Here is a 55,364-nt window from a genome sequence, read left to right as displayed (position 1 = left end):
CGCGGAGGGGCCGTTCGGCATCAGCATGGGGACGGTGTGCGGGGAGACGCGGCGGACGCCCTTCTCCTTGAGCACGTCGTACTGGTCGAGCAGGGTCGTCACGCCACCGATGCCGGAGGCGATGACCGCACCGAGCCGGTCCGGGTCGACGTTGCCATCCTCACCGGCCTTGTCGGTGAAACCGGCGTCGGCCCAGGCCTCCTTCGCCGCGATCAGCGCGAACTGGGCCGAGCGGTCCAGTCGGCGGGCCTGCGGACGGGCGATCACCTCGGTCGGCTCAACGGCGACCGGGGCGGCGATCCGGACCGCCTGGTCGGCGGCCCACTCCTGCTCCAGGGGCTTGACACCGGAACGTCCGGCGACGAGGCCCTCCCAGGTAGAGGCCGCGTCGCCACCCAGCGGTGTGGTTGCGCCGATACCGGTGACGACCACGGTGCGATTGGTCGAGCTCACGGGAATTCTTTCTCCAACGGGATACGAGGATTCAGCGGCGCCACCGCCGGGTGGCGGGGCCGGGGCACATCCGGCCTAAGCGGAGACTCAGGCCTGGTGCTTGAGGATGTAGTCGGTCGCGTCGCCGACCGTCTTGAGGTTCTTCACGTCCTCGTCCGGGATCTTGACGTCGAAGCGCTCTTCGGCGGCGACGACGACCTCGACCATGGACAGGGAGTCGACGTCCAGGTCATCGGTGAAGGACTTGTCCAGCTGGACGTCCTCGACCGGGATGCCGGCGATCTCGTTCACGATGTCGGCGAGACCGGCGACGATCTCTTCCTGAGTGGCGGCCATGTCAGGCGCTCCTTCTTAGTGATCCAGAGGGTTTGGCAGTGCTTTCCGCACCGGATCGAGAACGATGATCCGGCACGGAGTGCCTAGGGGAGGGTAACGACAGTGGCGGCGTACACGAGACCCGCCCCGAAGCCGATGACGAGCGCGGTGTCGCCGCTCTTCGCCTCGCCGGTCGCCAGAAGCCGCTCCATCGCGAGCGGAATCGAGGCGGCCGAGGTGTTGCCGGTGGTGCGCACATCGCGGGCGACCGTGACGTGCTCCGGCAGTTTCAGCGTCTTCACCATCGAGTCGATGATCCGCTCGTTGGCCTGGTGGGGAATGAAGACGTCCAGGTCGTCCGGGGTGATTCCGGCCGCGTCCAGCGCCTGCTGGGCGACCTTCGCCATCTCGAACACGGCCCAGCGGAACACCGCCTGGCCCTCCTGCGTGATCGCAGGGAACTTGTCGACCTCGCCGGTGCGGTAGTCCGTCCACGGCACGGTCTGCTTGATCGTCTCGGACTTGTCGCCCTCGGAACCCCAGACCGTGGGGCCGATGGCGGGCTCCTGGGCGGGGCCCACGACGACCGCGCCGGCGCCGTCGCCGAACAGGAAGGCCGTCGCGCGGTCCTCCAGGTCGGTGAGGTCGGACAGCCGCTCCACGCCGATGACGAGGACGTACTCCGCGCTGCCCTCGACGATCATGCCCTTGGCGAGGGTCAGGCCGTAGCCGAAGCCCGCGCAGCCGGCCGAGATGTCGAAGGCGGCTGCCTTGTCGGTGCCGAGCTTGTCGGCGATCTCGGTGGCGACGGCCGGGGTCTGCCGGAAGTTGGAGACGGTCGAGACGATCACGCCGCCGATCTGCTCGGCGGAGATACCGGCGTCCGCGATGGCCTTGCCGGACGCCTCGATCGACATGGCGGCCACGGTCTCCTCGTCGGAGGCCCAGTGGCGGGTCTCGATACCGGAGCGCGAGCGGATCCACTCGTCGGACGAGTCGATCTTCTCGAGGATCACCTCGTTGGGCACGACCCGGGTGGGGCGGTAGCCGCCGACCCCGAGGATGCGCGCGTACGGGGCGCCCTTGCTGGGCTTGATCTTCGCCATGCTGCTCGGACTCCTTGTCAGGCCGTGTGCTCGGCGATGAGCTCGCGAGCGGCGTCGAGGTCGTCGGGGGTCTTCAGGGCGAGCGTCGGTACGCCCTTCATCGCGCGCTTGGCGAGACCGGTGAGCGTACCGCCGGGGCACACCTCGATCAGCGCGGTCGCGCCGAGGCCGACGAAGGTCTCCATGCACAGGTCCCAGCGGACCGGGTTGGCGACCTGGCCGACCAGCCGGTCGAGCACCTCGGCGCCGGTGGTGACGGCCTGGCCGTCCTTGTTGGAGACGTAGGGGACCGTGGGGTCGGCGGGGCTGAGGGCCTTGGCGGCCTCGGCCAGCTTCTCGACGGCGGGAGCCATGTGGTGCGTGTGGAACGCGCCCGCGACCTTCAGCGGAACGACCTTGCGCACGCCCTCGGGCTTGTCCGTCTCCAGCGCTGCGAGCTGCTCCAGCGTGCCCGCGGCCACGATCTGACCGGCGCCGTTGATGTTCGCCGGAGTCAGCCCGAGCTTCTCCAGGTGCGCGACCGAGGTCTCCGGGTCGCCGCCGAGCAGCGCCGACATACCGGTCTCGGTGATCGCGGCGGCCTCGGCCATGGCCAGCCCCCGCTTGCGTACGAGGGTCAGCGCGGCGGTCTCGTCCAGCACGCCCGCGAAGGCGGCGGCGGTGATCTCACCGACGCTGTGGCCGGCGACGGCGCCGGGCGTCACGGCACCCAGTGCCGAGGCGGACAGGATGCCGGCCGCCACGAGGAGCGGCTGGGCCACGGAGGTGTCCCGGATCTCGTCCGCGTCGGCCTTGGTGCCGTAGTGGACGAGGTCGAGGCCGATGGCGTCGGACCAGGCGGCGACGCGGTCGGCGACGCCGGGCAGGTCGAGCCAGGGAGTCAGGAAGCCGGGCGTCTGGGCGCCCTGGCCGGGAGCGACGAGTACGAGCACTCTCACACTCTCTCTTGAGGGCGGCCACAACCGCCCGTGGGGACAGGGACGAAGAACACGAGGGGGTTTTGTGGGCCCCCGACAAAACCCTACGGCTGAAGATCGCCGTCCACCAGACGCCCCAGGATGAGCGCGATCCGCAGTGTGAACGCGGAGCGTACATCGGAAGGCGACCAGCCGGTGACGTCAGTCACACGTCGGAGCCGGTAGCGCACGGTGTTGGGATGCACGAACAGCATCCGGGCGGCGCCCTCCAGACTGCTCGCCTGTTCGAGATAGACGGAGAGAGTCTCCAGAAGAGCGGACCCAGCCTCCTCCAGCGGTCTGTAGATCTCCTCCACCAACTGCTCCCGCGCACTGGGATCCCCGGCTATGGCGCGCTCCGGAAGCAGATCGTCCGCCAGCACCGGGCGCGGGGCGTCCTGCCAGGCGGAACAGGCCTTCAGGCCGGCCGCCGCGGCCTGCGCGGAGCGGGTGGCGGCGAGCAGGTCCGGCACGATGGGCCCGGCCACGACGGGTCCGGCGGCATACGGGCCGATCAGGGACTTGGCGACGGCGAGGGGGTTGTCGCTGCCGCCGGCGATCACGACGAGCCGGTCGCCGAGGACGCCGGTGAGCACCTGGAGCTTGGCGTGCCGGGCGGCCCGCCGGATCGCCTCGACGGTCAGCTCGGAGTCCCCGTCGGGGGCGGTGCCGAGGACGACGCAGACGTGCTCGGGGGAGTTCCAGCCGAGCGCGGCGGCCCGGGAGACGGCGCCCTCGTCGGCCTCCCCGCTGAGCACGGCGTTGACGACGAGGGACTCCAGCCGGGCGTCCCAGGCACCGCGTGCCTCGGCGGCCTGGGCGTAGACCTGGGCGGTGGCGAAGGCGATCTCTCGGGCGTAGACGAGGAGCGCCTCGCGCAGCACCGACTCGTCGCCGGGGGCGGCGACCTCGTCGATCGCGGACTCCATCACCTCGATGGTGGTCCGCACCATCTCGACGGTCTGCCGGAGCGTGATGGCCCGGGTCAGCTCCCGCGGGGCGGTGCCGAAGACGTCGGTCGAGATGGCCTGGGGGGCGTCGGGATGCCGGAACCACTCGGTGAAGGCGGCGATACCGGCCTGAGCGACAAGACCGATCCAGGAACGGTTCTCCGGGGGCATCGCCCGGTACCACGGCAGCGTCTCGTCCATGCGCGTGATGGCCTGCGCGGCGAGGCTGCCGGAGGACTTCTCCAGCCGCTTCAGGGTCGCGGAGTGCGGATGGGCGGCGTGCGCTGCGGCTTCGGACTTGCGGGCTTCGGGTTCGGGCACGGGGACAAGACTGCCTTATCCGGACGGGCGTGTGCGCTGGCGGGGTCTACGGTGGGTCCGTGATGGACGTACGGCGCGCCGACGAGCGCTATCCAGGGGGCGACGCGGCGGCCGGAATCGACTCCCGGCACGCCTTCTCCTTCGGCCCCCACTACGACCCCGGCAACCTCCGCTTCGGCGCGATGATCGCCTGCAACGAGGAGCGGCTGGCCCCCGGCGCCGGGTTCGACGAGCACCCGCACAGCCACACGGAGATCGTGACGTGGGTGGTGGAGGGCGAGCTGACCCACCGGGACTCGCAGGGCCACGAGACGACGGTCCGGCCCGGCGACGTCCAGCGCCTGAGCTCGGCGGCGGGCGTCCGGCACGTGGAACGCAACGACGCCACGGGCCCCCTGACCTTCGTGCAGACCTGGCTGGCCCCCCTGGGCCCGGGCGGCACCCCGTCGTACGAGATCGTCCCCGGCATCGCGGACTCCACCCCGTACGCGATCCCGGAGGCGGGCGCGATGCTGCACGTACGGCGCCTCGCCGCCGGTGAGCGGACGGCGGTGCCGGACGGGGCGTACGTCTACGTCCACGTGGTGCGCGGCGAGGTGCGCCTCGGCGGGGAGACGCTGGCCGCGGGCGACGCGGCGCGCATCTCCGACGCCGAGGACGTGGAGGCGGTGGGGGTGACGGGGGTGGAGCTGCTGATGTGGGAGATGAGTTAGAGCTCCGCGAGCACCGCGTCCGTCAGCACCGGCCAGACCTCCACCGCCCACGGTCCGAAGGCCCGGTCCGTCAGGGCGACGCAGGCCGCCCGCGCGTCCGGGTCGATCCAGAGGAAGGTGCCCGACTGGCCGAAGTGGCCGAACGTGCGCGGGGAGGACGAAGCGCCGGTCCAGTGGGGGGACTTGCCGTCGCGGATCTCGAAGCCGAGGCCCCAGTCGTTCGGGTTCTGGTGGCCGTAGCCCGGCAGGACGCCCTTGGTGCCGGGGTAGTGCACCGTCATCGCCTCGGCGACCGTCCGCGGGTCCAGCAGGCGCGGGGCCTGGACCTCCGCCGCGAACCGCAGCAGGTCGTCCACCGTGGAGACGCCGTCCTTCGCCGGGGAACCCTCCAGGGACGTCGACGTCATCCCCAGCGGCTCCAGCACCGCCTGGCGCAGATACTCCGCGAACGGGATGTCCGCGGCCTTCGCGATGTGGTCCCCGAGCTGCTCGAACCCGGCGTTGGAGTACAGCCGCCGCTCCCCGGGCGCCGCCGTCACGCGGTGCTCGTCGAAGGCGAGCCCCGAGGTGTGGGCGAGGAGATGGCGGACCGTCGAGCCGGGAGGGCCCGCCGGTTCGTCGAGCTCGATCGCCCCCTCCTCGTACGCGACCAGCGCGGCGTACGCCGCCAGCGGCTTGGTGACCGAGGCGAGCGGGAAGCGCTGCCCGGTCGGGCCGTGGGTCCCGAGGACCGTTCCGTCGGCACGCACGACCCCCGCCGCGGCAGTGGGCACCGGCCAGTTCTCGATCAACGCGAGGCTCTTCATGGCACCGAGCCTAAAGGTGCTCAGAGCTTCAACCGCATGAAGGGGTCGGGCGTGCGCGCGAAACCCAGGGCGGCGTACAGCGGCTCGGCGTCCGCGGAGGCGGTGAGGTCGACCTGGCCGACGCCCCGCTCGCGGAACCAGTCCAGCAGCGACTCCATGCAGGCGCGGGCGTAGCCCCGGCGCCGCGCGTCCGGGTCGGTGGCCACGCTGAAGACGAAGCCGCACAGCCCGCGCGGATTGGCCGCCTTGCCGATCCGGTACTCCAACGTCCCCACCACGAGCGCGGCGAGCGCGTCCGGCCGGTCCGGATGATCGACGACGAACGCCGCGAAGTCCCCGTCGGGCTCGGCGAGACGGGCCCGCAGCCCCGGCAGCCCGAGCGCGTGCCAGTCGGTGGAGGTGTCGGCTCCGGCCATCGAATCGATCATCACCTGGCGCAGCCGCAGCACTTCCAGGGCGTCATCGGCGGTGGCACGACGTACGAGACTCATGTTCGGCACGCTAGCGACGGCGATCACGCCATGTCCCGTGGTTTTCTCACCAGTTCCGCTTGCTTGGAGTGCACTCCAAGGCCATAGCGTTGAGGCCATGACGGTGATGGAGACCACGGAAACCAGGACCGACACCTGCGCGGGACCACCGCATGTCGACCGGCGGCCCGACGGTCAGGACAAGTACACGATCAGCGAGGTCGCCGCCTTCACCGGCCTGACCGCGCACACCCTGCGCTGGTACGAGCGCATCGGCCTGATGCCGCACATCGACCGCTCGCACACCGGCCAGCGGCGCTACAGCAACCGCGACCTGGACTGGCTCGACCTCGTCGGCAAGCTCCGGCTCACCGGCATGCCGGTCGCCGACATGGTCCGCTACGCCGAGCTGGTGCGCGAGGGCGATCACACCTACGGCGAGCGCTACGCACTGCTGGAGGAGACCCGCCGGGACGTGCTGGCCCGGATCGCGGAACTCCAGGACACACTCGCCGTGCTCGACCGCAAGATCGCTTTCTACGGCGACGCCGGGCAGGCCCTGGCGTCGGAGAGGCCCCGATGACCGAGAACAGCAGGATCGCGACCGTACGCCTGGGCGAGACCGGACCGGAGACGGGGGTGCAGGGCCTCGGCTGCATGGGCATGAGCTTCGCCTACGGCCCCACCGACGCGAAGGAGTCCAGGGCCACCCTGGAGCGGGCGCTGGAACTGGGCGTCACCCTCTACGACACGGCCGACGTCTACGGCGCCGGCGAGAACGAGCGCTTCCTGTCCCCCTTCTTCCGGGTGCACCGCGACGAGATCGTCCTCGCGACCAAGTTCGCCATGGAGATCCCGCCGGACGACCCGACCCGACGGATCATCCGCAACGACGCCCCCTACATCCGGCAGGCCGTCGAGGCGAGCCTGAAGCGCCTGGACGTCGAGGTGATCGACCTCTACTACATGCACCGCCGGGACCTGAACGTGCCCGTCGAGGAGACCGTCGCCACCATGGCCGAGCTGGTCCGTGAGGGCAAGGTCAAGCACCTGGGCCTGAGCGAGGTCACGGCGGCCGAACTGCGTACCGCGCACGCCCTGCACCCGATCGCCGCCGTGCAGTCGGAGTGGTCGCTGTTCAGTCGGGACATCGAGGCGCAGGTGGTGCCCGCGGCCCGGGACCTCGGCGTGGCGCTGGTGCCGTACTCGCCGCTCGGCCGGGGTTTCCTCGCGGGCTCCTTCAGCACCGCGGACACCCTGACGGCCGACGACTTCCGGCGCCGCCAGCCCCGGTTCACCGGCGAGAACGCCACGGCCAACGCGGCCCTGCTGGCCCCGATCCGCGAGATCGCCGACGCCCACGGCGTCTCCCTCGGCCAGATCGCCCTGGCCTGGGTCCAGCAGCAGAGCAGGGTCCACGACCTCCCGGTCATCCCGATCCCGGGCACCCGCAAGCCGAGCCGTGTGGAGGAGAACACGGCGGCCACCCGCATCGAACTGACGGAAGAGGAACTGGGGTTGCTCGACCCGATCGCGGAACAGGTGGCGGGGGACCGGTACGCGGACATGACGTTCACGTCCGCAGGCAGGGAGTAGGACAACTCCCCAGGGGCGCGGGGAACTGCGCGACCAGCCCCCACCGGCCGAATGCCGAATCACAACTCGGCCAGCAACTCCGCCTTCTTGACGGAGAACTCCTCATCGGTGACCAGCCCGGCCTGATGCAGTTCCCCAAGATGCCGAATCCGTTCGGCGATGTCCGCAGGATCCCGGCGCGGCGCAGCCGCTGCCGGGACGGCCGGCCCCGCGGAGCGAACCGCCGCAAGAACCGCCGCCGCGAACGGCAGTGACTCGTGCACCGGGCCGTACCCCAGCCCGAACACCACCGCCGCCGGATCGTGGTCCACCTGCGCCGGAGCGATCTCCCCGCGCCGCAGCAGCCGTAGATGCCCCTCGAAGACCTCCGGCGAACGCCACTCGACCCCACTCAGGTCGCCGATCGCGAAGGACTGGTCCCCGGCCTTCCACTTCGCCGACGACGCGCCCGTCCAGAACCACCGGAAGTTCACGGTCCGACCGTCGAAGGACGCCTTCCCGTCGTACGCCTTGAAGGACAGCGGAGCGTTCGGCGCCGAGACCAGGAAGCGGTCCGCCGGACCGGACTCGGTCAGCCGCGCCCGCAGCTCGTCGGCGTAGTACTCGGCCAGCGTCTCGCGCTCGGCGGGCAGCACCAGACGGTACGGGTCGCTGCTCTCCTTCAGCTGCTCGCCGGCCGCCTCCATCAGCGGATCGGCCCCCGGCCGGGGCTCGGCCCGCAGCACCACCGTGCCGCGCTTGCCGGGCGTGAGGGTCACCGCGGAGATCGCCTCCAGCGGCACACGCCGCTCACCGAGCGCCTGGAGCAGCTTTGGTGTCCGAATCCCCCGTTCGTAACGGATGAGCACGGAGTCGGACTCGAACTCCCAGGCGGCATGAAATCCGGCCAGTACGTCACCCATGCGGCTCATCGTATGCGGCACGAGCTCCTCCGTCGCCTCTCCGCGCAGACCGTAGTTTCTGCGCCTCTACGCGCGTCCGACCGCCGTGGTGCCGGACAAACCCTCCCGGCAGACCCCTTCATCTTCCGCGCAGTCCACCGAGTCGTACGCGCCAACCCCGATCTCCGCGAAATTGCGCACGCTGTCCGTGCCGGGCTCGAAGTACCCGCTGTGCCCCTTGGCGTCCCGCGCCGACAGCACCCGCGCCCCGAACGCCGAGGACATCGGGTCGGCGCCGTGGCCGAGACCGCCGAACTCCAGGTTCGGCACGTCCTGGATCCAGTCGTCCGCGTCCCGCATCGCCCACACCCGCGCCGACGTGTCCAGGTGCGAGGCCTTCGCCACGCGCATGCCAGGGCTGCCCGCCACCGCGATGTCGGCCACCCGCTCCGGCAGGGTGTGCGCGGCGACTCCGCACACCACCGAGCCGTAGGAGTGGCAGAACAGCGCCACCGGCGTGTCGCCGGGCAGCGCCCGCACCAGCGCGTTCAGACGTACGGCGCCCTGCTCGGCACGGGTGGCGATCGCCGAGTCGATGCCGAGGCCGCCGGGCGCGGTGTAGTCGGCCCAGGCGATCACGGCGGTCCGCTTCGAGGGATTCGCCGTGCGCTCGGCCGCGTACAGCGACTGCGCCATGCCGACCGGGGCCGAGTACTTGCGGTAGGTGCGCTGGAAGGTGAGCACATCGGTGTCGACGCCGGGGACGACGACGGAGACCCGCTCGGCCTTGTCAAGGTCGCCGAAGACCTCGGCGATCCGGCCCGAGCCCGCCGGATCGAAGGCGAGGATGTGCCGCCCGGGGCTCATCAGCGCCTCGTAGCGGTGCATCCTTCGGCCCGCCTCCTGCTGGCCCGCGGGGCTGAGCCGCTTGTCGTGCATGCGTTTCAGCTCGACCTTGCGGGCCTGCGACAGCGCGACCCGGTTGGCCTGGTAGCGCAGCTGGACCGGGGCGCCGTTCATGTTGCCCACCGCGAGCGGGTAGCGGCGCGCCAGGGCGGCCCGCTGGTCGGCGGTGAGCGTGGCGAAGAACCGGGTGAGCACGGCCGGGGCGGAGTCCGCGTCGGGCAGCCGGTGACCGGCGATCCGGCCCTGCTCCCAGGCCGAGACGGAGGCCTGGAGTGCGGGCGTGGTGCGCTGGTTGCGCAGCGCGGTCCAGCCGGTGGTCGCCAGCATGACGAACACCACGGCCAGCGCGAGCAGAGCGCGCCAGACGTTCAGTTGCGGGGACGTGTCGAAGGAAGTCACTGGGAGGACACACTAGGAGAACGAACGAGTCTCGCGTTAACCGAGTGACGGGGATCACGTTTCGAGCCCGCGGTGGGTCAGCGCTCCCGCCAGCTCTCGGTCAGGGCCGGTCCCACCTGCTCCAGGTAGGCGACGGTCAGTTCGCGGATGCCCTCGAGGCTGAAGTCCTCGCCCATGCTCCACTGCCGCTCGGTGACCCGCATCACCCCGCCGAAGACCGCCACCGCGAGCCGCGGCCGGGGATCGGCGTCCACATCGAGGCCCTCGCGCTCGGCCAGCACCCGCGCGATCCGCTCCTCCGTCTCCGCCGAACGCCGCAGATGCGCGGCGAGCAGCGCCGGTGTCGACTCCACGACCTTGTACATCCGCAGGTACAGCTCCACCGGCACGACCGACTCGATGACCTCGTGCAGCCCGTCCCAGCCGCGCAGCACGGCCTGCCGCAGGGCCTCCATCGGCGCCTCCCCGGGCGGCCGCAGCCGCACGGCCTCCACGTAGTACGCCTCCGCCATCTCCTGTACGGCGAAGGCGGCCTCCTCCTTGTTCGCGAAGTAACGGAAGAACGTGCGCTGGGAGACGTCGACGTCGGCGGCGATGTCATCGACCGTCGTCTGCTCGTACCCCCTGGTGGTGAAGAGTTCGAGCGCCGCCCGAAGCAGGGCGTCCCGGGTGCGCTGCTTCTTGCGTTCGCGGAGTGTTTGCATATCCGTCAGTTACCGACTTGTGAATTGGTTTGTCAAATGTCAGAGGCTGTCACTAGCCTCGAACGCATGACTAGTCAGACCATCGTCGACAAGGCGCCCCAGGACGCCTCCCCGCCGTCCGGGCTGCGCGGGCATCCCTGGTTCACGCTCATAACCGTCGCCGTGGGCGTGATGATGGTGGCGCTGGACGGCACCATCGTGGCGATCGCCAACCCGGCCATCCAGAAGGACCTCGGCGCCACCTTCGCCGAGGTGCAGTGGATCACCAACGGCTACTTCCTGGCCCTCGCGGTCTCCCTGATCACCGCGGGCAAGCTCGGTGACCGCTTCGGGCACCGGCAGACCTTCCTCATCGGCGTGGTCGGCTTCGCCGCCGCCTCCGGTCTGATCGGCCTGTCCAGCAGCATCGGCTTCGTCGTCGCCTTCCGGGTGCTGCAGGGCCTGTTCGGCGCGCTGCTGATGCCGGCCGCGCTCGGTCTGCTGCGGGCGACGTTCCCGGCCGAGAAGCTCAACATGGCCATCGGCATCTGGGGCATGGTCATCGGCGCCTCCACGGCGGGCGGCCCGATCCTCGGCGGTGTCCTCGTCGAGCACGTGAACTGGCAGTCGGTGTTCTTCATCAACGTGCCGGTCGGTGTCCTCGCCCTCGTCCTCGGGGTGCTGATCCTGCTGGACCACCGCGCCGAGAACGCCCCGCGCTCCTTCGACCTGCTCGGCATCGCGCTGCTCTCGGCCGCGATGTTCTGCCTCGTCTGGGCCCTCATCAAGGCGCCGGAGTGGGGCTGGGGCGACGGCCAGACCTGGCTGTTCATCGTCGGGTCGCTGGTGCTGTTCGTGCTCTTCGCCGTCTGGGAGACGAAGGTCAGGGAACCGCTGATCCCGCTCACGCTGTTCCGCTCGATCCCGCTGTCCGCGGGCGTGGTGCTGATGGTCCTGATGGCCATCGCCTTCATGGGCGGCCTGTTCTTCGTGACGTTCTACCTGCAGAACGTGCACGGCATGAGCCCGATCGACGCTGGCCTGCACCTGCTCCCGCTCACCGGCATGATGATCGTCGGCTCCCCGCTGGCGGGCGCGATGATCACGAAGCTGGGCCCGAGGGTCCCGCTGGCCGGCGGCATGGCCCTCACCGCCATCGCCATGTACGGCATGTCCACGCTGGAGACGGACACCAGCAGCGGCGTGATGTCCATCTGGTTCGCCCTGCTGGGCCTCGGCCTCGCGCCGGTCATGGTCGGCGCGACGGAGGTCATCGTCGGCAACGCCGCGATGGAGCTCTCCGGTGTCGCCGGTGGTCTTCAGCAGGCCGCGATGCAGATCGGCGGCAGCCTCGGTACGGCCGTGCTGGGCGCCGTGATGGCCTCCAAGGTGGACAGCGACCTCGCCGGGAACTGGGCGGACGCGGGCCTGCCGAAGCTGACGGCGGCTCAGGAGGCGCAGGCCTCCGAGGCGGTGCAGGTCGGTGTGGCGCCGGTGACTCCGGGGACGCCGCCGGAGATCGCCGCGAAGATCACGGACGTCGCGCACGACACCTTCATCTCCGGGATGAGCCTCGCCTCGCTGGTCGCGGCCGGTGTGGCGGCGGTGGCCGTCGCGGTCGCGTTCCTCACCAAGCGCGGCGAGAACGCGGAGGCGGGTGCGGGGGCCGCGCACATCTGAGGAAGCGGGGGCGGCTGAGAAAGCAAGCGATCCGAGTGGCTTTTCCCCTATCAGGGTGACAAAGCTAAAGATTCCTCGTCCTGGGCACGCGCCGCAGGTCACAGTGGGTCAAGCCCTCCGTACGACATGTTCCTCGGGCAAGTTCGTACGGCAAGGAGGGCGACCGGTGCTGCGGCGCGCTGCCGGAGGGGGACAGCGCGCCGGCAGCCCGGACGCATAGCCGCCACAGAAGGGGTTACCCGCTCAGGGAACCGAACTCAACGAACGAACGGTTCCCGGGAGTTGAATGGTGATGGCGGGCTTCGGACACGGAACGCGCAGGCACCCCCGCACGCGTGGCCGGACATGGTCACGGTCCGGGCCGGATCGCGCGACGCTCGGAATCATCGGAACCATCTGCGCGGTGGCGGGCTTCTTCACGCTGGGCATCATCCTCGGCCCGATCGCCATCGCCTGCGGCTGGCTCGCGATGAACCGCACCTGGTCCGGAACCCGCCCGCTTCCGGCGCTCATCGCCCTGGTCCTGGGCGCGATCGACACCTTGCTGGCCCTGATCTGGCTGGCCGGAGCCTAGTCACTGCTGCGGCGCCCGTTCCGACAGCGTCGCGACCTCCGCGCGCAGGCGCCGTACCTCCTCGGTCAGTTTCTCGATGGCCTCCGTCTGGCGTCGCTCCTCCGCGTCGTCCATCTCGAAGCGGGCGATGAACCAGGCGGCGATGTTCGCGGTCACCACACCCAGCAGCGCGATGCCCGACAGCATCAGGCCCACCGCGAGTATGCGGCCCAGACCGGTGGTCGGGGCATGGTCGCCGTAGCCGACCGTGGTCATGGTGGTGAAGGACCACCACACCGCGTCACCCAGCGTCTTGATGTTCCCATCCGGGGCGTCCCGTTCCACGGACAGCACCGCGAGCGAGCCGAACATCAGCAGGCCCACCACCGAGCCGACCACGTACGTCGTCAGCCGGACCTGTGACGCCATCCGGGCCCGGCGGCCCACCAGCATCAGCGTCGAGACCAGCCGCAGCAGCCGGAGCGGCTGGATCAGCGGCAGCACCACCGCGCACAGGTCGAGCCAGTGCCGGCGGACGAACTCCCACCGCCGCTCGGCCAGTCCCAGCCGCACCAGGTAGTCCGTCGCGAAGGCGGCCCACACCATCCACTCGACGACCGCGCACGCGCGGGTCAGCGCGTGGCTCGCCGAACTGTCCACGATCGGCACGGCGTAGGCGATGGCGAACAGCACCGCCAGTGCCATCAGCGGCCGTTGCGTGCGCTGTTCCCAACGGGCCTGCGCGGGTCTCTCCTTCATGCGCAAATCGTAGGAAACGCCGGAGGGCCGAGGAGCGCTGGCCCCTCGGCCCTCCAGCCGTCGTCGAGCGAAGCTCTACGCGTCGCCGCCGGCAGCGCCCGGATCGGCCGCCGAGACGTCGAGCAGCTGGTACCGGTCGATCGCCTGCTTCAGCGCCGAACGGTCCACCTTCCCGTCCTTCGCCAGCTCCGTCAGCACGGCCACCACGATCGACTGCGCGTCGATGTGGAAGTACCGGCGCGCGGCGCCCCGGGTGTCGGCGAAGCCGAAGCCGTCCGCGCCCAGCGACTGGTACGTCCCCGGCACCCAGCGCGCGATCTGGTCCGGAACCGACCGCATCCAGTCCGACACGGCCACGAACGGTCCCTCGGCGCCGCTCAGCTTCCGCGTCACCCACGGCACCCGCTGCTCCTCCTCCGGGTGCAGCAGGTTGTGCTCCTCGCACGCCACGGCCTCGCGGCGCAGCTCGTTGAAGGAGGTCGCCGACCAGACGTCGGCCTTGACGTTCCACTCCTCGGCGAGGATCCGCTGCGCCTCGACCGCCCAGGGCACCGCCACACCCGAGGCGATGATCTGCGCCGGGACGGAGCCCGCGGTGCCCTCGCTGAAGCGGTACACGCCCTTGAGGATGCCCTCGACGTCCACGTTCTCCGGCTCGGCGGGGTGCTGGATCGGCTCGTTGTAGACGGTGAGGTAGTAGAAGACGTCCTCACCGGGCTTGCCGTCCGCCGTCGGGCCGTACATCCGCCGCAGACCGTCCTGCACGATGTGCGCGATCTCGAACCCGAAGGCCGGGTCGTACGCCACACAGCCCGGGTTCGTCGACGCCAGCAGCTGCGAGTGGCCGTCCGCGTGCTGCAGGCCCTCACCGGTCAGAGTCGTGCGGCCGGCGGTCGCGCCGAGCACGAAACCGCGCGAGAGCTGGTCCGCCATCTGCCAGAACTGGTCGCCGGTCCGCTGGAAACCGAACATCGAGTAGAAGACGTAGACCGGGATCAGCGGCTCGCCGTGCGTGGCGTACGCGGAGCCCGCCGCGATCAGCGAGGCCGTGCAGCCCGCCTCGGAGATGCCGTCGTGCAGCATCTGCCCGTTCGGCGCCTCCTTGTAGGCGAGCAGCAGATCGCGGTCCACCGCCTCGTACTGCTGCCCGAGCGGGTTGTAGATCTTCGCGCTCGGGAAGAAGGAGTCCATGCCGAAGGTGCGGTACTCGTCGGGCGCGATCAGCACGAACCGCTTGCCGATCTCCTTGTCCCGCATGAGGTCCTTCAGCAACCGCACAAAGGCCATGGTCGTCGCGATGGACTGCTGACCCGAGCCCTTCTTCACGGTCGCGTACGTCTTGTCCTCGGGCAGCGGGAGCGGCTTCGCGCGCACGACACGGGTCGGGACGTACCCGCCGAGCGCCTGCCGGCGGTCGTGCATGTACTGGATCTCCTCGCTGTCCCGCCCGGGGTGGTAGTACGGCGGCGCGCCGGACTCCAGCTCCTTGTCGGAGATCGGCAGGTGGAGGCGGTCCCGGAAGCGCTTGAGGTCGTCGACCGTCAGCTTCTTCATCTGGTGTGTGGCGTTGCGGCCCTCGAAGTTCGGCCCCAGCGTCCAGCCCTTGATCGTCTTGGCCAGGATCACGGTCGGCTGGCCCTTGTGCGCCTTGGCCGCCGCGAAGGCCGCGAAGATCTTCTTGTGGTCGTGACCGCCGCGGCCCAGGTGCAGGATCTGGTCGTCGGTCATGTTCTCGACCATCGCGCGCAGCCGGTGGTCGTCGCCGAAGAAGTGGTCGCGGATGTACGCACCCGTCTCGGTGGCGTACGTCTGGAACTGGCCGTCCGGGGTGGTGTTCATCCGGTTGACCAGCAGACCGTCCCGGTCCTGGGCCAGCAGCGGGTCCCAGGTGCGGTCCCAGACCAGCTTGATCACGTTCCAGCCGGCACCCCGGAAGATCGACTCCAGCTCCTGGATGATCTTGCCGTTGCCGCGCACCGGGCCGTCGAGCCGCTGGAGGTTGCAGTTGACGACGAAGGTGAGGTTGTCCAGGCCCTCACGGGCGGCGATGGACAGCTGGCCGAGCGACTCCGGCTCGTCCATCTCGCCGTCCCCGAGGAACGCCCACACCTGCGACTTGGAGGTGTCCGCGATCCCGCGCGCCTCCATGTAGCGGTTCATCCGCGCCTGGTAGATCGCGCCGATCGGGCCGAGGCCCATCGAGACGGTCGGGAACTCCCAGAAGTCCGGCATCAGCCGCGGGTGGGGGTAGCTCGACAGGCCGTACGGCGCCTTGGACTTCTCCTGGCGGAAGGCGTCCAGGTTCTGCTCGCTCAGCCGGTCCAGCAGGAAGGCACGGGCGTAGATGCCCGGCGAGGCGTGGCCCTGGAAGAAGACCTGGTCACCGCCGTCGCCCTCGTCCTTGCCCCGGAAGAAGTGGTTGAAGCCCACGTCGTACAGGGACGCGGAGGAGGCGAAGGTGGCGATGTGGCCGCCCACGCCGATGCCCGGACGCTGGGCCCGGGACACCATGACCGCGGCGTTCCAGCGGGTCGCGTTGAGGATCTTGCGCTCGATCTCCTCGTTGCCGGGGAAGAACGGCTCGTCCTTGGTCGCGATCGTGTTGACGTAGTCCGTGCTGCGCATCTCGGGCACGGCCACGCGCTTCTCGCGGGCCCGCTCGATCAGCCGCAGCATCAGGTAGCGGGCCCGCTCGCGGCCGCGCTCGTCCACGGCGGCGTCGAGGGAGTCGAGCCACTCCTGGGTTTCCTCGGGATCGAAGTCAGGAACCTGACTCGGAAGGCCGCCAATGATGATCGGATTGCGATCGGATCCGGAAGCCACGCTGGTCCTTACCTGTCAGAGGGCTGATATGGGCTGATATTCGAGTGTGCGCCAGTTCCCCATCGTGTACCTCGGGACGGCAAACGTCATCTCTACCGTGAGGTAATCCAAGCCTGGTCCTCGTCGAGGGTTCCCAAAAGCGCAAAGAGGGCAGAACGGTGTGGCGTGTGTCACCTTGGGGTGTGACGCCATGACGGGAGTTGCGTGGACACGGCCCGGAACGTCACCGTTTCGGCGGTCTGGGCGGCCGGGTACTTGCGCGATCCGCCCCGCCCGTGTGGACTACGGCCAATGCTTCGCGCACGCGCGTGGCTGAGTTATTCCCGAAAACATGATCAGGAGGCAACCCGTGAGCGCGACCGCGGACCACGCGGAGGAGCGGACCAGCCTTGCCGAGAGGCTGGGATTCCGGCCCGAGCAGGTGGTCCAGGAGATCGGCTACGACGAGGACGTAGACCAGGAACTCCGCGAGGCCATTGAGGAAGCCATCGGCAGCGATCTCGTGGACGAGGACTACGACGACGTCGCCGATGCCGTGGTGCTGTGGTTCCGCGACGAGGACGGCGACCTGACAGACGCCCTGGTGGACGCCATCTCGTTCATCGAGGAGGGCGGCTCGATCCTGCTGCTGACGCCGAAGACCGGCCGTGACGGCTACGTCGAGCCCAGCGACATCTCCGACGCCGCCAGGACCGCCGGACTCACCGCGGCCAAGAGTGTCAGCGCCGGCAAGGACTGGAGTGGCAGCCGACTGGCCAGTCCGAAGGCGGCCAAGTCCGCCAAGAAGTGATCCTCACTTCGGACACGCCGGACGGGCCGACTTGGGTCGGCCCGTCCGTGGGCCCTTCGTGATCGCTGCGTAGGGTGGTCCTCGACCACCCGAACAGCCCCACCGAAGGGACAAGCCGGTAATGGCCATCCAGGTCGGCGAAAAGGCCCCCGACTTCGAGCTCAAGGACAACCACGGCCGTGCCGTGCGGCTGTCCGACTTCCGCGGTCAGAAGAACGTGGTGCTGCTCTTCTACCCGTTCGCCTTCACCGGCGTCTGCACCGGCGAGCTGTGCGAGCTGCGCGACAACCTGCCCCAGTTCGCGGACCGCGACACCCAGCTGCTCGCGGTCTCCAACGACTCCATCCACACCCTGCGCGTCTTCGCCGAGCAGGAGGGCCTGGAGTACCCGCTGCTCAGCGACTTCTGGCCGCACGGCAACGTCTCCCGCGACTACGGCGTCTTCGACGAGGACAAGGGCTGCGCGGTGCGCGGCACCTTCGTCATCGACAAGGAGGGCGTCGTCCGCTGGACGGTCGTCAACGGCCTGCCGGACGCCCGTGACCTGAACGAGTACGTCAAGGCACTCGACACCCTGTGATTCGTGGGTGCCAAGGCCTACGGGTCACGGGAACCCCTCACTAGGATCGACTCGTTGATCCGGTACCAAACGCATGGCGGGGCTCCCCGCCCCTGGACATCAATGGAGGACTCGTGGGAGTCAGCCTCAGCAAGGGCGGCAACGTATCTCTCAGCAAGGAGGCGCCCGGTCTGACCGCGGTCATCATCGGTCTCGGATGGGACATCCGGACCACGACCGGCACGGACTTCGACCTGGACGCGAGCGCACTGCTGCTGAACAACTCCGGCAAGGTTGCCAGCGACGCGCACTTCATCTTCTTCAACAACCTCAAGAGCCCGGACGGCTCCGTCGAGCACACGGGTGACAACCTCACCGGTGAGGGCGAGGGCGACGACGAGCAGATCAAGGTCAACCTCGCCGGCGTGCCCGCCGACGTGGAGAAGATCGTCTTCCCGGTGTCGATCTACGACGCCGAGAACCGTCAGCAGTCCTTCGGCCAGGTCCGCAACGCCTTCATCCGCGTGGTGAACCAGGCCGGCGGCACCGAGATCGCCCGGTACGACCTCAGCGAGGACGCGTCCACCGAGACCGCCATGGTCTTCGGTGAGCTCTACCGCCACGGCGCGGAGTGGAAGTTCCGCGCCATCGGCCAGGGCTACGCCTCGGGCCTGCGCGGTATCGCGCAGGACTTCGGCGTGAACGTCTGAGCCGGTAACGACCCGCGCTCCAACCGCCCGGCGCCGCACGGTTTGCGTGCGGCGCCGGTGGCGCAGGGAAACAACCAAAGAAGCCTGACCTGGGGAGGATCAGCATCATGGGCGTCACGCTCGCCAAGGGGGGCAATGTCTCCTTGTCCAAGGCCGCACCGAACCTCACCCAGGTGATGATCGGGCTCGGCTGGGACGCGCGTTCCACCACCGGCGCTCCCTTCGACCTCGACGCCAGCGCGCTGATGTGCAACGGCGGACGGGTGATGGGGGACGAGTGGTTCGTCTTCTACAACCAGCTCAAGAGCCCGGACGGCTCCGTGGAGCACACCGGTGACAACCTCACCGGCGAGGGCGATGGCGACGACGAGTCGCTGGTGATCGACCTGTCCAAGGTGCCCACCCAGTGCGACAAGATCGTCTTCCCCGTCTCGATCCACATGGCCGATGAGCGCGGCCAGACCTTCGGACAGGTCAGCAACGCCTTCATCCGGGTGGTCAACCAGGCGGACGGCCAGGAACTCGCCCGCTACGACCTCAGCGAGGACGCCTCCACCGAGACGGCGATGATCTTCGGCGAGGTCTATCGCTACCAGGGCGAGTGGAAGTTCCGCGCGGTGGGACAGGGGTACGCGTCCGGTCTGCGTGGGATCGCCCTGGACTTCGGGGTCAATGTTTCCTAGTTCGTTATGAGCAAAAGTCGGGGCCCGCTGGGCGGCGCGGGGGGCCCGACTAGACTTCGGCTTCAAAAGTTCGTAAAGCCGAGTACGGCGCGGGGGAGACCCGTACATACAGGATTGGGTAGCCAGTGGTTCTGAAAACCTTCGGCTGGTCGTTCGCGGTCACCGCGGCCGGCTTGGTCGCAGCGGTCCTCATCGGGGGGTGGACCGCCTTCGGCATCGTGGCGATCCTCTCCATCCTTGAGATCTCGCTGTCCTTCGACAACGCGGTGGTCAACGCCGGGATCCTGAAGAAGATGAGTGCCTTCTGGCAGAAGATCTTCCTCACCATCGGCATCCTGATCGCTGTCTTCGGTATGCGACTGGTGTTCCCCGTCGTCATCGTCGCGGTCAGCGCCTCGATGGGGCCGATCGAGGCCGTCGACCTCGCGTTGACCGACAAGGACCGTTACGAACAGCTCGTCACCGACGCCCACCCGTCGATCGCGGCCTTCGGCGGTATGTTCCTGCTGATGATCTTCCTCGACTTCATCTTCGAGGACCGGGACATCAAGTGGCTCGGCTGGATCGAGCGCCCGCTGGCCAAGCTCGGCAAGGTCGACATGCTGTCGGTCTGCATCGCGCTGATCGTGCTGCTGGTCACCTCGATGACCTTCGCGACCCACGCCCATCTGCACGACGGCAGCGCGAACAAGGCAGAGACGGTTCTGCTCTCCGGTGTCGCCGGTCTGATCACGTACATGATCGTCGGCGGTCTCTCCGGCTACTTCGAGGACAAGCTGGAGGAAGAGGAGGAGCGCGAGCACGAGGCGGAGGAAGCGGCGGAGCGCGAGGGCAAGCCCCGCTCGGCGGTCGTCCTGGCCGGCAAGGCCGCCTTCTTCATGTTCCTCTACCTCGAGGTCCTGGACGCGTCCTTCTCCTTCGACGGTGTCATCGGCGCCTTCGCCATCACCAACGACATCGTGCTGATGGCGCTGGGTCTGGGCATCGGCGCCATGTACGTCCGTTCGCTCACGGTCTACCTGGTCCGCCAGGGCACCCTGGACGACTACGTCTACCTGGAGCACGGCGCCCACTACGCGATCGGCGCCCTCGCCGCGATCCTGCTGATCACCATCCAGTACCAGATCAGCGAGATCATCACCGGTCTCATCGGTGTCGTCCTGATCGGCTGGTCCTTCTGGTCTTCGGTGCGCCGCAACCGCGCCATTGCGGCCGCGGAGGGAAAAGCGGAGACCTCGGACAAGACTGAGGTCTCGTCCGGGGTGTGACAGCCCTTCGGGTGAGGAACGCTTCTGTTCGGGGCGGCCGGGTCTCCGGCCGCCCCGTCGGCTTATCCAAGTGTGTGTTGTGGGGGCGGGAATGGGGTTGTTGGACGGGCTGCTCTGGCGCGGGCGCGCCGACCAGTTCGACTCGGGCAGCGCGTCGAGCAACGCGATCGAGCTGACCAAGCGGCACGGGCAGGTCTCCCTCACCAAGCAGGACGCGGCCACCGGGCATCTGCGGATCAATCTGAACTGGCGGATGCGCAGCTCCGACATAGGCGGTCCGCAGCGGGAGAGCCTGCTGCGGCATCCGTTCAAGGCGCTGAAGCCGCCGGAGGTCGTCGGCCACAGCCAGAGCATGGTCAACGTCGACCTGGACCTCGGGTGCCTGTACGAGCTGGCCGACGGCACGAAGGGGGTCGTCCAGCCGCTCGGCGGACTGCTCGGGGATGTGAACGCGCCGCCGTACGTGAAACTCAGCGGGGACGACCGGTTCGGATCGGCGTCCGGCGAGACGATCTACGTCAATCTCGACCAGCGCGAGAAGATCAAGCGGCTGCTGGTGTTCGTGTACATCTACGACCAGACGCCGGCGTTCGATCGTACGCAGGCGACGGTGACGCTCTATCCCAGCAACGGGCCGCGGATCGAGATCGGGCTGGACGAGCGGCATCCGATGGCTCGGTCGTGCGCGGTGGTGATGATCGAGAACGTGAAGGGGGAGGTTCTCGTCCGCCGCGAGGTCAAGTTCGTGTACGGGTTCCAGGCCGAGCTTGACCGGCTGTACGGGTGGGGGTTGCAGTGGGGGCGGGGCTACAAGGCGAAGGTGGAGAAGTAGGCGCCCAGGAGCTCGGGGGACGGGTGTTGCTTGGCGGGTGCGGGTTGTGCGTGGTTGATCGCGCAGTTCCCCGCGCCCCTGGGGATGCTCCCGTTACCGGCCGATGAACTGTGGGCCCTGCGGCGGCAGGCGGAAATCGCCTGTCGGTGCCGGGACCGGAGTGACCGGGGGCGGGTAGCCGTAGCCGCCCTGGGCGGGCTGGCTGGTGGGCTGGGGATAGCCGTAGGCCGACTGGGTCGGGGGCGGGGCCTGCGGGGCCTGGGGGTAGCCGTACGCCGGCTGGGGCGGGACCGCGGTCGTCGGCTGCTCCGGGGGGAGCGGCTGGGACTTGGGCTCCTCCGCCGGTTCCTGGGCGGCCTGGGCCTCCGACTCGTCCACCGAGATGCCGAAGTCCGTCGCCAGACCCTTCAGCCCGTTGGAGTAGCCCTCGCCCAGCGCGCGGAACTTCCAGCCCTCGCCGCGGCGGTACAGCTCGCCGCAGATCAGGGCCGTCTCCTTGCCGGTCTCCGGCTTGATGTCGAAGTGCAGCAGCGGTTCGCCGTCGGCCACCGAGGCGTCGTACAGCAGGATGCGCAGGGACCGTACGCGGTCGAAAGTGGCACCATCAGCCGAAGCGACCAGATAAATCTGGCTGACGTCGGGCTCGACACCGGCGAGATCTGTCTGGATCGTGTCGGTGAGGCCTTCGGCGACTCGTTTCTTGCCGAGCCGCCAGACCTTCCCGGCGGGGTGACGGGGCTGGTTGTAGAAAACGAAGTCCTCGTCGGATCGCACTCGACCGTCGGGGCCGAGGAGCAGCGCCGAGGCATCGACATCCGGAACTCCCTGCCCGGGCGTCCAGCGGAGCACGGCACGTACGGTCGTGGCTTCGAGCGGGACGTTCGACCCCTTCAGCATCGCGTGCGTCATGCGGTCATCCTGCCCTCTCGGTAGTGATCACGACAACGCGGGGTACATGATCACATGACGGTGTCCGCACCCGCGTTACCAGAAATTCATGCCCTACGGGAACCCCTGACATCGCTATCTACGTACTATTACCGGCCACCTGTGAATGGATCACAGGGGCCGCTCAGCCACCACGGGGGAGTTTTATGCGTCACTTCGGGCACATCGCCCCTGAGGTGCGGCAGCGCCTGTTTTACCGGGAGCCGTGCGCGTTCGACGCGGACTCCCCGGCCAAGCTGCTCGCCGCGGCCCTGGGCGCGACGCTGTACAGCCCGGCCACCCGGCCGAAGCTCGCGGACGACGTCCTCAAGCAGTCGGCCCGTGGCGTGGTGTCGATGGTGCTGTGCCTGGAGGACTCGATCGGCGACGAGGACGTCGAGGCCGGCGAGGAGAACCTCGTCCGCCAGTTCACCGACCTCGCCGGACGCGAGAGCGCCGACCTGCCGCTGCTGTTCATCCGGGTCCGGGCGCCCGAGCAGATCCCCGACCTGGTGCACCGGCTCGGCCCCGCCGTACGACTGCTGTCCGGATTCGTGCTGCCGAAGTTCACCGAGGAGCGCGGCATCCCCTTCCTGGAGGCGCTGGCGGTCGCCGAGGCGGCGAGCAGGCGGCGGCTGTTCGCCATGCCCGTGCTGGAGTCGCCCGAGCTGCTCTTCCGCGAGTCCCGCGTGGAGACGCTCGAGGGGATCTCCCGTGCAGTGGACAAGTATCGTGAGAGGGTGCTGGCGCTGCGGCTCGGCGTGACCGATTTCTGCTCCTCATACGGTCTGCGCCGGGCTCCCGACATGACGGCGTACGACGTCCAGATCGTCGCCTCCGTCATCGCCGACGTGGTCAACATGCTGGGCCGCGCCGACGGCACCGGCTTCACCGTGACCGGGCCGGTCTGGGAGTACTTCCGGGTGCAGGAACGTATGTTCAAGCCCCAGCTGCGCCGCAGCCCCTTCCTGGAGGGGCAGGCCGAGGAACTGCGCGAGGCCCTCATCGAGCACGCCATGGACGGCCTGCTCCGCGAGATCGCCCTCGACCAGGCCAACGGCCTCACCGGCAAGACCTGCATCCACCCCTCCCACGTCCTGCCCGTGCACGCGCTGTCCGTGGTCAGCCACGAGGAGTACAGCGACGCGCAGGACATCCTGCGGCCCGAACGCGGCGGCGGGGGCGTGCTGCGCTCGGCGTACACGAACAAGATGAACGAGGTGAAGCCGCACCGCGCCTGGGCCGAACGCACCCTGCTGCGTGCCGAGGTCTTCGGTGTGGCCAACGAGGACGTCGGTTTCGTGGAGCTGCTCGCCGCCGGAATCCCCGGCTGACACCGGAAACCCCGGCTGACACCGGATTCTTCGGCTGACACCTGACAACCAAGGGACGCATGAACAAGGCAGTGAACGACGGGGTCTGGTCCGGCACCTGGGTCGCCGAGCGGCTCGGGGTCGAGCTTCAGGGCGACGACACGCTCAAGGACCTCCTGGGACTCGCGCTGCGCCGCAACCCCAAGCGGGCGCATCTCCTCGTATCCCATGTGCTCGGAAAACACATCCCGCAGTCACCGACCGTGGTCTACGGCCATGGCTTCGCCCTCGGACGCCGGGTGCGGGACCTGCTGGGCGCCGAGGAGGCCTCCGCCGCGGTGGTCCTGGGTTACGCGGAGACGGCGACCGGCCTCGGCCACTCGGTGGCCGACGGCATCGGCTCGGCCCCCTACCTCCACTCCACCCGCCGTCCGGTCCCCGGGGTCGCCCCGGCCGGCGGCTTCGAGGAGTCCCACAGCCACGCCACGTCCCACCTGCTGCTGCCGGAGAACCCGGCCCTGCTGGCGGGCGACGGCCCCCTGGTCCTGGTCGACGACGAGTTCTCCACGGGCAACACGGTCCTGAACACGATCCGCGACCTGCACGAGCGGTATCCGAGGCGCCGGTACGTGGTGGTGGCCCTCGTCGACATGCGCTCGGCCGCGGACGCGGGGCGCCTGGAGGAGTTCGCGCGGGAGATTGGCGCGCGGGTGGACCTGGTGGCGGGGGCGAAGGGGACCGTAAGCCTGCCGGAGGGGGTGCTGGAGCGGGGTCAACGGCTGGTCGCCGAGTACGAAGGCGCCCTAGGGGCGCGGGGCTGTGTTGAATCTGCGGCTACCGCCGCGTGGGCGCGAGAAACCCCCACTCACCCGCACCCGGCGATCAAGCGAGTGGACCTCCACTGGCCCCGGGGCCTCCCCGACGGCGGAAGACACGGCTTCACCCCCACCCACCGAATACGCCTCGAGAACGCCCTCCCCGCCATGGCCGCCCGCCTGGCAGAGGCACTCCCCGAGAACGCGCACCGCGTGCACATCCTCGGCTTCGAAGAGCTGATGTACGCCCCCCTCCGCCTCGCCCGCGAGCTGGAGCAGATCACCGACGCCGAGGTCCGTTACTCGACCACCACTCGCTCACCCGTCCTCGCGGTGGACGACCCCGGCTACGCCATCCGCAGCCGCCTCGTCTTCCCCGCCCACGACAATCCCGCCGACGGCCCGGGTGAGCGCTACGCCTACAACGTGGCCGGCGCCGGCTTCGACGCCGTAGTGGTGATCGTGGACTCCACCGCCGACACCCCCGCACTGCATGCCCCCGACGGCCTGCTCGCGCAGCTCACCGCGCACACCTCGCAGGTCGTCCTCGCGGTCGTCCCCTCGTACGCACCCGAAAGGCCCTCGATGCTGCCCGAGCCCCTCCGCGGCCCCGCCTTCTCCTCGTACGCCCCGGAGGACGTCGGCTGGCTGCTCCAGGACCTCTCCGACGTCACCCTGGAGGCGCCCACCGAGGAGCGCGAGGAGGCCATCCAGAGCGGCGGCGCGCACTACGCGGAGTCGCTGCCGGTGGAGTACCAGCCGAGCGAGCAGTACCAGGAGCTGTTCCAGGCGGCCCTGGAGGAATCCGCGGCCCGCCTCGCGCAGGCGGTCGGCGCGGTGACCGAGGTCGTGCTCGCCGAACGGTCCCCGCGCCCGGTGCTGGTCTCGCTGGCCCGCGCGGGAACCCCCGTCGGCGTCCTGATGCGCCGCTGGGCCCAGCACCGGCACGGCCTCGACCTGCCGCACTACGCCGTCTCCATCGTGCGCGGACGCGGCATCGACGCCAACGCGCTGCGCTGGCTGGCCGCCCACCACGACCCGCGTGACGTGGTCTTCGTCGACGGCTGGACCGGCAAGGGCGCGATCACCCGCGAACTGGCCGTCGCCATCGAGGAGTTCGAGGCCGCCGAGGGCGTCACCGGCTTCGACCCGGAGATCGCCGTACTGGCCGACCCGGGCTCCTGCGTCCGGACGTACGGCACCCGCGAGGACTACCTGATCCCGTCCGCGTGTCTCAACTCCACCGTCTCCGGCCTCATTTCGCGCACTGTCCTGCGCGCGGACCTGGTCGGCCCGAACGACTTCCACGGCGCGAAGTTCTACCGCGAACTCGCCGGCGCAGACGTCTCGGTGGCCTTCTTGGACGCCGTCGCCGCCCGCTTCACCGAGGTCGCCGACGCGGTCGACGCCCAGGCCAAGGAACTGCTGTCGGCCGACCGGACGCCGACCTGGGAGGGCTGGGCGGCGGTCGAGCGCATCAGCGAGGAGTACGGCATCCACGACGTGAACCTCGTCAAGCCCGGCGTCGGCGAGACAACCCGCGTACTGCTGCGCCGGGTGCCGTGGAAGATCCTGGCGCGAGCGGGGGCCGGGGCCGACCTGGACCACGTCCGACTGCTCGCCGAACAGAGAGGGGTCCCGGTGGAAGAGGTCGCCGAACTGCCGTACACCTGCGTGGGGTTGATCCACCCCAAGTACACGCGGGGCGCGACGGGTGCCGACGGCAAGGCGGTGAACGTCTGATGCCGGTGCTGGTGGCGAGCGACCTGGACCGTACCCTCATCTACTCCTCGGCGGCCCTCGCGCTGACCATGCCGGACGCGCGGGCGCCCCGGCTGCTGTGCGTGGAGGTGCACGAGAGCAAGCCGCTGTCGTACATGACCGAGACCGCCTCGCAGCTGCTGGCGGAACTCGGCGACGTGGCCCTTTTCGTGCCCACCACGACCCGGACCCGCAAGCAGTACGAGCGCATCAACCTGCCCGGCCCGCCGCCGAAGTACGCGATCTGCGCCAACGGCGGCCACCTGCTGGTGGACGGCGTCTCCGACCCCGACTGGCAGGCCCGGGTCGCGGCCCGCCTCGCCGACGAGTGCGCGCCGCTCGACGAGGTCCGCGAGTACCTGATGGCCACCGCGGACCCGATGTGGGTCCGCAAGCACCGGGTCGCCGAGGACCTCTTCGCCTACCTCGTCGTGGAGCGTGAGCTGCTGCCCGAGGACTGGGTGAAGGAACTCGCCGTCTGGGCGGAGAACCGGGGCTGGACGGTCTCGCTCCAGGGCCGCAAGATCTACGCCGTACCGAAGCCGCTGACGAAGAGCGCGGCGATGTACGAACTCGCGCGGCGCACCGGCGCCGACCTGACGCTGGCGGCCGGCGACTCACTCCTCGACGCGGACCTGCTCCTCGCGGCGGACAAGGGCTGGCGCCCGGGACACGGGGAACTGGCGGACGCGGACTGGACAGCACCGAACATCGCGGCACTGCCGGAGCGGGGGGTGCTGGCGGGGGAGCGGATCCTGCGGAAGTTCCTCAGGGAGACCCGGGTGCCGAGGTAGGCCTGGTCAGCCGCAGCAGCCTCCGCCGCAGCAGCCCCCGCCCCCGCCTCCCTGGGGTGCGGGGGCGCTCGCCGTACCCCCCACAGCCACCGTCGACAACAGCTTCACCGTGTCCTCATGCCCCGCGGGGCAGTTCGCGGGGTCCGAGGACTGAGCCATGGGACGACTGACTTCGAACGTGTCACCGCAGGTCCGGCAGCGATAGTCATAGCGAGGCATGCCGACAGGTTAACCGCCGGAGCCACCCCGCTCATCGCGGATCTGTGACACCACCCGGGCCACCGTCTGCCGGACGCCCTCCAGCTCCATCAGGAAGTGCCAGTAATCGGGATGCCGCCCCTCCAGCGTCCCGATCGCCCGCTCCAGCCGCGCCACGGAGTCGTCCAACGGCCGCGCATGGCGAGGATCCGGAGTGTTCCGCCCCGCCATCGCCAGCCGCTGCGCGTCCCGGATGGCGAAGCGCGTGCGATCGATCTCGGCCTGGGGATCCTTCTGCACGGCGTTCAGCCGCCGCAGCCGGTCACCCGCGGCCGACACCGACTCGTCCGTGGAGTTCAGCAGCGCACGGACCGTCGACAACAGCGCCGTCGCGTCCGGCCACCGCTGCTCGTCCCGGGCCGCCCGCGCCTCCGTCAGCTTCAGCTCGGCCTGCCGGACGTTCTCCGCCGCGTGGTCCGGCACCCCCTGGAGGTCCTGCCAGCAGGCCACCGTGAACCGCCGGCGCAGCTCGCTCAACACCGGCTCGACCTGCTCGGAACGGGTCGTGAGCGCCTGGGCCCGGGTCCGCAGCGACACCAGCCGGTGATCGATCTCGGCGGCCCGCTCCGGCAGCCGCTCGGCCTCCACACGCACCGCCTCGGCCCCTCGCGCGACCCGCTCCGCCCGCTCCAGCGTCTGCGGCACGCCATGCTGCCCGGCGCCCTGGTTCAGCTTGGTCAGCTCCGGGGCGAGGGCGGCGAGACGGGCGGCGAGATCATCGGCCTTGAGCCCTGATCCCCGTACGGCGTCCAGGGCGTTGGAGGCGGCCAGCAGCCCCTGCCGGGCGCGCTCGACCGCGGGCGCGAGGCGGGCCAGCTGGGTCTCCGCCTTGCCCAGCAGCGGGCCGAGACTGTCGCCGAAACGGTCCAGCTCCCGCTTCACATTGGCCAGCTCGTCCTTGGCCTTGGTCAGCTCCGTACGCGCGCGTGCCGCAGCCGAGGCCTCCAGGTCGTCGCGGTCGAGATCGTGGGCGTCGACGGCCTGGATGTACTGGTGACTGACCTCGTCGATGCGCCGGCTGATGGCCTCGAAGCCGCTGACGGCCCGCCGGGCGTCGGGGGAGTCGTCGACGGCCGTGATGGTCTCTATCGAGATCCGCAGATCGCGCTGGGCGGTGTCGAGTTCGTAGAACGCTGCCGCTGCGTCGTCCTTCGCGGCCTGCGCCTCCGCCCGCTGACTGTCGGCACGGCCGCCGAACCAGCGCCGGGTGCCGCCGCCGGCGAACGCGGCGGGCAGGACGAGCGCGGCGAGCAGCGGCAGGCCGACGAGGGTGAGGGTGTCTTGCAGTGCCTGACGGGGTGCGCGCGGCACCAACGGCGAGTCCGACTGCGAAGGTGTCGCCGTCACATCCCTCTCCCGTGCTGTGGTCCGCCCTGCCCGGCGCTGTCATTCTCCCACCGGTTAAGGACGAACACACGGGCCTGTTAGTTCGCGGTTCGGACGGTGACTTTCCCGTCGCCGGTCCGCGCGTTCACGATGTGCGTGCTGCGCTCGTCCCGAGGCACGTCCACGTCCACCCCGCCGTCCCCGGTCTCGGTGGTCACCCGGTACGTGGCCTCGGGCACCTCGATGGTGACGGACCCGTCGCTGCTGCGGGACTCCACGAGGTCGGGCACGACACCGAGTTCGAGCGTGACGGACCCGTCCCCGCTCTCGGTCCGCACCTCCCGCGACTCGACCTCGGCCCGCACGGATCCGTCCCCCGTACGCAGGACCAGCGGCCCGCTGGAGTCGGTGACATGCACAGATCCATCCCCGGTGCGAATGCTCAGCGCGTCCCGGAACCCCCGGGCCCGCACACTCCCGTCCCCGTCCTTCACCTCGACGGCGACCCCGCGCGGCACCTCGATCCGATGCCTGGCGGAACAGTCGGCGATCACCCCGGAGCACTTCATCCGCAGGGTGAGCCGATCCCCCTCCATCTCCCAGGTCACCTTGGGATCACCCCCCACCACGACAGACCCCTGGAACCACCGCGTGACCTGCACCTCCCCCTCCGGCTGCCCCTCGGAGGCCACGATCTCCAGCGCGGAATCATCGGAATCCACCACGAGAGTCCGCCCCGAAATCCCAAAACCCCGCGTCTCAGGCTCCTCATCCTCAGAAGCAGAGGCCCCACAACCAACGGCCCCCACAAGAACCACCGCAACAGCGCCACTGACCCCGAGCGCCCGAACAGCACGAGAACGGACCATGACAATCTCCCCCAACCAGGCCGACCAGCTCCCACGAGCCTCTTCGACCGTATGGATCCGTGCCTCCATGCGGGATCCGGGCCACTCCCGGATTCCGGGTGGGGTTAACCCCCGGGTTTGCAGGGCAGTGCCACGGGCAAGGTAGGCTGTCGACTCGTCTCGGGTGCGTAGCTCAGGGGTAGAGCGCCTGCCTTACAAGCAGGATGTCGGCGGTTCGAAACCGTCCGCGCCCACAGATTGAGGGGGAGGTCCCGGCCGTTGTGGCCGGGGCCTTCTGCGTTATGCGGACCCGCGGGTCGGGTGGCCTCTGATCTCCAAGTTGGTCAGGAGTTCTGTCGTGGCCTCCGCGATGGCCGTCACCGCCTGGTCGAAGACCTCGCGGTTGTGGGCCGCCGGGGCTCGGAAGCCGGAGACCTTGCGTACGAACTGGAGGGCTGCGGCCCTGATCTCTTCCTCCGTGGCCTCTTCGGGCAACGCCGGGGGGCGGAGGGTCTTGATGCTGCGGCACATGTGTCCAGTCTGACTCCCGGCACTGACAATCCGCCCCCGCGCGTTCCCGGGGTCTGTCATGATCGCCGGAGGCGGCCACCGGACAGGTCTCGGGGCCGACCGTTGAAGGGATACGGACCCATGACTCACCTCACCTTCGCGATACTCGGGCCCGGTGGCATCGGCGGGCTGCTCGGGGCCCTGCTCTCGCGCTCCGGGCATCGCGTCATCTGCCTCGCCGGGGACGAGACCGTCGCCGCCTTGCGGATCTCCGGGATTCAGGTGCGCAGCTCGCTGTACGGCGACTTCCACGCCTCCGTCGAGGCCGACACCGAGTTGCGGGAGCCGGTGGATGCCTGCCTGGTCTCGGTCAAGCACACCTCCCTCGACGCCGCCCTGGAGCGGATCCCCGCCAAGGCGCTGGGCGACGCCCTCCTCGTACCGTTTCTCAATGGTGTCGAGCATCCGGACGCTCTGCGGGCTCATCATCGGGCGGATCGCGTTGCGCCTGCCGTCATTCGCGTTGAGTCGACTCGTGTGGCTCCCGGTGTCATCGAGCATGGCAGTCCCTTTGCCGAGGTCGATCTGACCGGGGACGCGGTTTCCCGGGAGCGGCTCGACGCTCTCGCGGAGGCGATCGGCGCGGCTGGTCCTCCTACTCGTGTGCTCGAGGGGGAGACCGGGGTGCTCTGGGCCAAGATGTCGTTCCTCGCGCCCTTCGCGCTGCTCACGACCCGGTACGGGCTGCCCCTGGGGGAGGTGCGGGAGCGGTATCGGGACGAGCTGGCGGCGCTCGTCGAGGAGGCCGCCGCCGTCAGCCGTGCCTGTGGGGGGCCGGCCGATCCGGGGCAGGCCCTCGCCCGGTACGACGCTTTTCCGCCCGCCACCAAGTCGTCCATGCAGCGGGACGCCGAGGCGGGGCGGGCCATCGAGCTCGATGCCATCGGTGGGGCTCTGCTGCGCGCCGCCGGCAAGCATGGGGTTCCGGTGCCCGTCGCCGCCCGGCTCGTGGGTGAGCTGACGGCGGCCGGGTACTAGTCAGTCCCCCACCTGGCCCTTCGCCGTGGCTCGCAGCAGGTCTCGTACGAGGTCGTAGTCGACCTTCTCCGGCTTGCGGAAGCGGAGACAGCCCTTGCCCATGTCCTGGCTCGCCAGGCGGTCCTCGAAGGCCTCGCGGACGTCGCCGCGCATCAGGTAGAAGGCGATGTACTGCTTCTGCGAGGCGAAGGCGATCTCGGGCGCGTCCTCGCGGGTGTACACGGGCATGCCGTACGCCATCACCTCGTCGTGGCCGGGGAGTTCGGCGCGGCACAGGTCCCGCAGGCGGGTCAGGGCGGGTCTGCGGTCCTCCGGCAGTTCGGCGAGGTAGGCGTCGACGTCCGTCGCTTCGCTGCGCATGTCAGATCCCGAAGGGCTTGGCGTAGCGGATCGTGCCGCTGGGGAGCGGGTCCGCCTGGAGGGCGAGGGCCATCAGGGCCTCGTCGGGGACCTCGAAGGTGACGCCGATGCCGTGGGCCGAGGCGCGGTCGAAGCCGAAGCGGGGGTAGTAGTCGGGGTGGCCGAGGACCGTGACGAAGCGTTCGTCGCGGTCCTTCGCCGCCACGAGCGCCGCCCGGATCGCGGCCGAGCCGGCGCCGGTTCGCTGGTGGTCGGCGCGTACGGCGACGGGGGCGAGGCACAGGGCCGGTACGTCGTCGATGTGGCAGCGGGTCAGGAGGGCGTAGCCGACCGGTTCGCCGGCAGTGTCGGTGGTGACGTAGGAGAGGCCGTCGATCCAGGCCTCGTCGGTCCGCAGGGCGTCCACGAGGTCGGCCTCCATCGGGGTCTCGAACGCGGAGAGGACGATTTCACGGACGGCGTCGATGTCGGCAGCGGTCTCGGGGCGGACGGTCCAGTCAGGGGTCATGGGTCCATTGTGGGTGTGCACTCCGGGGACTCGTCGCGGTCGGTCGTGCGTTCGAGACGCTCGTTCGAATGAACCCCGGCCGAGTCCCGGGAAGCGACTCGCCACTCAAAATCGAACAGGCGTACCATTGCCGCCGTGGCTACGACCTATGACTTTCCGAGTGACCTCCTCGCCGGTCAGGAGGAGCTGCATCAGGTCCGGGCCGAGCTGTCGGCCCTGCTCAAGCGGCTCCCCTGGTCGGTGGAGCCGCTGGACGGATTCAGTGACGACCACGGCTGGCGCAAGATCGAACGCCCCGCCTCTCCCGGCTGGACCGCCGACGAGCAGGCAGCCGTGGAGAAGCTCCGGCAGCGCGAGCACGAGCTGGCGGTGTTCGTCAGCACCCATCGCTTCTGGGCCGAGGTCGCCGAGGCGGACCGGGTGGACGCGCGGATGAAGGCCAAGCACGCCCACGAGACCTCGGCGGGTGAGAATCACTAGCCGCTGCGTCGCCCCCGTCATCAGCGGGTGAGGACCGGCAGCCGCTGCGTCGCCCCCGTCATCAGCCGGTGAGGACCGGCAGCCGCTGCGTCGTCCCCGTCATCAGCGGGTGAGGACCGGCAGCCGCTGCGTCGCCCCCGTCGTCAGCCGGTGAGAATCACCAGCCGCTGCGTCGCCCTGGTCATCGCCACATAGCGGTCCACCGCCCCCTCGATGCCCTCCCCGAACCGGTCCGGGTCGACCAGGACCACCAGGTCGAACTCCAGGCCCTTCGACAGCTCCGGCGTGAGGGAGCGGACCCGCGCGGAGGCCCGGAAGGCGGGGTCGCCGATCACGCAGGCGACTCCCTCGTCGTTCGCCGCGAGCCAGCTCTCGATGATCCCGTCCCGCTCCTCGATCCGGCCGTACGTCACCGGGATCCCCGAACTCCGCACCGAAGTCGGCACGTTGGCGTCCGGCAGGGCCGCCCGGATGACCGGCGCGGCCTCCGTCATGACCTCTTCCGGCGTGCGGTAGTTGACGCTCAGGGAGGCCACCTCGACCCGGTCGAGGCCGATCCGTTCGAGCCGTTCCTGCCAGGACTCCGTGAAGCCGTGCCGGGCCTGGGCTCGGTCGCCGACGATCGTGAAGCTCCGGGAGGGGCAGCGCAGCAGCAGCATCTGCCACTCCGCGTCGGTCAGTTCCTGCGCCTCGTCCACGACGACGTGCGCGAACGGCCCGGCCAGCAAGTCGGGGTCCACGGTGTCCAGTTCGGACTCGTCGACCAGGTTGCGCTGGAAGTCGGCCCGGCGCAGCTGGGTCATCAGGCCCTCGCCGTCGTGATCGGCCGCGATCAGGTTCTCCACGACCTGCGCCATACGGTCGCGCTGGGCCTCCAGCGCGGCCCGCTGCCGGCGCTTGCGGCGCGCCGCCGCCGGGTCCCCGAGCCGTTGGCGTGCCGCGTCCAGCAGGGGCAGGTCGGACACCGTCCAGGCCTGGGGCGCCCCCTTGCGCTGGAGGGTGCCGACCTCGTCGGGGGTGAGCCAGGGGGCGCACAGGCGCAGATAGGCGGGGACCGACCACAGGTCACCGACCAGGTCGGCGGCCTCGATCAGCGGCCAGGCGCGGTCCAGTGCCTCGGTCAGTTCCCGGTCCCGCAGCAGCAGGCGGCGGAACGGCTCGGCGGGGACCTCGTCGCCGAGCTGGTCCAGCAGGATGGTGACCAGTTCCTCCCGGATCAGCTCGCGGGCCTCGTTGTGCGGGGTGCTCGGGCCGGGGGCCTGGCAGGCCTCGGCCCAGTCGCGGGCGGTGACCCGGACGTCGGCCCAGGGGGTGCTGACGGTGACCGGCTCGGTGGGCGGGTCCTCGTAGAAGCGGACGGCCTTCTCGATCGCCCGGACCATGTCGGCGGACGACTTCAGCCGGGCCAGCTCGGGATCGCTTTCCTCCGGCGCCTCGGCTCCCTCGGCGACGAGATCGCGCACCGTGCAGGTCTGCACGCCCTCCTCGCCGAGGCTGGGCAGGACGTCGGAGACGTAGGAGAGGTACGGCTGGTGCGGGCCGACGAAGAGCAGTCCGCCGCGCCGGTGGCCGAGGCGGGGGTCGGAGTAGAGCAGGTAGGCGGAGCGGTGCAGGGCGACGACGGTCTTGCCGGTGCCGGGGCCGCCGTCGACCACGAGGGCGCCGCGCGATCCGGCGCGGACGATGGCGTCCTGGTCGGACTGGATGGTGGCCAGCACATCGCGCATCCGGTCCGAGCGGCCCGCGCCCAGGCTGGCGATGAAGGCCGACTGGTCGTCGAGGGCGGCGTGCCCCTCGCGGGCGTCGGCGGTGAAGACCTCGTCCCAGTAGTCGCCGATCCGGCCGTTCTTCCAGCGGTAGCGGCGGCGGCTGGCCAGGCCCATCGGGTTGGCGTGGGTGGCGGCGAAGAAGGGTTCGGCCGCGGGGGAGCGCCAGTCGAGCAGCAGCCGGTGGCCGGTGGGGTCGGTGAGGCCGAACCGGCCGATGTAGACGGGTTCCTCGTCGTCCGCGCCGACGATGTGGCCGAGGACCAGGTCGAGTCCGAAGCGGCGCAGGGCGCGCAGCCGGGCGGTCAGCCGGTGCACCTCCGCGTCGCGGTCCATCGCCGCGCGGCCGGCGCCGCCGGGTGCCCGGAGGGCGGCGGCGAGCTGCTCGGAGAGTTCGGTGATCGTGTGCTCCAGGCTCTCCGCGATGGCCGCGAAGTGCCGCTCGTCGGCGGCGATCAGTGAGGGATCGGCCTTGGCGGCGAGTCGCTCGGGGAGGTCGAACACGCTCTGGGGAACCGACAGAGAAGCAGTCACTTCGTGAATCACTCTTTTCGCAGCATTCGGCGTTGAGGGAGCGATTCTGCGCCACGGAGGGGGCCTTGCCGCAAGGCCCCCTGTGCGCTATAAGTTGAAAGTGGCAAGGGATGGCTTACCTCCCTTGCCTTTCGTGTTTCCGGTCTCAGGCGGACCGCCGCCGCTCGTGTTCCGGTCTCAGGCGGGCCGCCGCCGCACGACGTACGTCGCCACCGCGCCCGCCGCCACCAGCGCCCCGAGGGACACTCCCGTCGTCAGCCAGGTCGCGCCCATCCACTGGGCGCCGAAGTAGCCGAGCGCGACGCTGTACGTGGCCCAGGACAGGCCGGCCAGCGCGGACCAGGGCAGGAAGTCGCGGGCGCGGCGGTGTGCGGCACCGGCGCAGAAGGAGACCACCGAGCGGCCGGCCGGAGCGAAGCGGGCGAGCACGACCAGGGCGCCGCCGCCGCGGGAGAGGGCCGCGCCGAGACGTTCCTGCGCGGTCGTCAGGCGCCGGGAGCGGGCGATGGCGCGGTCCAGGCGGGCGCCGCCGTGCCAGGCCAGGCGGTAGGCCACCAGATCGCCCAGGACGGACGCGGTCGTCGCGCAGAGCGTGAGCGCCAGGATGTCGGGCACCTGTGCGGCCGTACCCGCTGCCGCCGCGGTGGCGGCCATGATCACCAGTACGCCGCTCGGCAGTACCGGTACGAACACATCCAGCAGGATCGACAGGGCCACGACCCCGTAGATCCATGGGCTGGCGGTCAGTGATCCAACACTTTCGAAACTCTCCAGCACCCCGACTCCCCGTTTCCCCCGTGGCTGCCCAGCCTACGCGGCGGGGAGTGACGGGTGGTTCACAGGGGGCTCGTGTGTTCAATACGTGATGTCCACTCGCCCGGCGGTCCCCGTGGACGGGTGCCGCCGGGCTTGGGTCAGGCGGCGACCGGGGTGCGCTCGGGGCTCCGCGCGGCCTGCGCCGAGGCGCGCCTGGTGAACAGCCGGTCCAGGCCGAAGGCGCCGGAGCCGAAGAAGACCAGCAGGAACATCGCCCAGCAGTACAGCGCGGCGCCCTCGCCGCTGTTCTGGATGGGCCACAGTGCCTCGGGCTGGTGGACCTTGAAGTAGGCGTACGCCATCGAGCCGGAGGAGATGAGGGCGGCGGCGCGGGTGGCGAGGCCGAGCAGGACCAGGCCGCCGCCGACCAGCTCGATGACGGCGGCGTACCAGTAGGGCCAGGCGCCGGTCTCGACGCTCCGGCCGCCGAGGACGCCGAACAGCGAGGAGGCGCCGTGGCAGGTGAAGAGCAGTCCGACGACTATGCGGAACAGGCCGAGGGCGTAGGGCTGGGCGCTGTTGAGGCGTCCGGTCATGTGGGGGGCTCCTTGGGCCGTGGGGGACGGGTGTGCCGGCGAGCCCTCTAGGTTAGGGAGACCTAACAACGCTTGCAAGTTCAACATTCGGCCGAGGATCCGCCTCGGCCCACCCGTCCGTCTCTGCCCTGGTGGTACGCAGGGCGGCCCGCGCCACCGCGTCCGCGTCCGAAAGTGTGACCGAGTCCACTCCGGGCCGGGCTCCGGCCGCGGTCACCCAGTGGACCCCCTCGGTCGGCACGCCGAACGCGAACCTCCTTGCGTGGGACTGACCTTGACGGTTGATCAGGCGGTACGGCCGCTCGGTGACGTCCAGGCCGCCGGTCTCGTAGCCGTCGACCGTGTGCGGGCGGCACTGTCCGGTCTTCAGCAGCGTCGCGAGGAGTTCGTCGGCGGTGCGGCGCAGATCGGGTTCCGGGAGGCGGGCCTCGACGAGCGTGGTGACGCGGACCGCCGAACCCGGTACGGCGGGGGAGCGCGCGACCCAGGCCCCGTCCTCCTCGGGCACCTCGACGCGGGGCCCCAGCACCTCCACCACGCCCGCCTCGATCAGCGCCGCCAGCTCCTCGACACGGCGCCGGGGCGGGCCGATGGAGAGGAAGGCATTGAGCGGGGTGTACCAGCGGTCCAGGTGGTCCCGCCGCGAGGCGCCGGTCAGTCCGGCGTGGTCCACGATCAGCCGCAGTTCGTTGCGCAGGTCGCGCAGCACGTCCAGGGCCGCCTTCAGCGGGCCCGCCACATTCCCCAGGGCGGCCTCCTCGGCGTCCGCGCGCAGATGCTCCAGCAGCCAGCCGCGCCAGTCCCCGGGGCCGGTGAACTCCCGCCCCGCGTACGGCCGGGAGACCCGGTCCCAGGACCAGCGCTCGGCCTCCGGTATCCCGAACCCGTCGAGTACGGCGGCCTCTTGAGCGGTCCCGTGAGCGCAGGCCAGGAAGCGGTCGGCGAAGTCGGGTGCGCCCACCAGGGCCCCGTAGTAGACCGCCTCCACCTCCTTCGCCACCAGCGGCCATATCTCCGCGAGGAAGTCCGGTGCCTCCCCGGAGTCGGCGCGCTTGCGGAACCGGGCGATCACCTCCGGGGTGAGGACGAGCGGGACATGACGGCCGTACGGGCCCTTGGCGTTGTCGCCGCGTGCCTGGTACGGCAGGCCACGCCGCGAACCGGCGTACAGGCGGGGCTCGTTGCCGGACGGGATGTACCGCAGGCCCGTCGCCGCCGGGAGGAACCTGCCGCCCCTGCCGGTGGTCAACAGGGCCGTGTGGTCGAAGAAGTTGAGGCCGAGACCGCGCAACAGCACGGGCTCGCCAGGGAGTACGGCCGACAGGTCGACGTCGGCCGGATTGGCGGGCGGGACATGGCGCAGGCCGTGGCGGTCGGCGTAGGCGGTGAGCCGGCTCTCGGTGGTGTCGGGGGCCGTGGGGAGGTGGCCCTGGGCGAGGACGACGGCGGACAGGCCGGTCAGGGTGCGGCCGCCTTCGAGGGTGAGGGTCTGGCGGCCGTCGCGGGCGTCGTCGAGGCGGATCGCGCGGGCCGGGTGGGTCTCGACGCGGACCGAGGGCGGTGCCTCGCGGACCGTGCGGGCGAACACCCACTCCAGGTACCGGCCGTAGTGGGCGCGGGTCGGGTACTCGTCCGGGCCGAGCGTGCCGGCCGCCCACTCGTACAGGCTCGGCCCCGGCCGGACCGGGCCCGAGCAGTCGACGCTCTCGTCGGTGAACAGGGTCACCTGGCAGGCCACGGTGTTCATCAGCAGCTCGGGCGACTGGGCGGTCCGCCAGACGCGTCCGGGACCGGGTGGCGCTGGATCGACCACATGGACCGTCAGCCGGGTACCGGGGGCGAGGAGCTCGGGGGCGGAGGCGCAGAGGCGTTCCAGGACGCTGGTGCCGCGCGGACCGGCGCCGACCACGGCGACGGAGACGGGCACGGGGTCCGCGGAAGGTGCAGACAAGGGGGTGACTCCCGGGCGGTGGGGCGCATGGGCGGGCGGACCGCCCACGACCACGCCGAAGTTCCGGCCGGTACTGCGCCGGAACCCCGCTGGAAGCGGACGGTCCGCCTCATCATGCCGTCGGGAGGGGGTGCTTCCGGGGCCGGGGTACAGGGACTGTGGGATGCGTCACTGGCATCACCGGCATCACCTACCACGGCCGTGACAACCACCCGAAACGCGCGTATTACGGGCTGAGTTCGGACTCGGCGATCGTCCGCAGCCGCGCCCCGCCGCCCTTCACGGGCCGCGCCTGGTCCAGCCGCAGCGTGGCCGAACGCCCGCGCAGGATCAGCGTCATCAGCTGGTTGCCGAACCAGGGCCCGCCCGTGCGCCGCCAGTCGACCCGGGGGCGCGGCACCCCGCCGTGCCCCGCGATCCGCCGCCCCAGCGCCCGCGCCACGGCACTCCAGCCGAACCGGAACCCGAGCCGGATGTAACGCGGGATGGAGTTGTGGACGGGCGAACAGGTCAGCTGCAGGACCCGGGCCGCGGGCGCCCCCTCCGGCCAGGTCGGCTCGGCCACGTACGCGTGATGGACGTCCCCCGACAGCACGCACACCGTCGCCGGCGCGTCCGGCCCGCTGCCCGCCTCGCGGAGGGCCTCCGTCAGCGCGTCGAAGGAGGCCGGGAAGGCCGCCCAGTGCTCCAGGTCGGCCGCCCGGCGCAGCCGCTCCCCGAACCGGGCCCAGCGCTCGCCGCGTTCGCCCCGGCACAGCGCCGCGTCCCAGGCCTCGGCGTCATGGACCAGGTGCGGCAGCAGCCAGGGCAGCGAGGTGCCGACGAGGAGATGGTCGTACTCCCCGCGTCCGTCCCTTATCTGCGCGAGCAGCCACTCGGCCTCCTCCGGGTCGAGCATCGCGCGGCTGTCCTCGGCGAGCACGCGGGCCGCCCGGGTGTCGACCATCAGCAGCCGTACGCGCCCGAAGTCGCGCCGGTAACTCCAGCGCACCGAGGCCGGATCGGCGTCGGCCCGGCACGCGAAGTCGCGCAACTCGTCGGTGCCGTCCGGGCTGTGGCACACGGCGGCGTAGAGCGGATCGGCGGCCAGCTCGGCCGGGGTGAGGTTGCCCAGGTGCTGGTGGACCCAGTACGACATCAGGCCGCTCAGCAGCCGTTCCCGCCACCACGGGGTGGCCCGCATGTCGGCGAGCCAGGCGGCGGAGGTGTTCCAGTCGTCGATGACGTCGTGGTCGTCGAAGATCATGCAGCTGGGGACGGTGGACAGCAGCCAGCGCACCTCGGGATCGAGCCAGGACTCGTAGTAGAGGTGCGTGTATTCCTCGTAGTCGGCCACCTCGGCGCCCGGCGGCTCGCTCAGGTCGCGGCGGGCGGCGAGCCAGCGGCGGGTGTCCTCGGAGACCTCGTCGGCGTAGACCTGATCGCCCAGCAGCACCAGGACGTCCGGCCGTTCGCCCTCCGGATCACCGGCGATACGGGCCGCCAGGGTGTCCAGCGCGTCCGGCCCCACCGGATCCTCCCCGCCGTCCGGCGGCGCGGCCCAGCGGCAGGAGCCGAAGGCCACGCGGACGGTGTCGTCCGGGGCCGGGGTGCGGATGACCGAGGGCGGGAAGGGGGAGTCGGGCAGCGGCCACACGCGGGCGCCGTCGAGGAGGACCTCGTACGGCTGCGTGCTCCCGGGTGTGAGCCCGCTCACCTCGACGAGCGCGTAGTGGTGCCCGGAGACCTGGAAGGTGCGGGACTCGCCCCGCGCGCCGCCCTCGCCGCGCACCTCGGCGGTGCACGGACGGCTCGTCTCGACCCAGACGGTCGCGGACGAGCCGTCGGCGTATCTCAGCAGCGGTCCCAGCCGCAGTTCGGCCACCTGATCGCCTCCTCCGTCGCCCCGTACGGTACGGAACGACGGAGGGCGCTGGGTAGGTTCCGGGATCTTCGGACTCAGCAGGCGTTCAGGTAGCTGGTGAGCGCGCTCTTCTCGGCGGTGTCCACGGACAGGCCGTAGTAGTACTTCACCTGGACCCAGGCGCGGACGTAGGTGCAGCGGTAGGCGGTGCGGGACGGCATCCAGGTGGCCGGGTCCTGGTCGCCCTTGGCCTGGTTGACGTTGTCCGTGACCGCGATGAGCTGCGGGCGGGTCAGGTCGTTGGCGAAGGACTGGCGGCGGGAGGTGGTCCAGCTGTCGGCGCCGGAGTCCCAGGCCTCGGCCAGCGGCACGAGGTGGTCGATGTCGAGGTCGGAGGCGGCGGTCCAGGTGGCGCCGTCGTACTGGGAGTACCAGCTGCCGCTGGTGGCGGCGCAGGCGGAGTCCTGGACGACGTTGGTGCCGTCGCGCTTGAGGACGACCTCGCGGGTGTTGCAGGTGCCGGACTGGGTGATCCAGTGCGGGAACAGGTCACGGTTGTAGCCGGTGCGGTCCTCGGCCGCCACGGTGAGCGAGGCGAGGTAGGTGCGGGCGGTGGCGGCGCTGACCGGCGTGGGGAGCGCGGCGGAGGCGCTCGGGGCGTTGAAGAGGGCGGCGGAGGCTATGAGACCGCTCACGGCCGCGAGTATGCTGATCCGTCGACGCGCGTAGAACTTCGGCATGCGAACTCCCTTGGGGTGTGGGGGCGTTGGGCGTTGCGAGCGATGGAATGCTCGCCACGCCGCGTTGCGGGGAGGTGTGCGTTGCGTGAGAAGTTAGTGACGCGTCCATGACATGACAAGGTTCACGGTCGAACGAATCACGTAGGATGTTCGAAGCAGAAGGGGAGTAGCTCTTCGCCGGACCGTCGACATACTGCTCAGCTCGTCTGAGCCGGCGCCCGGAGGCGGACCTCGTTCATGGGGTCCTGCCAGCGAGACCTTCGGCAACGCAGTGCATTGACCGTGTGCTGCCGTGCCGAGGTGTCTTCTTTCTCGAAGAGGTACTGCACTCTCGGTGGGGCGGCCCCGACCGATTGAGGAACCTTGATCAGCTTCAGTGTGATGGCGCTCGTGTTCGGCGTCGTCTTTCTCGCGGAACTGCCGGACAAGACGGCGCTGGCGGGGCTAGTACTGGGGACCCGCTACCGGGCGTCGTACGTCTTCGCGGGCGTCGCGGTCGCGTTCGCGCTGCATGTCGCGCTGGCGGTGGCGGCCGGAAGCGTCCTGACGCTGTTGCCGCAGCAGCTCGTGCACGCGCTGACCGGTGTGCTGTTCCTGGGTGGCGCGGCGATGCTGCTGCTGAAGAAGGGCGAGGGCGACGAGGAGATCCGCAAGCCGGAGAACCAGTCGTTCTGGAAGGTGTCCGGGGCCGGGTTCATGCTGATCCTGGTCGCCGAGTTCGGTGATCTGACGCAGATCATGACGGCGAACCTGGCCGCGCGCTACGACGATCCGCTGTCGGTCGGCCTCGGTGCGGTGCTGGCGCTGTGGGCGGTGGCCGGTCTCGGGATCGTGGGTGGCAAGGCGCTGATGAAGCGGGTGCCGTTGAAGCTGATCACGCAGGTGGCGGCGCTGTTGATGCTGGGGCTCGGGGTGTGGAGCCTGTGGGAGGCGATCGCCGGGTGACCTGCCGGGTTGCTCGCCGGCCGACTCGTCGGGTGATCTTCGGCCGGCTGAACTGTGGGTGAACGATTCCCGGGGGCGGTGGCGGGATCATGGAACGGTTTTGTACCGTGGAGGAACAAAGTGGCTCCCGCCCGTTTTCCCTGACCGGCGGGCGGGACCACCTTGGTTTCCCGCCCCGCGTTTGGAGCTGCCGATGCCGGCCACCGCCACCACCGTGCTCACCGCCCGTGCCCTCCTGCTCGACATGGACGGCACCCTCGTCAACTCGGACGCCGTCGTCGAACGGATCTGGCGACGGTGGGCCGACCGGCACGGGCTGGACGGCGACGAGGTCATGAAGGTCGTCCATGGGCGGCAGGGGTACGCCTCGATGGCGTTGCTGCTGCCGGGGCGGCCGATGGCGCAGAACCATGCGGAGAACGCGCGGATGCTGGCCGAGGAGACGGCGGACATGGACGGCGTGGTGCCGATCGCGGGCGCCGCGGCCTTTCTGTCCGCCCTGCGGGCCGGCGGGATCGCGCACGCGCTGGTGACGTCCGCGGATGTGGCACTGTCGAGTGCGCGGATGGCTGCGGCGGGGTTGGCGTTGCCGGATGTCCGGGTCACGGCGGAGTGCGTGGGGGCGAGCAAGCCGGACCCCGAGGGCTTTTTGAAGGGGGCCGCGGAGTTGGGTGTCGACCCTGCCGAGTGTGTCGTCTTCGAGGACTCGGGGGCGGGGATCCAGGCGGGGCGGGCTGCGGGGATGCGGGTGGTGGGGGTTGGGCCCCGGGCCGGGTTCCACGGGCCTGATGTGGTGGTGCGGGATCTTGAGCAGGTGCGGGTGGAGTCGGTGGGCGGCGGGGGCGTACGGCTGCACATCGGCTGACGGCGAGTTCTTCTCGCCCCCGCCGCCCCTACCCATTCCCGTCCCCCGGGGGCTGCGCCCCCAGACCCCCGCATCGGCCCTGAACGGGCCTCGTCCTCAAACGCCGGACGGGCTGATTACGCGGCTACGGCTCCGTCGTCTCCGACTCCAGGCTCGCCCTCGTCTCCGCCGTGTAGACGCCCAGCGCCTCCGTGCCCACCCCCCGGCTCCACTGGTAGGTCTTCAGGGCCTGTTCCAGTTGGTGGTTGAAGTTGCCGTTGATGTCGTCGTTGTAGAGCCAGAGCTGGTGCAGGCGGAGTTGGAGTTCCGTCACCTCCGGGCCCTTGTCGCCTCGGCGGAGGACGGGGCCGCCTTCGGGGGCGGGGGCGGTTTCCGGGGTGGGGGTGTCCGACGCCTGCGCCGGGCTCGGGGTCTGCGTCGGGGTCGGGGTCGGCGTGGGGGACGCTGACGTCGTCGATGCCGACGGGGACGGGGATGCCGACTCCGTCGGGGTCGCCGACGGGGACGACGACTGCGTTGCCGACGGGGACTCCTCAGGGCTCCCCGACGGCCGCTCGCTCTCCGTCGCGTCCGGCACGCTCGCCCGTACCGCCTCCGGCCTCGCCGTGTCGCGGGCCGGGGATTCGTACGAGAACAGGCCGCTGGCCATGCCCGCTGCCGCCACCACCGCTACCACCGCCGCCGCCGAGCCCAGCAACACGACCCGCCTCCGACGTCCTCGGGGGCGCTCCTCCCGCGGCGGCTCACCGGCGGCGGCCTCCGGCGGCTCGAACAGACGGATGTCCGTCGCGCTCGGCTCCCTCGGGGAGGGAGGTGGCGGCGGCAGCCGCACGTGCAGCGGCATCGTCGCGTCCGGCTCCGCCCCCGCCCTGCTCTCGGGTGCCGAACCCGCCGTACCCTCCGGTTCCGCTCCCGCCGTGCTCTCCAGCTCCACATACGGCCGTATCCGGAGCGGATCGAAGTCCTCCGCCGCGGCGGCCTGGGCCTCGCGCGCGTCGCGCAGGGCCTCGGAGGCGCGTTCCGTGCAGGCGCAGGACGGGGTGCGGTCGGATCCCCTCGGTGCCCCGCACTCCGGGCATCCGTGGTCCTTCGGCTGTGTCACGCGTACGTTCCTCCCCTTCGCGACTCCCCTCGCGAACTCCAGAGATTATGCAGATTTCCTTCACACCGTCGCGAACAGGCCCCTCAAGAAGCCATAACCGGCCACAGCCTCCACGATGGAAGGTGCATCGAGCCACGGGAGGCCTCAGGAGGTCGTATGGCCGGGGATACCCACGCGCGGCACGGAACCGCGGTCCAGGAGAACGTGCCCGGCAATGTCCTCGTCCCGATCGGCGCCCTGCTGCTCGGGATGCTGCTTGCCGCGCTCGACCAGACGATCGTGTCCACCGCGCTGCCGACCATCGTCAGTGACCTCGGCGGCCTGGACCATCTCTCCTGGGTCGTCACCGCCTACCTGCTCGCGTCCACCGCCGCCACCCCCCTCTGGGGCAAGCTCGGTGACCAGTACGGCCGCAAGCAGCTGTTCCAGATCGCGATCGTGATCTTTCTGATTGGTTCCGCGCTGTGCGGCATGGCGCAGGACATGCCGCAGCTCATCGCCTTCCGGGCCCTGCAAGGACTCGGCGGCGGCGGGCTCATGGTGTTGTCCATGGCCATCGTGGGGGACCTGGTCCCGCCGCGTGAACGCGGTCGCTACCAGGGGCTGTTCGGGGCGGTGTTCGGCACCACCAGCGTGCTCGGGCCGCTCCTCGGCGGTCTGTTCACGCAGCATCTGAGCTGGCGTTGGGTCTTCTACGTCAATCTGCCCATCGGAGTCGTCGCGCTCGCCGTCATCGCCGCCGCGCTGCACATCCCGCGCCGGAGCGAGCGCCATGTCATCGACTATCTCGGCACCTTCCTCATCGCCTCCGTCGCGACCTGCCTGGTGCTCGTCGCCTCGCTCGGGGGCACCACCTGGGACTGGGGTTCGCCGCAGATCGTGCTGCTCGCCGTTCTCGGGGTCGCCCTCGCCTTCGCCTTCGTGGCGGTGGAGCGGCGGGCCGCGGAACCCGTGCTGCCGCTGAAGCTGTTCCGGGTGCGGACCTTCACCCTCGCCGCCGTCATCAGCTTCATCGTGGGGTTCGCGATGTTCGGCGCGATGACCTATCTGCCGACGTTCCTCCAGGTCGTGCAGGGCGTGACGCCCACGATGTCCGGTGTGCACATGCTGCCGATGGTGGTCGGGCTGCTGCTGGCCTCCACGGTCTCGGGGCAGATCGTCAGCCGGACCGGCCGCTGGAAGGTCTTCCCGATCGCGGGCACGGGCGTGACGACGCTGGGCCTGCTGCTCCTGCACCAACTGCACGCGGACAGCTCCACGGCCGTGATGAGCACCTTCTTCTTCGTCTTCGGTCTCGGTCTCGGGCTGGTCATGCAGGTGCTGGTGCTGATCGTGCAGAACGCCGTGCCCTACGAGGACCTGGGCGTCGCCACGTCCGGCGCGACCTTCTTCCGGTCCATCGGGGCGTCGTTCGGCGTCGCCATCTTCGGCGCGGTCTTCGCGAGCCGCCTGGGCGACAAGCTGACCGAGGCCTTCCGGGGTGCCGAACTCCCCGCCGGAGTCTCGGCGGACGCGCTGGAGGCGGACCCGCGGGGCATCGGCGAACTGCCACCGGCCCTGCGACCGGCGGCGGTGGACGCGTACGCCACGTCCATCACGGACGTCTTCCTCTACGCCGCTCCGGTCGCCCTGCTCGGTTTCGTGCTGGCCTGGTTCCTCAAGGAGGACAAGCTGCGCGGGTCGGTGACGGCGCCGGACATCACGGAGACACTGGCGAGCAATCCGGTGGAGCGGTCGTCGTACGACGAAGTGTGCAGGGCCCTGTCCGTGCTGGGGACGAGGGAGGGCCGGCGCGAGGTCTACGTGAAGATCACCGCGCGGGCGGGCTACGACCTGCTGCCGGGCGCCAGCTGGCTGCTGCTGCGGATCAAGAAGTACGGCTGGGTGGAGCCGGGCCGGCTGGCCGAGCGCAGCACGGTTCCCCTGCCGGTGATCCTCGCGGCGGCCCGCCAGGTGGAGGAACGCCGGCTGGCCACCCGCGAGGGCCTGGACCTGGTCCTGACCGACCAGGGCCGCGAGGTGGCGGACCGCCTGGCCCAGGCCCGCGAGGACTCCCTGGCGGAACTCCTCGGCGACTGGTGGGGTCCGGACCGTCCGACCGACCTCGCCCAGCTGGTCAAGGAGCTCAACGACGAACTGTGCGGCTCGAATCGGGAACAGCCCCACGACGGCTCGTCGGAGCGGGCCGGCTGAGCGGCAGGGCACGGCCTGTCAGTTTGAGGACGCCTGCCGGGGCAACCCGCATCCCGTACCGGCTCGTAGGGAGGGCCGGTTGGGTCGAGTAACCCCGGAGCATTCATGTCCACAGGCTTGATCATCGCCTTGATAGTGATTGTGGCGGTCGTTCTCGTCGTCGCGGCCGTCGTCAGCATGCGCGCCCGAGGGCCCCAGAAGGGGCGGAGCCTCAAGCGGCGCTTCGGGCCCGAGTACGACCGGGCCGTCGCACGGCACGACGGTGACACCAAGGCGGCCGAGCGGGAGCTCGCCGAACGGGTGGAGCGGCACGGCTCGATAGAGGAACGCCCGCTGGAGCCCGCGCGCCGACAGGAGTACGAGGCCCGCTGGGCGGCCGCCCAGGAGCACTTCGTCGAGTCGCCCAAGGAAGCCGTCGGCGAGGCCGACCGCCTCCTCGCCGAGCTGGCCGGCGCCCGCGGTTTCCCGGACGCCGGACGTTACGAGGAGCAGCTCGCCGCGCTCTCCGTCCACCACGCCGGACACGTCGACGGCTACCGCCGCGTCCACCGCACGGCCACCGCGCAGAACGGATCCGCCGGCACCGAGGAGATGCGCGAGGCCATGGTCGAGGCCCGGCTGCTCTTCCAGGAACTCGTCGGTCCGGCCGAGCACAGCCGTCACCGCACGACGACTCCCGCGGAGTCCACCAAGTCCACCAAGCCCACCAACGGCAACGGACACGCGCCGTGGGCGTTCACCAGGCGTCACGCGAAGGGGAGTTGACATGACGGACCCGGCAACCAATCCCCGAGTCGGCAAGGCGCTCGGCGGGGAGCCCGCGGCAGTCGGCGGCCCCACCGCCGACCCCACCCGCGACCACACGGCCGACCCCACCCGCGAGCACACCCCTGACCCCACGGTCGCCCCGCAGCGTGCGGCGGCCCCGGCGCCGGGCACCCTCCAGGCAGGCACCCCCGCTGGCTCGGTGAGCGGCGGCAGCCGCCCCACCGGGGAGTCCGCCCCGCTCCTCCCGCGCGACGAGGCCGACAAGCTCGAACTGCGGCTCCAGCACGCCCTCTCGGGCTTCGTCGACAAGCCCCGCGCCGCCGTGGAGGAGGCCGAGCAGGTCGTGGAGGAAGTCACCGGACGGGTCACCGAGGCGCTCAACCAGCGGCGGCGGACCCTGCGCGGCACCTGGCAGGGTGGCGACGCCAAGGGCGCCTCCAACGCCGACACCGAGCAGCTGCGGCTCGCCCTGCGCGACTACCGCGCCCTCGCGGACCGGCTGCTACACCTCTGACGCACGCTCGCCCCGCCAACGCCGTACGACGTCCTCGACGTCGTACGGCTTCATTCCGAGCGGCGGTCCCGGTGGCGGCTTGAACATCATGTCGCGGATCTTCACGTTCACATCAGTGATGATCTTCCGGACCAGCCGCTCGGTCGGCGCGCGCAGCGCCGCCTCCAGCGCGTCCTCCGCCTCCTTGCGCAAGGCCAGCGTCGGCGGCAGGACCGACAGGCCCTCGCGGGCCATCTTCTGCTTGACCCACCACAGTTCGTCGTACGTGGTGTCCGTCCCGGGCGGCAACGGCCTCCCCGCGCCTGGCAGATGGGAGAAGTCCCCGCGCCGCTCCGCGTCTCGGATCTGCTTGTCCACCCAGGACTCGAACGGGACGCCCGGTGGCTTTCGCTCGGTCATGAGTCCATTGTGCCGGACACGCCGGACACGGTCAGGCCGGGCGATTTATCATGCGGCGGCTGAGTAAGAACTCTTCAGCCGCTGTGCAGGAACACTTCAAGGGGAGCGCACGTGCTCGAACTCACCATGGCCGCCGTCACCTCGGCGGAGGAGGGTGCCACGGCCGGCATGCACATGGCCGACGCGCCCAGCGAGCCCGGCGCCGTGCTCCGCGTGGGCCGGGACAAGTCCGTGTGCCGACTCGTCACGCCCGACGACTGGCTGTTCGTCTCCCGCGTCCACCTGGAGTTCCTGTGCGGCCCCGACGGCACCTGGCAGGTGACCTGGCTGCGAGGGTCGCAGCCGGATCCTTCCTCCGAGGTGCGGCTCACCGTCGGCCAGCAGGTGCACCCCCTCGTCTACGGCGGTACCGTCCCGCTGCCGAGGGGCGGCAGCGGCGAGATCGTCGTCCACGACCGCACCGCGCCGCGCAGCGTCAACGTCGGCTTCTATCACGAGGTCTGAGCCCCGAAGTCCTCACAGCACCCGCGCCAGCGCGAATCCGTCGTAGCCCTTGCTCCCCACCGTCTGGATCGCCGTGCCGCTCAGCCGCGGGTGGCTGCCGATCAGTTCGAGCGCTCCCCGCGTCCCGAGCACGTCTCCCGCGGTGCTGGACGCGTCGGCGACCCGCCCGCCCCGCACCACGTTGTCCACGACGATCAGGCTCCCCGCGCTGGTCAGCTTGAGCGCCCACTCCACGTAGTGGACGTTGTTCGCCTTGTCCGCGTCGATGAAGACCAGGTCGAAGGGGGCCGGGTTCTCGTCGGCGAGGTGGGGGAGGGACTCCAGGGCGGGGCCGACGCGGACGTCGACGACCTTGTCCAGGCCGGCCCGGGCGATGTTCCGGGTGGCGACCTCGGCGTGCTTCGGGCTGTACTCCAGGGAGATCAGACGCCCGTCGGCGGGCAGGGCGCGGGCCAGCCAGATCGTGCTGTAGCCGCCCAGCGTGCCGATCTCCAGGATGTTCCGCGCGCCCTGGATCTGGGCGAGGAGGTGGAGGAGTTTGCCCTGCGGGGCGGTCACCGCGGCCTGCGGGAGGTCCGCCGCCTCGCTGTCGCGCACGGCCGCCTGGAGCGCGTCGTCGTCCGGCGAGAGGTGGGTGGTGAAGTAGTCGTCCACGGCGTCCCAGAGCTGCGACTCGCTCATGATCCTGTGCCTTTCATATGGCTAGTTAGAGCGGCTAAGTAGCGTTGCTAAGGAATATAGTCGCCCGTCGGCCGCCGCGACCGGCGGACGAGGAACATCGACACGGCCGTGACGCCCACCGCCAGGGTGCCCCCGATCGTCAGCAGCCACGCGGGGAGCCCGGCCCACTCGCGCAGCCGGTCCTCGTAGATCACCTGCTGGAAGGTCTCGTCCGTCGGTGCCCGGCGCAGCTCGTGGTCGCCGGTGATCGACCGCGGGCGCGGGAACTCCTGGCCGATGGCCGTCAGGTACGGCGTCCCGCCCGCCGCCAGCTCCGTCAGCGGGCCGGTGGTCGCGTTCACCCGTCCGGCGTAAGTGACCCGGGGACGTTCGCCGCCGATCCGGGAGGCCGGTTCCATCCGGTGCGCGGCGAGGACGTACAGGCCGAGCGACTGCGGGGTCCCGGCCAGGCCGGACAGACGCATCGGGTACACCGGGCGGGTCGCGGCGAAGGTGATGTGCAGCGGGTCCAGCGCGCCCGCCAGGCGGTCCCCCGCGCTCTCGGGGGTCAGCCGGACGGCCACGTACTCCCAGCGGCGGTCCACGTACGGGCGCAGCGCCCCGGCCATGCCGGGCGGGAGGGTGAAGCCGTTGGTGTCCAGCCAGCCGTCCAGTGCCTCGGGGTCGGTGGCGGTCAGGCGGGCCACGTCGAACGGGCCGAGCCGCTGGCGGCCCACCACGCCGACGGAGTGCCGGTGCCGGGCACCCGGGGGCGGGCCGTGCCGGTGGCGGCGGTCGCCGGTGGTCAGGGGCCAGTCGTCGTCGTGCGGCCAGAAGTGCTGCCGTACCCGTCTCACCGGGGCGGTGACGGTGTGCAGCGCGTCGAACAGGGCCGGATCGCCGAGCCGTACCGTCGCCCGGTCGGGCACCGGCATGATCCAGGCGGCCCGCTCCGCGTCCCCGGCGAGGATCATCCGCAGCACGATCTGCTCCCGCCGCCCGTCCCACCGGACGAGCGCCTCCTCCCGCTCGACGGCCACCCGCTGCCCGGGACCGGGAAGCACGGCCGCGAAGGCCGGCGAACCGACCTGCGTGACCAGCAGCGCGAAGGCGACGGCGCCCACCCGCACCCGCGGGAACCCCACGGGGCCCGCCGGAGACCGCGGGCAGCGCACCCGTTCCCGCAGGAACCCCACCTCAGAAGCCTTTCCGCCGTTCGCCGCCAGGTGTCAGACGGTACGCAACCGAACACAGCTGCGGGACGCGGGTCCGTTATGTGATCCGTTTCCCGGTCGCGGAGGCGGCGGAATCCGCACGGGACTATCGTCATCCGGACAAAAGGAGAGCGGACGTCAGGTGAATCGGGGGTTGCCTGCGTCTCTTCCGGGGGTGGTGCGCGCCCCATAGGGTTCGTATCGGGATGATCTCGTACGGATGCGTGCGGGACGGACGGGGCGGGAGGCCGACGAGGCGTGGCGAATGCGGAGCACAGCGGGCGACCGGCGGATGCTTTCGGAGCGACGGCCGTCGGCGAGGCCAGAGCGCGCCTGCGCGTGGCCCGCGTCGGGCTGTGGCTGGTCGCCGCGGTCCTCGCCGTACGACAGGTGGCCGTCGTCCTCAGCACCCCGCGCGGGGAGCGGCTGACCGATCTGGAGACCTGGGTCGGCCCGAACGGCGTCCTGCACGTCAACGGGTCGCTCTACGACTCCACCAAGTTCACCGGCACCCCCTTCGGCGGGCTCGTCCTCAAACCGCTCACCAAGTCCGCCGAGCAGGCCCTCGGCTGGGGCTGGACCTTCGGCACCCTGCTCCTGGTCGTCGCCCTCGGACTCGTCGCCGCGCGGGCGCTGCCGCAGCCGGTCAGCCGGCGCACCTCCCTGCTCGCCGCGCCCGTCGCCGTCAGCCTGCTGATGCTGTCGCTGCCGGTCCGCAACAGCTTCTGGCTCGGGCAGACCAGCATCATCCCGGTCCTGCTCGTCCTCCTCGGCTGCTTCGCCGCCCGTGGGCAACGGGTCAGCGGGGTGCTCATCGGCGTCGCGGGAGCGCTCCAACCGACCCTGCTGTTGTTCGCGCCCCTGCTGTGGTTCACCGGCCGCAGACAGGCCGCCGTCGCCACCGGCGCCACGTTCGCCGGGGCCACCGCGCTGGCCTGGGCGGCGATGCCGCACGACTCGTACACCTACTGGGTGCACCACATGGCCGGGACCGGGCTCGGCGGGCGGGCCGACGATCTCGCCAACCAGTCCCTGCACGGCGCCCTGCTGCGGCTCGGCCTGGACGGGCCGCTGGAGATCGGGCTCTTCCTCGCCCTGGCCGCCGGGGTCGCCGCTCTCGGCGTGCGCCGGGCCGTGCGCTACGCCCGCGACGGGCAGCTCCTCCTCGCCGTCGCCATCACCGGCTGCGCCGCCATCGCCGCCTCGCCCACCGCCTGGCAGCACCAGTTGCTGTGGGTGCTGCTCGCGGTCGTCGGCCGGGTCGGGAAGAAGGCCTCCGACCGGTATCTGTGGCCGGTCGCCGTCGTGCTCGTGATGACCCTCCCGGCGAAGATGATCCTGCCGAACATGGCGAGCCTCTACCCGCTGCGTGACAACGTCGTCCTGATCGCCGCCCTGGCCGCCGCCACCTTCGTGCCGTTCCTGTCGCGGACCTCGCCGTACTACCAGACGCCGATCCCGACGAACTACGCCGACCCGGTCCCGACCCGCTTCAAGCACGTGCCGCTGGTGCCCTTCCTGCGCCGGGTGCTCTCCCGTCCGAACCTGCTGCTGGAACTGCTGCTCATCCGGGTCACCTACGCCGCCTACGCCAAGGTGCGGCTCGCCGCGACCGGGGGCAGCAACTCGGCGGGGCGGGAGCGGGCCGAGGAGCACGGGCAGCAGATCCTCGACCTGGAACGCTTCCTGCACATCGACGTCGAGCACACGCTCAACCACGCCGTGGTGAAGGCCGACGTCCTGCGGAACTTCTTCGACTTCTACTACACCTCCTTCCACTTCGTGGTCCCGCTGACCGTGCTCGGCCTGCTGTACTGGCGCCGCCCGGTCGACTACCGCTGGGCCCGCTCCGCCCTGGGCTTCGCCACCCTGCTCGCCCTGGTCGGCTTCTGGCTCTACCCGCTGGCCCCGCCGCGCCTGATGCCGGGCCTCGGGATCATCGACACCGTGCACGGCGTGCAGGACTTCACCCAGCCGGACTACGGCACCCTCACCGCGCTGACCAACCAGTACGCGGCGATGCCGTCCCTGCACTTCGGCTGGTCCCTGTGGTGCGGGGTGGTCATCGCGATCGTCGCGCCGAGGACGTGGATGAAGGCCCTCGGGCTGCTGCACCCGTTCTTCACGCTCACCGCGATCGTCGTCACCGGCAACCACTGGATCCTGGACGCGGTCGGCGGCGCGGCCGTCGTCGGCGCCGGATTCGGGCTGACGTACCTGCTCCAGGGCCCGCGCGCCCGGCTGGTCGGCCGGGCCGCCGTCAGCAGCGAGCCGCTGAAGGACCGTACTGCGAGCTGATCCGGTACTCGCCGGGCGCGGTCACCGTGAGGCGGGTGAACTCCCCCTGCCGGGACAGGCATCCGCCCTCCGCCCGCAGCCACGGCGAGTACGCCACCCGCACGGTCACCGAGCCCGCGCGCGGAAGGTGTACGACCATCGCGGCGCCGGAGGTGCGCACCACGCGAGCGGGCGCCGATACGAGCGGTACGGCGTCCCGCACCCGGTAGATCCGCCAGTGCGCGTCCTGCCACACCGGCTCCAGCCAGGCGGGCCGGTCGTCGAGGATCAGCCGCGCCTCGGCCTCCGCGTACCCGTCCGGCTTCCCGAGCGGCAGGACCACCAGCCCCACCGCCCAGCGGTCCAGCCACGCCCGGTAGGTGGCCGCGTCGAAGGAACCGTCGTAGAAGAGGCGGGCGCGTTCCATGTCGAGCTGGCGGTTCCAGCCGCGGGCCATGTTGACGTGCGGGGCGAGTTCGACGGCCTCGCGGTGGTTGCGGGCGGGGACGACCTCGACCCGGGTGCGGTCGGCTCCGAGGCCCTCCAGAGCCCGTACGACTCCCCGCGTCTCGGCAGCCCAGGCGGGCACGACCGTGGAGACTTCGAGATCGTCGGCGGTCTTCTTGCCGACCCAGGCGACCGAGAAGACCAGGGCGGCGACGAGCAGGTTCCGCCGGAGCCTCGCGAGGTCCGGCACGCTGAGCAGGGCGGCCAACAGGACGGCGGGGGCGAAGAGTTCGGCGAACCGCTCGACGTTCGTGCCGACGGGGGAGGGGATCAGATACGTCAGGACGGTCCCGGCCGCGTAGACCGCGCCGCTCCACCGGGCGACCCGCCAGGCGGGCGGGGCGAGGGCGGTGACCGCGAGACCGAGGACGACCGGCGGCCAGACGCGGGCCGGGGGCATCAACTGCTCGCCGGTGAAGGGGAAGAGCAGCGTCGTCGCGGCGACCACGACGGCCGGGGGGACGAGCAGGGCCAGGGCCCGGGGCCAGTCCCGTACGACCAGCAGGGCCGCGCCCACGACCGCCAGGAACAGGCCCGCCACCGGGCTGGCCATGGTGGCGAGGGCCGCGTACGCCACCGCGAGGGCGAGCCGTCGCTCCCGGGTCAGCAGCAGACAGGCGGCGAGGCCGAAGGCGACACCGAGGGCGAAGGTCGTACGGCCCGAGGCCACGTTGCACCACAGGGCGAGGGAGGCGAGCAGCGCCGGGCCGAGCGGTTTCCGCACTCCGGCGCGGGTGATGAGGACCGCCGCCAGCCAGGACGCGGCGAGCCCGGCGGCCACGGTGACCGTGCGCACGCCGAGAGCGGCCATCAAGTACGGCGAGATCAGGCTGTAGTTGGCGGTGTGCATACCCCCGTACCAGAAGAGGTTGTACGCCGATCCGCCGTGCCGGGAGGCGAAGTCCGCCCACGCCTCCTGGGCCGCGAGGTCGCCGCCGCCGGTGGCGAGGACCGTCCACCACAGGGCGTAGAGGGGCAGCAGGGGGAGGGTGGCGAGGAGGGGGATGCGGAGGTTGCTGTTCCGCCGGGTGGCCGTGCGGGTCCGCGCGCGGACGGCGGTCTCGGCAGGCAGAACCATCACGCTCGAAGACGCCGTACCGCGCGGAAGCGTTCATCCAGTCTCGGGGGAGGCAGGAGCCGGGCGTAGGGATGGGGGTGCTCCTGCCTCCCCCGGGCCATCAGTCCAGGCTGACCTGGAGGTGTTTCACGCCGTTGATCCAGGCGGAGCGCAGTCGGTCGGGGTCGCCCGTGAGGCGCAGGCCGGGCATGGCGTCGGCGATGGCGTTGAAGATCAGGTCGATCTCCAGGACGGCCAGGGACTTGCCGAGGCAGTAGTGCGGGCCTCCGCCGCCGAAGCCGAGGTGCGGGTTGGGGTCGCGGGTGATGTCGAAGGCGTCCGGGTTCTCGAAGACGTCGGGGTCGTGGTTGGCGGCCGCGTAGAAGATGCCCACCCGGTCGCCCTTCCTGATGAGCTTGCCGCCCAGCTCCACGTCCTGAGTCGCGGTGCGCTGGAAGGAGTTGACCGGGGTCGCCCAGCGGACGATCTCCTCGGCGGCCGTCTCGGGCCGCTCCCTCTTGTACAACTCCCACTGCTCGGGGTGGGTGAGGAAGGCGTGCATGCCGTGGGTGATGGCGTTGCGGGTGGTCTCGTTGCCCGCGACGGCCAGCATCAGCACGAAGAAGCCGAACTCGTCGGAGCCGAGGTTGCCCTCGTCCTCCGCCGCCACCAGCGCGGTGACGATGTCCTTCGCCGGGCACTGCTTGCGGTCGGCGGCCATGTTCATCGCGTAGGCGATGAGTTCGGTGGCCGACTCCTGGCCGACCTCCTCGGTGATCGCGTACTCGGGATCGTCGTACGAGATCATCTTGTTGGACCAGTCGAAGATCTTGGCCCGGTCGTCCTGCGGGATGCCGATCAGCTCGGCGATGGCCTGGAGCGGCAGTTCGCAGGCGACGGACGTGACGAAGTCGAAGGGGCCCGGGTTGGCGCGGGCCTCGGCGGTGATCGCGGCCGCCCGGTCGCGCAGCCGTTCCTCCAGCGCCCGGATCGCGCGCGGGGTGAAGATGCGCTGCACGATCGCGCGGACCCGGGTGTGCTCGGGCGGGTCCATGTTCAGCAGGATCAGCCGCTGGGCGTCGATCGCGTCCCGCGCGATGTGCTCGTTGAAGCGGATGATCGCCGTGTTGACCCAGGAGGAGAAGAGTTCCGGGTGCGTGGAGACGTACTTGACGTCCGCGTGCCGGGTGACGGCCCAGTACCCCTCGTCCTGGAAGCCGGCCACATTGCCGCTCTGCGGGATCCAGCGCACCGGCTCGGCCCGGCGCAGCTCGGCGTACTCGGCGAAGGGCACGCGGTGTCGGAGGAGGTCGGGGTCGGTGAAGTCGAACCCGTCGGGAAGCGCTGGACAGGGCATGGGCAGCTCCAGCCATGGGCTGATCTGACGGACCATCAGTTATCGCGCAAAGTAAAGGCGGGCGGCGAAGACTGCAAGACCCTTGCGGTGATGGGCGTCACATCAGCAGACTGCTCAGTAACTAGAACACGTACTAGTTGTGCGTGTGCCTTGTCAGGTCTGTCAGGTCTGCTGGCCTCTGGACGAGAGGACCGCCCCCATGGCCGCCGAACCCGTGATCGTCGAAGCCGTCCGTACTCCGATCGGCAAGCGCGGCGGCGCGCTCGCCAATCTGCACCCCGCCTATCTGCTGGGCGAGACCTACCGTGAACTCCTCGGCCGCACCGGCATCCCCGCCGACTGCGTCGAGCAGATCGTCGGCGGCATGGTCACCCACGCCGGCGAACAGTCCATGAACCCGGCCCGCACGGCCTGGCTGACCATGGGCCTGCCCTACGAGACGGCGGCCACGACCGTCGACTGCCAGTGCGGCTCCTCGCAGCAGGCCTCGCACATGACCGCGAACATGATCGCGGCGGGCGTCATCGACGTCGGCATCAGCTGTGGCGTGGAGGCGATGTCCCGGGTGCCGCTGGGGTCGGGATCCAAGCACGGGCCGGGCAAGCCGTTCCCGGACGAGTGGAACGTGGACCTGCCCAACCAGTTCGAGGCGGCGGAACGGATCGC

Annotated in this window: 55 protein-coding genes and 1 tRNA gene (2 of these 56 only partly in view); 25 read left to right on the top strand and 31 right to left on the bottom strand. The window is 70.6% G+C overall.

Features of this window, described 5'->3' with window-relative positions:
• The 5 genes from fabF to fasR all read right to left on the bottom strand — a co-directional run.
• Nucleotides 1-453: the beginning of a beta-ketoacyl-ACP synthase II gene (gene fabF / locus AC068Z_RS28570; RefSeq protein ID WP_478561599.1), read on the bottom strand. Its footprint begins 819 nt before the window's first position; the window shows 453 of its 1,272 coding nt (coding positions 1-453); it begins with the start codon at nt 451-453; its stop codon lies off the left edge, out of view.
• Between the two features lie 87 nt (nt 454-540).
• Nucleotides 541-789, bottom strand: a complete 249-nt coding sequence (locus AC068Z_RS28565; protein ID WP_015660680.1) for an acyl carrier protein — start codon at nt 787-789, stop codon at nt 541-543.
• Nucleotides 790-872: 83 nt separating this feature from the next.
• Complete coding sequence (locus tag AC068Z_RS28560) at nt 873-1,874, bottom strand: beta-ketoacyl-ACP synthase 3 (RefSeq protein WP_478561586.1); 1,002 nt, start codon at nt 1,872-1,874, stop codon at nt 873-875.
• 17 nt (nt 1,875-1,891) lie between these two features.
• Nucleotides 1,892-2,806, bottom strand: coding sequence for an ACP S-malonyltransferase (locus tag AC068Z_RS28555; RefSeq protein ID WP_478561583.1), 915 nt, complete (start codon nt 2,804-2,806; stop codon nt 1,892-1,894).
• 89 nt (nt 2,807-2,895) lie between these two features.
• Nucleotides 2,896-4,101 carry a fatty acid biosynthesis transcriptional regulator FasR gene (fasR, locus tag AC068Z_RS28550; protein ID WP_451721162.1) on the bottom strand — a complete coding sequence of 402 codons (1,206 nt, stop codon included), beginning with the start codon at nt 4,099-4,101 and terminating at the stop codon, nt 2,896-2,898.
• A 62-nt stretch (nt 4,102-4,163) separates the two neighbouring features.
• Between fasR and AC068Z_RS28545 the strand changes: the two genes are divergently transcribed.
• Entirely contained in the window at nt 4,164-4,814 is a 651-nt protein-coding gene (locus AC068Z_RS28545; RefSeq protein WP_478562081.1) for a pirin family protein, read from the top strand.
• Here AC068Z_RS28545 and AC068Z_RS28540 read toward each other — a convergent pair.
• Together AC068Z_RS28540 and AC068Z_RS28535 are read right to left on the bottom strand one after the other, a co-directional pair.
• A complete protein-coding gene (locus AC068Z_RS28540; protein ID WP_478561579.1) occupies nt 4,811-5,620 on the bottom strand; it encodes a serine hydrolase domain-containing protein in 810 nt (269 codons plus the stop codon). The genes AC068Z_RS28545 and AC068Z_RS28540 overlap by 4 nt on opposite strands.
• A 20-nt stretch (nt 5,621-5,640) precedes the next feature.
• Nucleotides 5,641-6,111 (bottom strand): GNAT family N-acetyltransferase, encoded by a 471-nt coding sequence (locus tag AC068Z_RS28535; protein WP_478561576.1) that lies wholly within the window; start codon nt 6,109-6,111, stop codon nt 5,641-5,643.
• Nucleotides 6,112-6,208: 97 nt separating this feature from the next.
• Here AC068Z_RS28535 and AC068Z_RS28530 point away from each other — a divergent pair, with 97 nt between their 5' ends.
• Both AC068Z_RS28530 and AC068Z_RS28525 read left to right on the top strand, forming a co-directional pair.
• The gene (locus AC068Z_RS28530) at nt 6,209-6,673 is read left to right on the top strand and encodes a MerR family transcriptional regulator (RefSeq protein WP_478561573.1); all 465 of its coding nucleotides are present in this window, start codon (nt 6,209-6,211) and stop codon (nt 6,671-6,673) included.
• On the top strand, nt 6,670-7,686 hold the full coding sequence (locus tag AC068Z_RS28525; protein WP_478561570.1) for an aldo/keto reductase: 1,017 nt from the start codon (nt 6,670-6,672) through the stop codon (nt 7,684-7,686). Before AC068Z_RS28530 ends, AC068Z_RS28525 begins: the two co-directional genes overlap by 4 nt.
• Before the next feature lie 59 nt (nt 7,687-7,745).
• Here AC068Z_RS28525 and AC068Z_RS28520 read toward each other — a convergent pair whose 3' ends face one another.
• The 3 genes from AC068Z_RS28520 to AC068Z_RS28510 form a co-directional block, all read right to left on the bottom strand.
• Complete coding sequence (locus AC068Z_RS28520; RefSeq protein ID WP_478561567.1) at nt 7,746-8,588, bottom strand: DUF4429 domain-containing protein; 843 nt, start codon at nt 8,586-8,588, stop codon at nt 7,746-7,748.
• Between the two features lie 66 nt (nt 8,589-8,654).
• Nucleotides 8,655-9,872, bottom strand: coding sequence for an alpha/beta hydrolase (locus tag AC068Z_RS28515; RefSeq protein ID WP_478561564.1), 1,218 nt, complete (start codon nt 9,870-9,872; stop codon nt 8,655-8,657).
• 77 nt (nt 9,873-9,949) lie between these two features.
• Nucleotides 9,950-10,576, bottom strand: a complete 627-nt coding sequence (locus AC068Z_RS28510; protein WP_478561561.1) for a TetR family transcriptional regulator — start codon at nt 10,574-10,576, stop codon at nt 9,950-9,952.
• A 66-nt stretch (nt 10,577-10,642) separates the two neighbouring features.
• On the opposite strand from AC068Z_RS28510, the gene AC068Z_RS28505 reads away from it, so the two are divergent.
• Both AC068Z_RS28505 and AC068Z_RS28500 read left to right on the top strand, forming a co-directional pair.
• Nucleotides 10,643-12,235, top strand: a complete 1,593-nt coding sequence (locus AC068Z_RS28505) for an MFS transporter (RefSeq protein WP_478561558.1) — start codon at nt 10,643-10,645, stop codon at nt 12,233-12,235.
• A 286-nt stretch (nt 12,236-12,521) separates the two neighbouring features.
• Nucleotides 12,522-12,809, top strand: a complete 288-nt coding sequence (locus AC068Z_RS28500; protein ID WP_478561555.1) for a small hydrophobic protein — start codon at nt 12,522-12,524, stop codon at nt 12,807-12,809.
• Here the strand turns inward: AC068Z_RS28500 and AC068Z_RS28495 are convergent, their stop codons facing one another.
• Both AC068Z_RS28495 and aceE read right to left on the bottom strand, forming a co-directional pair.
• A complete protein-coding gene (locus AC068Z_RS28495) occupies nt 12,810-13,547 on the bottom strand; it encodes a potassium channel family protein (protein ID WP_478561553.1) in 738 nt (245 codons plus the stop codon).
• Nucleotides 13,548-13,622: 75 nt separating this feature from the next.
• Nucleotides 13,623-16,370: a pyruvate dehydrogenase (acetyl-transferring), homodimeric type gene (aceE, locus tag AC068Z_RS28490; RefSeq protein ID WP_478561550.1), complete on the bottom strand. Its 2,748-nt coding sequence runs from the start codon at nt 16,368-16,370 to the stop codon at nt 13,623-13,625.
• Nucleotides 16,371-16,719: 349 nt separating this feature from the next.
• Here aceE and AC068Z_RS28485 point away from each other — a divergent pair, with 349 nt between their 5' ends.
• From AC068Z_RS28485 to AC068Z_RS28460, 6 genes are all read left to right on the top strand, one after another.
• Nucleotides 16,720-17,160: a DUF3052 domain-containing protein gene (locus AC068Z_RS28485; RefSeq protein WP_478561547.1), complete on the top strand. Its 441-nt coding sequence runs from the start codon at nt 16,720-16,722 to the stop codon at nt 17,158-17,160.
• Nucleotides 17,161-17,281: 121 nt separating this feature from the next.
• On the top strand, nt 17,282-17,740 hold the full coding sequence (locus tag AC068Z_RS28480) for a peroxiredoxin (protein ID WP_478561544.1): 459 nt from the start codon (nt 17,282-17,284) through the stop codon (nt 17,738-17,740).
• Nucleotides 17,741-17,853: 113 nt separating this feature from the next.
• Entirely contained in the window at nt 17,854-18,429 is a 576-nt protein-coding gene (locus AC068Z_RS28475) for a calcium homeostasis/redox stress adaptation protein (protein WP_315885426.1), read from the top strand.
• 107 nt (nt 18,430-18,536) lie between these two features.
• Nucleotides 18,537-19,112, top strand: coding sequence for a TerD family protein (locus AC068Z_RS28470; protein WP_478561540.1), 576 nt, complete (start codon nt 18,537-18,539; stop codon nt 19,110-19,112).
• 125 nt (nt 19,113-19,237) lie between these two features.
• Nucleotides 19,238-20,380 (top strand): DUF475 domain-containing protein, encoded by a 1,143-nt coding sequence (locus AC068Z_RS28465; protein WP_478561537.1) that lies wholly within the window; start codon nt 19,238-19,240, stop codon nt 20,378-20,380.
• Nucleotides 20,381-20,471: 91 nt separating this feature from the next.
• Nucleotides 20,472-21,212, top strand: a complete 741-nt coding sequence (locus tag AC068Z_RS28460) for a TerD family protein (RefSeq protein WP_478561534.1) — start codon at nt 20,472-20,474, stop codon at nt 21,210-21,212.
• Between the two features lie 93 nt (nt 21,213-21,305).
• On the opposite strand, the gene AC068Z_RS28455 is transcribed toward AC068Z_RS28460, so the two are convergent.
• Complete coding sequence (locus tag AC068Z_RS28455; RefSeq protein WP_478561531.1) at nt 21,306-22,121, bottom strand: TerD family protein; 816 nt, start codon at nt 22,119-22,121, stop codon at nt 21,306-21,308.
• A gap of 185 nt (nt 22,122-22,306) precedes the next feature.
• Between AC068Z_RS28455 and AC068Z_RS28450 the strand changes: the two genes are divergently transcribed.
• The 3 genes from AC068Z_RS28450 to AC068Z_RS28440 are packed head-to-tail and all read left to right on the top strand — an operon-like array spanning nt 22,307 to nt 26,822.
• Nucleotides 22,307-23,473, top strand: coding sequence for an HpcH/HpaI aldolase/citrate lyase family protein (locus AC068Z_RS28450; protein ID WP_478561528.1), 1,167 nt, complete (start codon nt 22,307-22,309; stop codon nt 23,471-23,473).
• Nucleotides 23,474-23,532: 59 nt separating this feature from the next.
• The gene (locus AC068Z_RS28445; RefSeq protein WP_478561525.1) at nt 23,533-26,010 is read left to right on the top strand and encodes a phosphoribosyltransferase; all 2,478 of its coding nucleotides are present in this window, start codon (nt 23,533-23,535) and stop codon (nt 26,008-26,010) included.
• Entirely contained in the window at nt 26,010-26,822 is an 813-nt protein-coding gene (locus AC068Z_RS28440) for an HAD family hydrolase (RefSeq protein WP_478561522.1), read from the top strand. The genes AC068Z_RS28445 and AC068Z_RS28440 overlap by 1 nt, the downstream gene beginning before the upstream one ends.
• Before the next feature lie 6 nt (nt 26,823-26,828).
• Here AC068Z_RS28440 and AC068Z_RS28435 read toward each other — a convergent pair whose 3' ends face one another.
• The 3 genes from AC068Z_RS28435 to AC068Z_RS28425 all read right to left on the bottom strand — a co-directional run bounded on the left by AC068Z_RS28435 (nt 26,829) and on the right by AC068Z_RS28425 (nt 29,275).
• Nucleotides 26,829-27,041, bottom strand: coding sequence for an FmdB family zinc ribbon protein (locus AC068Z_RS28435; RefSeq protein ID WP_478561519.1), 213 nt, complete (start codon nt 27,039-27,041; stop codon nt 26,829-26,831).
• A 9-nt stretch (nt 27,042-27,050) separates the two neighbouring features.
• Nucleotides 27,051-28,427, bottom strand: a complete 1,377-nt coding sequence (locus tag AC068Z_RS28430; RefSeq protein WP_478561516.1) for a hypothetical protein — start codon at nt 28,425-28,427, stop codon at nt 27,051-27,053.
• Nucleotides 28,428-28,504: 77 nt separating this feature from the next.
• On the bottom strand, nt 28,505-29,275 hold the full coding sequence (locus tag AC068Z_RS28425; RefSeq protein WP_478562078.1) for a DUF4097 family beta strand repeat-containing protein: 771 nt from the start codon (nt 29,273-29,275) through the stop codon (nt 28,505-28,507).
• 161 nt (nt 29,276-29,436) lie between these two features.
• Between AC068Z_RS28425 and AC068Z_RS28420 the strand changes: the two genes are divergently transcribed.
• Nucleotides 29,437-29,508: transfer RNA gene (locus tag AC068Z_RS28420), tRNA-Val, on the top strand.
• A gap of 46 nt (nt 29,509-29,554) precedes the next feature.
• Here the strand turns inward: AC068Z_RS28420 and AC068Z_RS28415 are convergent.
• Nucleotides 29,555-29,785, bottom strand: coding sequence for a DUF2277 domain-containing protein (locus AC068Z_RS28415; RefSeq protein ID WP_478561513.1), 231 nt, complete (start codon nt 29,783-29,785; stop codon nt 29,555-29,557).
• A gap of 120 nt (nt 29,786-29,905) precedes the next feature.
• On the opposite strand from AC068Z_RS28415, the gene AC068Z_RS28410 reads away from it, so the two are divergent.
• Nucleotides 29,906-30,802, top strand: coding sequence for a ketopantoate reductase family protein (locus AC068Z_RS28410; protein ID WP_478561510.1), 897 nt, complete (start codon nt 29,906-29,908; stop codon nt 30,800-30,802).
• Here the strand turns inward: AC068Z_RS28410 and AC068Z_RS28405 are convergent, their stop codons facing one another.
• A complete protein-coding gene (locus AC068Z_RS28405; RefSeq protein WP_478561507.1) occupies nt 30,803-31,162 on the bottom strand; it encodes an iron chaperone in 360 nt (119 codons plus the stop codon).
• A 1-nt stretch (nt 31,163) separates the two neighbouring features.
• Entirely contained in the window at nt 31,164-31,670 is a 507-nt protein-coding gene (locus tag AC068Z_RS28400) for a GNAT family N-acetyltransferase (protein ID WP_478561504.1), read from the bottom strand.
• 135 nt (nt 31,671-31,805) lie between these two features.
• Here AC068Z_RS28400 and AC068Z_RS28395 point away from each other — a divergent pair, with 135 nt between their 5' ends.
• A complete protein-coding gene (locus tag AC068Z_RS28395) occupies nt 31,806-32,150 on the top strand; it encodes a hypothetical protein (RefSeq protein ID WP_478561501.1) in 345 nt (114 codons plus the stop codon).
• A 143-nt stretch (nt 32,151-32,293) separates the two neighbouring features.
• On the opposite strand, the gene helR is transcribed toward AC068Z_RS28395, so the two are convergent.
• The 6 genes from helR to AC068Z_RS28365 all read right to left on the bottom strand — a co-directional run bounded on the left by helR (nt 32,294) and on the right by AC068Z_RS28365 (nt 40,336).
• Nucleotides 32,294-34,450 carry an RNA polymerase recycling motor ATPase HelR gene (gene helR / locus AC068Z_RS28390; RefSeq protein ID WP_478561498.1) on the bottom strand — a complete coding sequence of 719 codons (2,157 nt, stop codon included), beginning with the start codon at nt 34,448-34,450 and terminating at the stop codon, nt 32,294-32,296.
• 177 nt (nt 34,451-34,627) lie between these two features.
• Nucleotides 34,628-35,227 (bottom strand): DedA family protein, encoded by a 600-nt coding sequence (locus AC068Z_RS28385; RefSeq protein WP_478561495.1) that lies wholly within the window; start codon nt 35,225-35,227, stop codon nt 34,628-34,630.
• Between the two features lie 137 nt (nt 35,228-35,364).
• Nucleotides 35,365-35,802, bottom strand: a complete 438-nt coding sequence (locus AC068Z_RS28380; protein ID WP_478561492.1) for a DoxX family protein — start codon at nt 35,800-35,802, stop codon at nt 35,365-35,367.
• Between the two features lie 52 nt (nt 35,803-35,854).
• Entirely contained in the window at nt 35,855-37,753 is a 1,899-nt protein-coding gene (locus AC068Z_RS28375; protein WP_478561489.1) for an FAD/NAD(P)-binding protein, read from the bottom strand.
• 226 nt (nt 37,754-37,979) lie between these two features.
• A complete protein-coding gene (locus tag AC068Z_RS28370) occupies nt 37,980-39,617 on the bottom strand; it encodes an alkaline phosphatase D family protein (protein WP_478561486.1) in 1,638 nt (545 codons plus the stop codon).
• A 74-nt stretch (nt 39,618-39,691) separates the two neighbouring features.
• Nucleotides 39,692-40,336, bottom strand: a complete 645-nt coding sequence (locus AC068Z_RS28365) for an HNH endonuclease family protein (protein WP_478561483.1) — start codon at nt 40,334-40,336, stop codon at nt 39,692-39,694.
• A 363-nt stretch (nt 40,337-40,699) separates the two neighbouring features.
• On the opposite strand from AC068Z_RS28365, the gene AC068Z_RS28360 reads away from it, so the two are divergent.
• Both AC068Z_RS28360 and AC068Z_RS28355 read left to right on the top strand, forming a co-directional pair.
• Nucleotides 40,700-41,281 carry a TMEM165/GDT1 family protein gene (locus tag AC068Z_RS28360; protein WP_478561480.1) on the top strand — a complete coding sequence of 194 codons (582 nt, stop codon included), beginning with the start codon at nt 40,700-40,702 and terminating at the stop codon, nt 41,279-41,281.
• Nucleotides 41,282-41,474: 193 nt separating this feature from the next.
• Nucleotides 41,475-42,146, top strand: a complete 672-nt coding sequence (locus AC068Z_RS28355) for an HAD family hydrolase (RefSeq protein ID WP_478561477.1) — start codon at nt 41,475-41,477, stop codon at nt 42,144-42,146.
• Nucleotides 42,147-42,270: 124 nt separating this feature from the next.
• Here the strand turns inward: AC068Z_RS28355 and AC068Z_RS28350 are convergent, their stop codons facing one another.
• Complete coding sequence (locus AC068Z_RS28350) at nt 42,271-43,248, bottom strand: peptidoglycan-binding domain-containing protein (RefSeq protein WP_478561474.1); 978 nt, start codon at nt 43,246-43,248, stop codon at nt 42,271-42,273.
• 156 nt (nt 43,249-43,404) lie between these two features.
• Here AC068Z_RS28350 and AC068Z_RS28345 point away from each other — a divergent pair, with 156 nt between their 5' ends.
• From AC068Z_RS28345 to AC068Z_RS28335, 3 genes are all read left to right on the top strand, one after another.
• On the top strand, nt 43,405-45,441 hold the full coding sequence (locus tag AC068Z_RS28345; protein WP_478561471.1) for an MDR family MFS transporter: 2,037 nt from the start codon (nt 43,405-43,407) through the stop codon (nt 45,439-45,441).
• 105 nt (nt 45,442-45,546) lie between these two features.
• Nucleotides 45,547-46,206: a hypothetical protein gene (locus tag AC068Z_RS28340; protein ID WP_478561468.1), complete on the top strand. Its 660-nt coding sequence runs from the start codon at nt 45,547-45,549 to the stop codon at nt 46,204-46,206.
• 1 nt (nt 46,207) lies between these two features.
• Nucleotides 46,208-46,723 carry a hypothetical protein gene (locus AC068Z_RS28335; protein WP_478561465.1) on the top strand — a complete coding sequence of 172 codons (516 nt, stop codon included), beginning with the start codon at nt 46,208-46,210 and terminating at the stop codon, nt 46,721-46,723.
• Here the strand turns inward: AC068Z_RS28335 and AC068Z_RS28330 are convergent.
• Entirely contained in the window at nt 46,712-47,122 is a 411-nt protein-coding gene (locus AC068Z_RS28330; RefSeq protein WP_478561462.1) for a DnaJ family domain-containing protein, read from the bottom strand. The genes AC068Z_RS28335 and AC068Z_RS28330 overlap by 12 nt on opposite strands.
• A gap of 111 nt (nt 47,123-47,233) precedes the next feature.
• Between AC068Z_RS28330 and AC068Z_RS28325 the strand changes: the two genes are divergently transcribed.
• Nucleotides 47,234-47,626 (top strand): FHA domain-containing protein, encoded by a 393-nt coding sequence (locus AC068Z_RS28325; RefSeq protein WP_478561459.1) that lies wholly within the window; start codon nt 47,234-47,236, stop codon nt 47,624-47,626.
• A gap of 12 nt (nt 47,627-47,638) precedes the next feature.
• Here AC068Z_RS28325 and AC068Z_RS28320 read toward each other — a convergent pair whose 3' ends face one another.
• Entirely contained in the window at nt 47,639-48,307 is a 669-nt protein-coding gene (locus AC068Z_RS28320; protein WP_478561456.1) for an O-methyltransferase, read from the bottom strand.
• A 47-nt stretch (nt 48,308-48,354) separates the two neighbouring features.
• Nucleotides 48,355-49,482: a DUF2330 domain-containing protein gene (locus AC068Z_RS28315; protein ID WP_478561453.1), complete on the bottom strand. Its 1,128-nt coding sequence runs from the start codon at nt 49,480-49,482 to the stop codon at nt 48,355-48,357.
• Between the two features lie 276 nt (nt 49,483-49,758).
• On the opposite strand from AC068Z_RS28315, the gene AC068Z_RS28310 reads away from it, so the two are divergent.
• Nucleotides 49,759-51,798, top strand: a complete 2,040-nt coding sequence (locus tag AC068Z_RS28310; protein ID WP_478561450.1) for a bifunctional glycosyltransferase 87/phosphatase PAP2 family protein — start codon at nt 49,759-49,761, stop codon at nt 51,796-51,798.
• Here AC068Z_RS28310 and AC068Z_RS28305 read toward each other — a convergent pair.
• Together AC068Z_RS28305 and AC068Z_RS28300 are read right to left on the bottom strand one after the other, a co-directional pair.
• Nucleotides 51,761-53,362 carry a hypothetical protein gene (locus AC068Z_RS28305; RefSeq protein ID WP_478562075.1) on the bottom strand — a complete coding sequence of 534 codons (1,602 nt, stop codon included), beginning with the start codon at nt 53,360-53,362 and terminating at the stop codon, nt 51,761-51,763. The two genes, AC068Z_RS28310 and AC068Z_RS28305, sit on opposite strands and share 38 nt — an antisense overlap.
• A gap of 100 nt (nt 53,363-53,462) precedes the next feature.
• Nucleotides 53,463-54,698, bottom strand: coding sequence for a cytochrome P450 (locus tag AC068Z_RS28300; RefSeq protein ID WP_478561447.1), 1,236 nt, complete (start codon nt 54,696-54,698; stop codon nt 53,463-53,465).
• 199 nt (nt 54,699-54,897) lie between these two features.
• Between AC068Z_RS28300 and AC068Z_RS28295 the strand changes: the two genes are divergently transcribed.
• Nucleotides 54,898-55,364 carry the 5' portion of a steroid 3-ketoacyl-CoA thiolase gene (locus AC068Z_RS28295; protein WP_478561444.1) on the top strand. It continues 703 nt past the right edge of the window, so 467 of the gene's 1,170 nt are visible here — the first part of the coding sequence; it begins with the start codon at nt 54,898-54,900; the stop codon falls past the right edge of the window.

Source organism: Streptomyces sp. NPDC043726, assembly GCF_056436565.1.
Note: the sequence above shows the minus strand (reverse complement) of the source record. Positions and strands in the feature narration are given on the sequence as shown.

Excerpts from the sequence above, each read along its gene's own strand:
- AC068Z_RS28565 (WP_015660680.1), bottom strand. The coding sequence starts at position 789 with ATGGCCGCCACTCAGGAAGAGATCGTCGCCGGTCTCGCCGACATCGTG.
- AC068Z_RS28560 (WP_478561586.1), bottom strand. The coding sequence starts at position 1,874 with ATGGCGAAGATCAAGCCCAGCAAGGGCGCCCCGTACGCGCGCATCCTC.
- AC068Z_RS28545 (WP_478562081.1), top strand. The coding sequence starts at position 4,164 with ATGGACGTACGGCGCGCCGACGAGCGCTATCCAGGGGGCGACGCGGCG.
- AC068Z_RS28540 (WP_478561579.1), bottom strand. The coding sequence starts at position 5,620 with ATGAAGAGCCTCGCGTTGATCGAGAACTGGCCGGTGCCCACTGCCGCG.
- AC068Z_RS28535 (WP_478561576.1), bottom strand. The coding sequence starts at position 6,111 with ATGAGTCTCGTACGTCGTGCCACCGCCGATGACGCCCTGGAAGTGCTG.
- AC068Z_RS28530 (WP_478561573.1), top strand. The coding sequence starts at position 6,209 with ATGACGGTGATGGAGACCACGGAAACCAGGACCGACACCTGCGCGGGA.
- AC068Z_RS28525 (WP_478561570.1), top strand. The coding sequence starts at position 6,670 with ATGACCGAGAACAGCAGGATCGCGACCGTACGCCTGGGCGAGACCGGA.
- AC068Z_RS28520 (WP_478561567.1), bottom strand. The coding sequence starts at position 8,588 with ATGGGTGACGTACTGGCCGGATTTCATGCCGCCTGGGAGTTCGAGTCC.
- AC068Z_RS28510 (WP_478561561.1), bottom strand. The coding sequence starts at position 10,576 with ATGCAAACACTCCGCGAACGCAAGAAGCAGCGCACCCGGGACGCCCTG.
- AC068Z_RS28505 (WP_478561558.1), top strand. The coding sequence starts at position 10,643 with ATGACTAGTCAGACCATCGTCGACAAGGCGCCCCAGGACGCCTCCCCG.
- AC068Z_RS28500 (WP_478561555.1), top strand. The coding sequence starts at position 12,522 with ATGGTGATGGCGGGCTTCGGACACGGAACGCGCAGGCACCCCCGCACG.
- AC068Z_RS28495 (WP_478561553.1), bottom strand. The coding sequence starts at position 13,547 with ATGAAGGAGAGACCCGCGCAGGCCCGTTGGGAACAGCGCACGCAACGG.
- AC068Z_RS28480 (WP_478561544.1), top strand. The coding sequence starts at position 17,282 with ATGGCCATCCAGGTCGGCGAAAAGGCCCCCGACTTCGAGCTCAAGGAC.
- AC068Z_RS28470 (WP_478561540.1), top strand. The coding sequence starts at position 18,537 with ATGGGCGTCACGCTCGCCAAGGGGGGCAATGTCTCCTTGTCCAAGGCC.
- AC068Z_RS28460 (WP_478561534.1), top strand. The coding sequence starts at position 20,472 with ATGGGGTTGTTGGACGGGCTGCTCTGGCGCGGGCGCGCCGACCAGTTC.
- AC068Z_RS28455 (WP_478561531.1), bottom strand. The coding sequence starts at position 22,121 with ATGACGCACGCGATGCTGAAGGGGTCGAACGTCCCGCTCGAAGCCACG.
- AC068Z_RS28450 (WP_478561528.1), top strand. The coding sequence starts at position 22,307 with ATGCGTCACTTCGGGCACATCGCCCCTGAGGTGCGGCAGCGCCTGTTT.
- AC068Z_RS28445 (WP_478561525.1), top strand. The coding sequence starts at position 23,533 with ATGAACAAGGCAGTGAACGACGGGGTCTGGTCCGGCACCTGGGTCGCC.
- AC068Z_RS28440 (WP_478561522.1), top strand. The coding sequence starts at position 26,010 with ATGCCGGTGCTGGTGGCGAGCGACCTGGACCGTACCCTCATCTACTCC.
- AC068Z_RS28435 (WP_478561519.1), bottom strand. The coding sequence starts at position 27,041 with ATGCCTCGCTATGACTATCGCTGCCGGACCTGCGGTGACACGTTCGAA.
- AC068Z_RS28425 (WP_478562078.1), bottom strand. The coding sequence starts at position 29,275 with ATGGTCCGTTCTCGTGCTGTTCGGGCGCTCGGGGTCAGTGGCGCTGTT.
- AC068Z_RS28415 (WP_478561513.1), bottom strand. The coding sequence starts at position 29,785 with ATGTGCCGCAGCATCAAGACCCTCCGCCCCCCGGCGTTGCCCGAAGAG.
- AC068Z_RS28410 (WP_478561510.1), top strand. The coding sequence starts at position 29,906 with ATGACTCACCTCACCTTCGCGATACTCGGGCCCGGTGGCATCGGCGGG.
- AC068Z_RS28405 (WP_478561507.1), bottom strand. The coding sequence starts at position 31,162 with ATGCGCAGCGAAGCGACGGACGTCGACGCCTACCTCGCCGAACTGCCG.
- AC068Z_RS28400 (WP_478561504.1), bottom strand. The coding sequence starts at position 31,670 with ATGACCCCTGACTGGACCGTCCGCCCCGAGACCGCTGCCGACATCGAC.
- AC068Z_RS28380 (WP_478561492.1), bottom strand. The coding sequence starts at position 35,802 with ATGACCGGACGCCTCAACAGCGCCCAGCCCTACGCCCTCGGCCTGTTC.
- AC068Z_RS28365 (WP_478561483.1), bottom strand. The coding sequence starts at position 40,336 with ATGCCGAAGTTCTACGCGCGTCGACGGATCAGCATACTCGCGGCCGTG.
- AC068Z_RS28355 (WP_478561477.1), top strand. The coding sequence starts at position 41,475 with ATGCCGGCCACCGCCACCACCGTGCTCACCGCCCGTGCCCTCCTGCTC.
- AC068Z_RS28345 (WP_478561471.1), top strand. The coding sequence starts at position 43,405 with ATGGCCGGGGATACCCACGCGCGGCACGGAACCGCGGTCCAGGAGAAC.
- AC068Z_RS28340 (WP_478561468.1), top strand. The coding sequence starts at position 45,547 with ATGTCCACAGGCTTGATCATCGCCTTGATAGTGATTGTGGCGGTCGTT.
- AC068Z_RS28335 (WP_478561465.1), top strand. The coding sequence starts at position 46,208 with ATGACGGACCCGGCAACCAATCCCCGAGTCGGCAAGGCGCTCGGCGGG.
- AC068Z_RS28330 (WP_478561462.1), bottom strand. The coding sequence starts at position 47,122 with ATGACCGAGCGAAAGCCACCGGGCGTCCCGTTCGAGTCCTGGGTGGAC.
- AC068Z_RS28320 (WP_478561456.1), bottom strand. The coding sequence starts at position 48,307 with ATGAGCGAGTCGCAGCTCTGGGACGCCGTGGACGACTACTTCACCACC.
- AC068Z_RS28305 (WP_478562075.1), bottom strand. The coding sequence starts at position 53,362 with ATGGTTCTGCCTGCCGAGACCGCCGTCCGCGCGCGGACCCGCACGGCC.
- AC068Z_RS28300 (WP_478561447.1), bottom strand. The coding sequence starts at position 54,698 with ATGCCCTGTCCAGCGCTTCCCGACGGGTTCGACTTCACCGACCCCGAC.